This is a genomic window from Mesorhizobium sp. M0768, from assembly GCF_040320195.1.
Classification (GTDB): domain Bacteria; phylum Pseudomonadota; class Alphaproteobacteria; order Rhizobiales; family Rhizobiaceae; genus Mesorhizobium.
In genome coordinates this window covers 1-57,671 of record NZ_JAMYPD010000025.1, presented here as the reverse complement: position 1 = coordinate 57,671, position 57,671 = coordinate 1, and the positions used below count along the sequence as shown (strand labels likewise).

Genomic DNA, 57,671 nt, shown 5'->3' with positions numbered 1-57,671 from the left:
ACCCCTGGACCCGGCTGAGCCTGACATAGGCAGTCTCGCGCCGAGCTTCTGCGGACAATATCCGCCGGAGCGGAACGCACTTAGCATAGCCGTCCCACATGACGTGAGTCCGTCTCCGTGGACCCGCAACTTGACCAGCGCCCGACTGCCCTAATTGGGATGTCCGACCAACCAGTCTTTCCAACAGGAGGCTTTTCGCATGTTGACTGATGCACAAAGAGAAAAGTGGCAGAAAGACGGATACGTCAGGCTCGAAAGGTTCTTCGCTCCAGCGGATCAGGAAGATATCTCTACTTTTGTCGAAGATATGTCACGGTGGGATGTCAGCGATGATAAATGGCTCATGTGGTTCGAGAAGACAACGGACAGTCGAAAGATCATCTCCAAGATCGAGAATTTTCTCGACTTCCATGATCCATTGCGTCGTTTGCTCTTGCAAGATCAGCGTATAAAATCAGCGGTCGAGGATTTGCTTGGCGAAGAGTCGCGCAGGCTCAAGGAGTTGCTGATTTTCCACTACCCCGACAGCGGCGGCTATCTCCCACATCAGGACATTTATCACATTCCACACAAACTCCCCGACCGGATGGTCCATGCGGTGGTTGCCATAGGCATCGACGACTCCGACCCGGAAAACGGCGGGCTTTTCTTCAGCCCCGGCAACCACAAGAAGGGGGTGTTTCCCATGGATGCCGGTGGGGTGATCGATCCTCAAGTCGCCGAAATGTTCTCCTGGGAACCCGTAGTATGGAAGGCTGGCGACATCTTCATCTTCGACGATTACGCACCGCACTACTCACGACCGAACAAAAGCAATCGTTCGCGGCGGACACTCTACTTGGTGTTCCAGCGTGCTTCAACCGGTGGACCGACCCGCGCTGAATATAACGTGCTTAAGCGCGCCCTTAACCCGCCCGAGGGCAAAGTGGCCGATCTCGACAAACTCAAGCCCCCAAATGGCATTTTATATCGCGATTGAGCTCACGCAGCCAGGCGGAGGCATGCACACGAAACTGATCGACCGCTCAAAAATGCGCGGAGAGTATGGCGTTCTGATTTGCGGGCTCGCGGAGCATTGACCGCAGCCCGTTACGACGCTTCGGCACGTGGATTGTGGAGGTGGTCGCAGGGCGGTCTTTTGTGACGCCTACAGCCCGACTGGCGCCCCCCTCGTCGCCCGCCTGGCGGCCCAGAGCTGCATTATCCTGGCCGGGGCCGCCAACGGGTCGGGCTACCGTTTCTCTCCACAAATTCCACGGGAGGCTGTCGCGTTGGCAGCCGAAGATCCCACTGCTTCAACAGCTTAGGTTCGTCATGCGCAAATACAGGTTTTCTCGAACGGAGCTGTCGCGGGCGTTCGGTATCGACATGGCCACGCTTGGAACGGGAAGCGCTCGCACGGGGTTTTCATTCGGAAAGGTTGGACCCGGCGTCACATCCGAGCCCCATCGGCACGACGAAATCGAGGCCTTCGTGGTCCTGTCTGGCGCGGGCAAGGTCAGGACCGACCTTGGGGAAATCTCGGTCGAGGCGGGCGATGTCGTTCTGTTCCACCCTTTTGAAGCGCATGTGCTGCGCAACGACGGAAACGAAGACCTAGATTTCGTCGATGTCTACTGGCGAGACGGCGAGGCCGCCCTTGATGCCGCTGCAAAGACCACGGCTCCACGCGGGCCGATCTTCGTCTTCTCCACGCCGCCAACGCCAAATGGCGATCTGCATCTGGGGCATCTTTCTGGCCCCTATTTCGGCGCCGACGTCTATACTCGTTTCCTACGCATGAAAGGAGTCGAAGCATATCACCTCACTGGAAGCGATGACAACCAGAGCTACGTCACGACACGCGCCGATGCCGATCAATCGACGCCTGCAAACGTGGCGCACTACTACGCCGACGAGATTCGCGCCACGCTTGCACTTTTCGATTGTGAGGTCCACAGCTTCCAACTCACGACGGGCGATGACGGTTATTGCGAGTTTCAAGCCGCGTGTTTCCGCAGTCTTCTGAGCAGCACGGCGGTAGGTCTGCGCCAGAGCCCTGCGCTTTTCGATGCTGTGACAGGCCACTATCTTTACGAGCCGGATGTTAGCGGCCTCTGCCCCGATTGCGGCGGCTCCGCCGATGGCAACATCTGCGAGGAATGCGGCGCCCCAAACCTTTGCCACGACTTGGGTGCAGCCCGGTCACGGCAGTCTGCCGAGGCGCCGCTGGTCGGCTCCGTCCGCCGCCCGGAACTTGCCTTGGACCGATGCTACGACAATATCGACCGGCATCTAAGGGCGTCGGGCGTCCCGCTACGGATCTTAGATCTCTTCGCGCGCCTACGCCGACGCGGCAACTTTTCAGTGCCCATTACCCACCCGTCGGACTGGGGCCTGCCGGCCGAAGGGTTCCCGGGGCAAGTGATCTGGGTCTGGCCGGAAATGGCCTTCGGTTTTCTTTACAACATCCAGGCGCTCGGCCGCTTGCTGGGTCGCGACTGGAAGGCGGAGATGCCCGGCAACGACTGGCAGATTGTCCATTTCTTCGGCTTCGACAATTCGTTCTACCACGCGCTACTCTACCCCGCTCTTTACGCCGAGGTCTTCTCCCACTGGACGCCACGCATCCACTATCACGTCAACGAGTTCTACCTGCTCGACGGCAAGAAGTTCTCAACCAGCTGCCGCCATGCGGTCTGGGGCAAGGAGGTTCTGAGCCCAAAGACAGTCGACGTCGTGCGCCTCCATTTGGGCCTGACGCGCCCGGAAGGTGAGCGGACGGATTTCACGCTGGACGCGCTGCGCCGCACCGAGAACGAGGTGTTCCAAGGGATTTGGCTGAACTGGCTTGATGCGTTGAACCAGGAAATCAAGCAGGCTTTTGGCGGCCGTGTACCCGATGCAGGCGACTGGAGCCCGGCCGACCGCGCCTTCTTTGCTCGGATAGAGATCTATCGCGCGGCGATGGAACGCGCCTATTCGGACGAAGGCTTCTCGGTCCGGCGCGCGGCCGCTCAGGTCTGCGATTTCGTGCGCGATTGCGTGATCTACCGTCGGGCGCAAGACTATGCGGCGGCGCGACGTTTCTATCCCGCCCGCAATCGGACTTCGCTAGCCCTTCAGACGACGGCCGCTGCGATCCTGGCGCCGACACTCGCTCCGCTGATGCCCCGATTCGCCAGAACGCTGGCGCGAGGCATCGATGGCGTCTCAACCGAAACATGGCCCCGGTCCGTCCAGCGCCTTGCGCCCGGGACGCGTTTTGATCTCGGACCCGTGTTGGTGTTCTACGCCAAATCCGGCAATGCTCATCTCGATGAGGAGGAAGCACTATGAGCCCAAAGGTGCACCAGTGAGCTATCCCAATCTCGACCAGATCTGCGCGGTAATCAAAGCCGATGATGCCAAATATCTTTACTCGCTGTCACTGGCGACCGAAGCCGCTATCAGACGGCAGAGACCAGATTGGCGGACCTGAACCAACGCATCATCGACACCCTGGCCCGCGCCTTCGAGGACCGCGCGGCCGATCGCTTCCCAGCCCTTGCTGTTTCGTGCCGCAAATGCCCTGTGGGCTCGACTGCGCTGACCAACCTCTTCGGCATCGCGGGATTTCCGTCCTCCAGACGGTCAAGACTGTCATGCGGTTCGAGGCGCTTGGTCAACCTGGCGCGCCCTGGATCGTGCGCCGATCACCGGAAATGTCGAATGCGAATGCCTGCCTGATGGTATCTTCGATTCTGTCCGAGCCTGTACTGGCGCGGCAGTCGGCCGAAGAACAACTGAGCTACTGACAATCGGAAGGTAGCAGGTTCAAAATTCTGCCCCACAAACCGGATATTGCGCACAACCAGCGTTCGCGATCGCGATGGTGCACAAGCTTCCAACCAGACCCGCGCAAAGACAGCCCGTCGCCTGAAGATGGTCGGCGAGGGCCGCCAAATCCCTCCGCAAGCGTATCCTCCGTCACATGCACGCCGTCTTCGCCGTCAATGCACACGCTTGTCTCGTCGAGAGATAAGTCCAGCCAGGGTGCTCCTTCAGGATTGCGTGTTTGCTCGGGTACGGAGCCGCCCCTCAGTTCCCAATCGAGGAGCGATCCTACAATTCACATATTTGGAGATCGCTCGCTAGGTTACCCGGTCTGTGAACCCTGCAAGCCGAAAATTCAGATGCCGCCCATGCAGAGATATTTCATTTCGAGGTAGTCCTCGAGGCCATGGCGGGATCCCTCCCGCCCGATGCCGGACTGTTTTATCCCACCGAACGGCGCCGCTTCTGAAGACATCCGGCCGGTATTTACCCCGACCATTCCATATTCCAAGGCCTCGGCCACACGCCAGACACGCTTCAGGTTGGAGGCATAAAAGTAGGCCGCGAGGCCGTAGATCGTGTCGTTGGCCTCACGCACGACCTGATCCGCATCTTTGAAGCGAATAATCGGTGCCAGCGGCCCGAATGTCTCTTCTTGCGCGACGGTCATCTCGCTGGAGACACCGGTCAGGACTGTCGGTTGGAAAAACGTGCCATTCGTGCCGATGCGTTTGCCCCCGCATCGAATTGCGCCGCCTTTGGCGACGGCATCGGCAATATGGGATTCGATCTTGGCCAAAGCGTGCTTGTCGATGAGCGGTCCGATGTCCACTCCGGGAGCGAAACCGTCACCAACTTGAAGTTGGCGAGCCTGTTGCACGAATTTCTCGACGAACTCGTCGTGAACGCCCGACTGGACGTAAAGGCGGTTCGCCGAAACGCAGGTCTGGCCGGCATTGCGGAACTTCGCCTGGATCGCACCGTCAACCGCGGGATCGATATCGGCATCATCGAAGACGATGAAAGGTGCATTGCCGCCGAGCTCAAGGCTGACTTTTTTGATCTGGTCCGAGCACTGGCGCATGAGAAGGCGCCCGATCTCAGTCGACCCGGTGAAGCTGATCTTGCGGACCTTGGGATTGGTACAAAGTTCGCGGCCGACCGCGTCACCTTCGGACGCATAGATCAGGTTGACGACGCCTTCGGGAAAGCCAGCCTGATGGGCGAGGGCGAACATTGCTCCCGCCACGAGCGGCGTATGTTCAGCGGGCTTGAGGACGATCGTGCAGCCCGCCGCCAAGGCTGGCGAGATTTTGCGCGCCACCATCGAGGCCGGGAAATTCCATGGCGTTATCATGCCAACAACTCCGATGGGCTGCTTGATTATGAGCATTCGGCGGTCCATCGATGGTGCGGAGATCGTCTCGCCATAGACGCGATTGGCCTCCTCGGCGTACCATTGCAGATACGCCGCAGCATGCGATATCTCCGACTTGGCTTCGGCAAGCGGCTTGCCCATCTCCGCGGTGAGAATCGCGGCGAGATCGTCGGCGTGGTCGATGATCAACTGATGCCATCGCCATAGAACGTCGCTGCGCTCACGTGCGGTCAACCCTGCCCTTCCAGGCTGCGCGACATAGGCCTTCTCGATCGCAGCGCATGTCTCCTCGACACCCATGTCGGGTAGTTCTGCCAGCACTTCGCCAGTCGACGGGTTGAGGACCTCGAATGTCCGCTCGCTGATCCGCGTGCCAAGTGCCGGCAGGCGATCAATGGGTCCAAACAGGTCGGGGGATCTCAGGTGACGGATCATCGGCAGGCACAGGGGCAATACCGGATTCCTCCTCAACGCAGCAGGTATATATAGCAGGTGCGGTGTGTACTCCGCGACGTCCGGGTTCCTTATAGGGCCTCGGCCAGACAGCTGGTAGACCACGGTACCCGACTGGAAGGGAGAATACCTGAATACGCTAGAAGATGCCTCGCGGTTCTACCAGTCGAACGATTGAACAACGGACATCGGCTCGCCAGCGGCGCGGAGTGGATGCTGGTGGCCTGCGCCTACAATCTGCGGACCACGAATCGGCGACTCTATCCACTCGAAGAGAGGCTGGCCTGAGGAGGAGCGCACCCCAATAATGACGCCTGAACCGGCAAATGCCTGGCAAGGCCCGCGAAAACCGCTCCTCGCGGCTTTAAACAGATCCCGTTTACCGGGCGAGCGCCCGCAAGATGAGAAAGAGGATGGAGAGGAACAGGGGGCGAAGGCGCGCCGAGGGAAGACCGGCCGGCGCATTTGCATGGGGATGGAGCTCATGATCAATTCCCCGCCTGTTGCTGCGGCAAAAGATAGCCTGTGGTCGAATGGTCGAGCACCAGGTAACGCGCGGCGACCGCCTTGACCTCGTCGGTGGTGACCTTGCGGACGCGGTCCGGCCTCTCGAGCACGTCCTTCACATTGCCACCGGTGGTGAGCGTCTTGCCATAAATGTTGGCGATGTGGTCCAGCTCGTCGTGCGCAAAAATCACCGAGCGGATATAGCGGTCTTTGGCCTTGTCCAGCTCGTCGCTGGTGACGCCATCCTTGGCGATCCGGGCGACTTCGGCAACGGCCGCCGCTTCGAGATCGAGGATCGTTGCATCGCCGCCCGGCGAGCCGGAGATGGTGAAATTGGTGTCGTCTAGCATGGTGCCCTGGAAGGAGGCGCCGGCCGCCGAGGCTATGCCTTGCTTGACGACAAGCTCCTGATATAGCCGGCTGCGGCTACCGCCGCCGAGGATCTCGGCCAGCAGGTCGAGCGCCTCGGCCTCGCCGGGCTCTGCCGTATGATAGGACGGCACCACCCATTGAGTGGAAAAGCTCGGCACCGAAACGCGCGCATCGGTCAGCGTCACTGTGCGCCTGGTGTTCTGCTCCGGCTCGACCGGACGGTTGCGCGGGGGCAGGTCCGGCCCGCGCACAACCTTGCCATAGGTCTTCTCGGCCAGCGCCTTTACCGTCTCAGGCTCTACGTCGCCCGCCACCACCAGCACGGCGTTGTTCGGTCGGTAGTATTTGTTGTAGATGGTGAATGCGTCGGTGCCGTTCAGCTTCTCCATCTCCTGCATCCAGCCGATGACCGGAATGCGGTAGGGCTGGTTCTGCCGCAACGTCGCGTTGACCTCCTCGTCCAGCAGAGCCTGCGGGTTCGTCTCTCTGTGCCAACGGCGCTCCTCCAGGATCACGTCGCGCTCGGTCTTGATATCATCGTCGTTGAGGATGAGGTTGAACATGCGATCGGCCTCGAAGCCCATCATCTCACCCAACGCCGAGGGCGCCACCGTCTCGAGGAAGGTGGTGTAGTCATAGGCGGTGAAGGCGTTATTGTAGCCGCCAATGGCTGAGACGGCTCGGTCGAACTCGCCGGCGGCGTGGTTGATCGTCGCCTTGAACATCAGATGCTTGAGGAAATGGGCAAGGCCTGATTTGCCGGGTGGCTCGTCGGCGCTGCCGATCTTGTACCACACCATATGAGTGACGATCGGCGCGCGGTGATCGGGGATGACGACCACTTCCATGCCGTTGTCGAGCAGGAAATCCGTCACCTTGCCGCCGGCGGTGGCGGCCAGAGCCGGAGCGGTCGTCACCAGGGCCAGCGCGGTGGCAATGAACGCCTTGCGCAGCCAGGGGGACGATCGATGGCTCCGGTTGTGGTGGCTGGTTGAAAGGCAAGGTTCGAGGCAAAGTGATTTGTTGCTAATTTTGATGAAGGCGCTGCGTCCCCGTCTCCCCGCGTGGGAGGATCGGCGGACAGCGCCGAGCCAGATGAATAAGCTCTTCATGGGGCCAGGGCTTACCCGAGCCTCATCTTTGGAGGGACCCAGGAGACCTGCGGCGGGATTTCTTGGTGAGGTGATCATGGGACGGATTCTCCTTGGTCCGCGACGCCTTGCGGATGACCAAGCATGCACCGTGCCAGATCAGAAAACCGTTCGAGGCAGTGGACAAATCGGGCTCTGCCATGTTGCGCATCCGACATTGTCTGACATCGGACAGGGCCGAACGCGACGCGCGCGCGGCTGAGAATATCTTCTTCGTTCGGAAGACGATTGGGCGCGCTGCCGGGGGAGGGGTATAGGATGCGCTTCGAATGGCCACTGCACTGACGGTGAGAATGGAGCTGTCGGTCGACGCAGCGGAACCCTGTTCTCGACAGCCGGTCGATGCTGCAGGGCAGAGGCGTGAGCAGCGTAGCCAACTCGAGCGCGGAGCCTGCTCGCGCGCGAAGACGGATCTGATCAAAAATCGGCGAGTTGGGCGATATCCGCGAGGCGCTGGAAAACGACGATCGTAGGACTCGGGCGGGAAAAAACGATGCGGTTGCGCGCTTCTGGCGTAATGCGCCTGCCGCGAGGCCGTTGAGCCTGATGAGTTGCTGCGGGAAAGAGGAGTGTTTGCGCGGGACCTTGGTCAAACGTGAGAAACAACCGTCGAGCTCGCCGTGGATGGGGGGCATGCAGGCAGGTTTGTCGCTGGAGGACAGCAGCACGGAAGCTGTCCGCGCTTGCCGTCGTCGCTGGGTACCACACAGGAGAATTTGGCGGCCGCGATCGAATTCATCTGCGTAAATACCGCCTGGCTGTGCTCGGTTTGGCGGCGAACAGATTTTGCCTTCTTTGCGGCTGCAAACGCATCCCTGGCGGCGTGGTCCCTAAGGTCAAGAGCATCGGGTGAGTAACAGCCTGATCCTGCTCAATGTGATGCGCGCCAACCGCCTCGCCGGATTGTGGAACCGCTCGCGGGTAGCGCTACCACAAACAGCAAGGTCATGAAATCAAGTAGGAAGTCGTCGATCGCTTGGGCGATTGTTTCTGACTTGCCCTTCAACTGGTCCAGCAAAACGCGCGCGTTATCGATCGCTTCCACGCTGGTGGCATCGATTAACCCCTCGACCCTCTTGAAACAATCCAATTCGAAACTCCTTCAAGCGCTTGCCAAGCCGTTATGCACGAAGGTAGCTCCGTGAACTACCTGGCCTTTGACCTGGCGGCACGAGCAGCGGTCGGCCTTACGTCCCGTGCCTCCAAGCACCGCCATAGACGTGGCGCTGAGGAGCGTTGCAAGGATCGGGCGCTTCCGGCCATGCTCGAGCGGTAGTGTAGGACAGTGCTTGCTGGCGACTAAGGCCATAATGGAGTGCGCCAGCTGATCGGAGCTTAACAATTTTTTCGCTTTTTGCTGCGCCCAAGTCTGGGCTATGAGTCGGGCAGGCCTAATGGCCTGCCCACGTTGCAATTGTTAAGGAGGAACACGTATATGCCGACTGGAACGGTAAAGTGGTTCAACAGCACCAAGGGGTTTGGATTTATCCAGCCCGACAATGGCGGTCCGGATGTTTTCGTCCACATTTCCGCTGTCGAACGCGCGGGCCTCTCGACCCTCGCTGACGGCCAGAAGATCAACTATGAGATCGAGCAGGATCGCCGCACTGGCAAATCCTCCGCTGGCAGCCTCAGCAAAGCTGGTTGAAATTTTCTCCTGCGTCCTGGCAAGAGTGGGCGCGTAGGTCCGGAGGTCCTCACGGCCGCTCGATAGGAGCGAGCAAAAACTGAGGGCAGCAGATTGCTGCAGGCGTCGCGAATGCCTCATGAAACAAAGTTTTTTGAAAGGAAGGCGGGGTTGGCCCCGCCTTTTTATATGACGCGCAGATTAAGCCGATGGCTGCAACGCTCCAGAACGAATCTCGATTGCCGAAATCAAGCCGCGACCTTCTTGCGGGTTCGCTTCGTCGGCGCCGGCTCCGGCGCTTCCGGCGCTTTCGGTTTGCGGCCGAGCCCCATCGTCTTGGCCAATGACGAGCGCGCCGCGGCGTAGTTCGGCGCGACCATGGGATAATCCGCCGGCAGGCCCCATTTGGCCCGATATCCATCTGGCGTCAGCCCATAGTGGGTCGACAGATGGCGCTTTAGCGATTTGAATTTCTTCCCGTCCTCAAGGGAGATGATGTAGTCCGGTGTCACCGACTTCCTGATCGGGACTGCAGGCGTAAGGGCAACCGGCTCTTCTGCAGAGACACCTCCGGCCGTCCCTTTCAGAGCCGCGTGCACTTGGCCGATGAGGGCAGGGAGATCCCCCACCGGGATCGGATTGTTGGAGACATAGGCTGAGACGACATCGGCCGTGAGCTCGATGAGGGTGTCGATGTTTTTTTCGGCTTCTTCTGTCATGAAACTCTCCAGGCGGCGTGAAACACAGTCGGCGAAGCGTCGCTTCATAGTGGCGGTCGCCGCTGAAAGCAACCAAGGTCTCGACAGGGTTATTGCGATGCTCGTCCAGCAGCGAGATCTATAGCGCGGTATCGCGCCGTCATGACCGTTGATGCGTTCCGTTGTTGGCGACCTGCCGCGGTGCTTGCGCATTTTCAGGCGCGTCTCGGCCGTAAGCTTTGCGCCAGACGACCAGTAATCTCGAAACGAAGCGGGCTGTTTCTGTTCGCCATCCTCTCTTTGGCTGTGAAATCGGTGGCAGAGCAGTGGCCGCTTCCTGGTGGCGCGTGGAGGAACTATCAAGCGTTGATTCGCAACGGTCGAAACGATGTAGATTCATCCGGTGAGCCGCTCTCGCAGCAGGATGTTAGCGATTGGCCCGCTGGTAAACCGAGGACATCACGCCGCTGCTTTGCTATTGAACCGCTATCGCTGTGACAACACATTCCGCAATGGTGGGCGGGTGTAGAGGAGGCGCCTGTTCACGCAAACTAGCGGTTCAGCAGGTCGGGAGGAACGAATGAGCTCAGGAACTTTCAGCAGCCCACTTTCGTAAGGCGTGCAGCGCACATCGTGCAAGAGATTGCCCGTCCTGCGGATGCTATCGATTTTCTCAACGAATGGCCAGAAGATCGCAGAGACCGGATCTACGAAGCCGCCCTCAGGGCGTGCTTTGATGCATACAACGGACGAATACCTGCGAGCGCAGCGCGCAAGACTTTTTTCCGCTTTGCGAAACAGGTCGCCATATTGGAAGATGCAACCTCCGCGATGCAATGGCTCGCTGCCTGCATGTCGGGCAGTGGAAAAGCGCAAATATAGGCGTTGCAGTCGTATGTGAGGCTGGAGCGGGTACGCCGACGAGGTTATTGTATCGAGATTTCGCCGGAGTCTGGAGCGTATTACAGCGAACAAACAATATTTTGCGCGCTATGGCGATGTTAATCATCTTGTTGTATTTGTAAATCAGCTTCTCGCGACAGGACTGCAACGCTTCCGATGTGAAAATCACTGCGTGGGACTTGGTTCTCTAAAATTCATGATGGTAAATTGCCGTGTAATTATTGCAAAGCAGTTGTCCTATTGAAGCAAGATGATAAACGAAGCCAAAATTGTGCTCCGTCGTCTGCCAATATTCGCTCGATGGAGGCTATAGGCCTCACAAGTCAATTAAAACAGCTACTCGGGCGCCCTTTGAAATTCGTTTAATTTCGCTCAGCCCAACGGCCCTCACAGTCGAAAATAAGATTCTCCCGCAAAGGGTGCTACAAGACGCGATCGCGGATCGATTTCGGCCAACGTCGATCTGGCGAAGGCACGCCGGAAATCGAGCAGGACCTGCTGCGGAACAGATAACCGGCCCCAAACCGAATCGGACACGGTGGCCCCGATTTCTTCATAGTTGAAGGCGCAGAGAACCGGAGCACGGCTCCGGCGCCGAAGGTTGCCGAGCAGGGATCCTCCTCCTCCTCCCTGAAGTCCAATCGAGAAGAGCGATCACTTCCAAGAGGGTCCCAGCTCTGCCGCGAAAACAGGTGTCAGACCCCCGGTCCTCTCCCGCAACTGATCTAGCGCAGGGCGTTCATGAGCCGCATATCCCAGAGTGGCTGCGTGCACGACGCAGCGAGATCATTTATGAAAATCCTATTCAGTACGATGGCTGTCCCCTTGCTGACAGCCATCGCTTTTGCTGCGGATTCGATCCCCGCAGACCTCAGAGAAACGGCACTGGCCACTTTCAAGGCTTTGCCACCCACCACGCCGGTAGTCGCTAACAACCCGATCACACCGGAGAAGATCGCCCTCGGCAAGGCACTGTTCTTCGATCCACGCGTCTCGGCGTCAGGCGTCTTGTCGTGCAACTCGTGCCACAACTTGGCCACCGGCGGCGACGACAATCATGAAACCTCGATCGGCCATGGTTGGCAGAAGGGACCGCGCAACGCGCCGACTGTACTAAACGCTGTCTTCAACATCGCCCAGTTCTGGGACGGTCGTGCCGAAGACCTGAAGGCTCAGGCGAAGGGACCGGTCCAAGCCGGCGTCGAAATGGCCAATACACCGGGTCAAGTCATCGCCACGCTCAAGTCGATGCCGCAATATCTCGAGTGGTTCGATGCAGCTTTTCCGGCTGAAGCCGATCGGGTCACCTTCGACAACCTCGCCAAGGCAATCGAAGCCTTCGAGGCGACACTGGTCACGCCGGCCCCCTTCGACAGTTTCCTGAATGGCGATGACGCCGCCATGACTTCCGAACAGAAACAGGGTCTGGCGCTTTTCATGGACAAAGGCTGCTCGTCCTGCCATGGCGGTATCAACGTTGGTGGGCAAGCCTATTACCCATTCGGCCTCGTGGAACAGCCCAGCGCCGAGGTCCTGCCGGAAAAAGACAAGGGCCGATTTGCGGTCACCAATGCAGCCGACGATTCCTATGTTTTCCGCGTCGCGCCGCTGCGCAACGTTGCACTCACCGCGCCATACTTTCATTCGGGCAAGGTTTGGGATCTGAAACAGGCCGTTGCCATCATGGGAACCACCCAGCTTGGCGTGGTACTGGCGGACGAAGAAGTCGACCTGCTTGTTGCCTTCCTCAACTCGCTGACCGGAAAGGCACCCGAGGTCGCCTATCCCATCTTGCCCGCCGAAACGGCGACAACGCCCCGGCCTGTAACGCAGATCTTAGGAAAATAAACGGCCAGCTGACTGCGGAACATCGCAATTGACAATGATTGCGACTTTTACTGGACGAGACGAGTCGCGACGTCCATGAGAACGCAAATGGCTCGTTTCCAAAGTGCAGACACTGCTTCCGTCACCAGCTCGTTGCGATGGAATCATGTTTGGGATCTGGCGTGCGACATGCCAAGGAAGGCGTCTGACGCATGAGGCTCGCGCGCTGGCGATACCGCGCGGCGGCCGGCCATTGCGCTGGCGGCCGAATTGCCGCGCGCCGAAGTGATCGGCCCCCTTAGGGCGAAGGGGCAGCCACTCCGTCCTCCATGTCCAGCGATTCTTCGACTGCTTCCGGATTCCGGGCGATGGTCCAAAGGAGAGTATTCGCCGCTGCATCCGGTTTCGAGCGACCTTGCTCCCAGTTTCGAAGCGTTGCCAGATCGAGGCCATACCTCACGGAGAATGCCTCCTGAGAGAGCTTCGTGCGATCCCGGACTTCGCGAACACTTATCGGCCGCGGCGCATGAACCTTCGCGATCACGCCTGCGGACGACAGTTCATTCTTCAGTGCCAATAGATCGTCGACGCAAGGAACCGTCACGAACGCCTTGCCGTGATCGACCATCTCCGTGAGTATCGCGTGGGCCGTCCTGAGCGGCAGCTGTCTCTTAACGAGAATCCGGGCGGCTTCAGGAGTATTCGCGCCGTGAAGAAAACTGAGGCTCAGTCGGACGGGAGAGCCTGACGACACCGGGACGACGTCCCGGGTTCGCACCCGTTCCGTACCGCTCCATGAATTTCGATTTAGTCGACATTAAGCTTCTCCGCGATCACTCGACCGAGCTTGCGCAATTGGACCATTCCCACTGAAGGCATCGCGATAAAAGTACGCCAAACAACGCTAAGGGAGAACAAACGGTGATCTGATTTCGTTCGACGCTCGTTTTCGAGAGCCGTTCTGGGTCGTTCGCAATCAACTGTGTAGGCCAGCGGAGCGAGCAAGGAGCGCCAGATCCGGACAGGGCTGAGTGGGGTGTTTCTCCGAAAGGTGGGGCCATGCCCTAAGGAACACGAGATGTAGTGGACACGTCGATTCGCGCGGTTTCGATTCGCGCACCCGGGCACAACGCTTGGATAAGTCCCATCAGATGCTCTCCGGTGGCCGTCATCTGTTTAGCTGACATTGGGCCGAGGGCTTCCAGCACGAGCCACATGGCGCGGGTATCGACCGTGACCATGGTGCGCCGCCCCTGCCGCCAGTTCCAGCGGCGGCACGTGACACCGGCATCATCGCACCAGATGACTTCGCCCGGTTCGGGATGCTCGGTTACCATTTCACCTTGCTCGATCGTGTCGAATGGCTCCGCTCCCTTCGCAACTAGAAGTCTCGGGACCCCCTGGTAAAGATCGAGATCCTCCCCGCCAATCGGAACGCCGTACAACACGCTGACGGCATTGTAGGCATCAACCAGTGGGGAAATCCGCGGGAGAGAGCCATCTTTCCGCACCCGCTTGAGAAGCGCGGCGGCCGAGCACGGCGTTCGATTGGCCTTTGTGCCGAAAGCCTCGTAGGCAACGGCCCACGCCGCAAGACGCGCGTCCCTTTGGGCGTCATCGCGAAGCGCCGCCTGTTCCGCCGCCGCAATCGTGTCGTTCAACGCCTGTGCATCCGGCACGTCGATTTCAGCGTTCCGCACCACAATGCTGATCAGATGAAAATCCGGGTAGCGGGCCTTGATCTCGGGGGCAATCAATGGCGTGAAAGACATGGGATGCTCTTTTCTCATGGGGAGGCTTTGCGCTGCGGGTCGTTCGGGAAATGTTTCAAGAAAGGTGCTTGTCGAGCGTCCAGATCTTCTGGCGTCGCCATGGTGCATGCCGCACCATGCGCTGGATAATTCCATCATTCGGCGGTGGACAAGGCCTGATAGAGATCGTCGATTATGTCTTGCGGGTGCTCGAGCCCACCTCGGCCGGCAACAAGCTACGCCTCCTCCAGATCCTCCATTTCATATGAGGCAGCGGGCGCGATATGGATGTGAAGCAGCTTTCCTTGCCGGGTCATGCATCGCTTTCGGAAATTCGTCTCGCACGAAAATCTGCCGCCAAACTGGCCTGATCAACAGCATGGTATGGCGTTTTCCCAGTCCAGTTGGCTTTGCAACGAAACGCGGTTCAGCCCAAGGGTCGGTTTCCTCGCCAGCACGCCGCGTCCCCGCCGTTTTAGCCACCGTGTCCCGGCAACCCGTCTTGTACCTGCCTGACAACCGCTCGCAGGACCTCAACGCCCTTCTCGATCTGCCGAATGCTCAAGGCGGCATAGCCCATGACAAGCCCCATGCGATCGATGTGGCCTTCGTCCGACTGCCGCTCGTAAAGGGGCGAGATCAGGTGTAGCCCCAGGCCCGCGCCTCGGGCGGCTTCGACCAGGCTCGTTTCCCGCGATCGCGGCAGTTCGTCGAACCAAACGACGACGTGCAGACCGGCCTCTGCTCCCTGGACAGCGATGCGATCTCCGAAGCTGCGCCGCAAGGCGCCCAACAACGTCCCCCGACGCTCGCCGTTCAGCCTGCGCACGCGCCGCACATGGCTTTCGTAGCCGCCACTCTCGATCAAAGAGGCCAGAGCCTCCTGTTCAGCCACCGGCGAATGCCGGTCCGCGAATTGTTTGGCGGTTGCGAAGACCTCCTGCAATTCCGGCGGGACGACGAGGTAGCCGATACGCAGCATCGGCGAGAGCGTTTTGGAGATCGTGCCGAGGTAGATGACAGCCCCGTGGTCCTCGAGACTGTGCAGCGGAGGGACCGGATTGATGTCGTAGCGATATTCGCTGTCGTAGTCGTCCTCGATCACATAGGCGTTGTTGTGCCGCGCCCATTCCAGAAGCTGATGGCGGCGCGCGATCGGCATGACGCCGCCCAGCGGAAACTGATGCGATGGCGTGACATAGGCCAGTCGTGCCCCGATCCCCGCCAGCAACTCCGTCTTCATCCCGTCCTCGTCGACGGTGACCGGGACGGGCGAGGCACCCGTACTGGCAAAGACCTGACGCGCCATCCTATAGCACGGGTCCTCGATGACGAAGCGGTCGGCGGGATCGAGAAGCAGGCGAGCGCACAGATCTAGGCCCTGCTGCGAACCGTTGATGATGATGATCTGCTCGAGGTCGCAGCTCAGCGTTCGGGCGCGCCAGAGATAGCCCTGGAGCGCCTGGCGCAGCCGGCGCGAGCCGCGAGGGTCGTCATAGGCAAGACGCAACGGGCGCTGCCCCATCGCCTCGTTCATCGCACGTTTCCAGACCAATGCGGGGAAGTCTGACGTCGCCAGGTCGCCATAGCGGAAATCGACCTTCAGCCCAGTCGGCAGATAATCCGGCCAGGGCGGCGTAACGCGCAGTCGTTCGCCATAGGCGGACAGATGAACCGGGCCGACTCGTTTCGCGACAGTGCGGCTCGTCTCAGGACCGATCAGCGAGGATGCAACGCGAGGTCGTGCGCCTTTACGGACTTCGATAAAACCTTCCGCGGTCAGTTGGTCATAGGCGACCGTCACCGTCGTTCGCGAAACTCCAAGGTCATCTGCCAGGCCGCGGGAGGACGGCAGCTGACTACCGGTTTCATAGACGCCGCCGAGGATTTGCTCGCGAAGAGCCTCGTAGATCTGGCGTGCACCCATCGCGTGCGAGCGACCTGCAGAACCGCCACTTGAAGACTGGACCATTTCATTCATTGCTAACTGGATATTTCACATTGGCCAGTTTGCCGTCAATCTTTCGGAAACCCAAGAAAGATCTAGAGGCCGAATGACCCGTTCCTATCAATCCGAAACCGATGCTCTCACGCGGTCGCTCAACGACACCGGTCCCGGATTCGCCACTCGGGCGATCCATCATGGCTACGATCCCGCCGGCTTTTCCAATGCCGTTCAGCCGCCAGTCTTCTTGACCTCGACCTATGGATTCGAAAGCGTGGCAGCGAACGAGGCCGCCGCCGCGCTTGGCGGAAGGCTCTATGCGCGCGAATACAATCCGACGACGGAGATCCTCGAGCAACGGCTCGCCAATCTGGAAGGAGCCGAGGCAGGTCTGGTCGTTGCCTCGGGGATGGCGGCTTTCGGGACGCTGATCCTGTCGCTCCTGTCCCAAGGCGATGAACTCATCGTCCACAGGACGCTTTATGCGAACACGCTTGCCATGGTCGAACAGGCGGTCCCCCGCTTCGGCATCAAGGTCGTCGCGGTCGACCTGTCCGATCCTCACAATCTCGATGCCGCGATCACCGAGCGGACCCGGCTTGTTTTCTTCGAGGCGCCGGTGAATCCGCTGAGCCGCATCCTCGACATCGCTGCCATTGCCGAGCGCGCCCACGCGCGCGGTGTAAAGGTTGCAGTCGACAGCACCTTCGCCTCCCCCGCGCTCCAGCGGCCGCTCGAACATGGGGCAGACCTCGTGCTCCACTCGCTGACCAAATACATCAATGGGCACGGCGATGCCCTTGGCGGGGCGATTCTCGGCGACGCGCAAACGCTCCGCACGCTGCACGAAACGGGCCTGCGCTACATCACCGGCGCAGCGCTCTCGCCCATGTCAGCCTTCCTGATCCTGCGCGGTCTGAAGACGCTCACGCTGCGCATGGAACGGCACAGCGCCACGGCCCTTGCGGTGGCTCAGGCGCTCGAGGCGCACCCGGCGGTGGCATGGGTGAGTTATCCCTTCCTCGACTCGCACCCTGATCAGGTGACGGCGCGAAAGCAGATGTCCCAAGGGTCGGGCATGTTGGCCTTTGGCCTCCACGCTGGGTTCGAGGGCGCGCGCCGGATGATGGACCGGCTCAACCTGATCACCCGGGCTGTCAGCCTCGGCGATGCCGACAGCCTCATCTATCATCCGGCAAGCCTGACCCGTGCTCGTCAGCCGATCCGCAAGGATGCGCATCTGGCCGATGGAGTCGGCGAGGACCTCATGCGTCTCTCGGTGGGTCTTGAAGACGTCGATGACCTAATCGCCGACCTGCGGCGGGCTCTGGACGCCTTGTGATGACCTGTCGTCCGGCCAGTCCTGCGCTCACGCACAAACCTGGAGCCTTGCCATGGCATTCCTGAGCGGTCTTTCCGCGTTTCCCATCACGCCCGCCGATCGTGACGGCCGCGTCGATACCGTTGCTCTGCGCAAGCTGATTGCCAGGCTTTGCGCCGCTCAGGTCGATTCCATCGGTCTTCTCGGCAGCACCGGCACATACATGTATCTGACGCGCGAGGAACGGCGACGGGCGCTCGCCGAGACCTTGGACGAAACCGGGGGACAAATGCCGGTCGTAGTGGGTGTGGGCGCGCTGCGCACCGACGAAGCAGTGAGGCTCGCGCAGGACGCTAAGGCCCTTGGGGCTGCCGCGGGGTTGCTTGCGGCCGCCTCCTACACCCCGCTCACTGATGACGAGGTGTTCGAACATTTCTCGACGGTGGCGTGCGAGAGCGGCCTGCCGATCGTCGTCTACGACAATCCAGGAACGACGCATTTCCATTTCACCCCACCACTCGTCAGCCGCCTGGCAAAGGTGGGTGGGATTGTCGCTATCAAGAATCCGACAGACAAGGGCGATGCGATCAAGAGCCATCTGGCCGACCAGAGGCGCACTGTGCCGGAAGGGTTCTCGATCGGCTACAGCGGCGACTGGAACGCCGCAGAGGCCATGATCGCCGGCGCCGACACATGGTACAGCGTCCTCGCCGGCATCCTGCCCGAGGTCTGCGTGAAGATCGTCACGGCGGCGCAACAGGGCGATGCGGCCGAAGCGCGACGGATCGATGCCACGCTTGCGCCGCTCTGGAGCCTCTTCAAGGAGTTCTCGAGCCTTCGCGTCGTCTATGTACTTGCCGAATTGCTCGACATTTGCCGTGCCGACCCCCCGCGTCCCATCCTGCCTCTGCCCTCAGCAGCGAAGCGCCAGATCGCCGCCGCGTTGGAACGCTTGCCATCGGATGTCAACCGGTGAATAGCGAACCCGGGGGCCAGTGAAAGAAACTGTCATGTATTTACCCGCGCATTTCAATGAACCGAGCCGAGAAGTCCTCTACGAACTGATCGAGAACAGCGCACTTGGCATGCTGATAACCCATGGCCGGAGCGGTCTCGACGCCAATCACATCCCCTTCGAACTCGACACGTCACAGGGAGAAAACGGTACCCTTTACTCCTGCGCGATTAATACACGTGCCGAAGGAAAGTGCACATTCTCGCTCGAGTGACTTATTTCAAAGGATGTGATCGCGTTTTGGCACATTCACGGCCGACATGCGGCAGCCGGTCACTCACCACATGGTGAGCAACCAGGAAACCCTCCGGCCTACACTTTCTACCGGAGCGCACGTGCTGCATCGACCATGTTCATGAGGGCAGGGCGGACCTCCTCCCATTTGCGTGTTTTGAGGCCACAGTCCGGGTTTACCCACAGTTGGGAATCCGACAGTCGCTCGCGGGCAAGCATGACGAGATCCGAAATCTCGCCGACTTCCGGGACGCGTGGTGAGTGAATGTCGTAGACTCCGGGACCGATTTCGTTCGGATATTTGGAGCTCGTGAAGGCGTCCAGCAGTTCCATCTTCGAGCGCGACGTCTCAATCGAAATGACATCCGCATCCATTTCAGCGATCGCGTCGATGATCTCGTTGAACTCCGAGTAGCACATGTGGGTATGGATTTGAGTCGCGTCCTTTACACCCGTTGAAGCGATCCGGAAGCATTCGACAGCCCAGTCGAGATAGTCTTTCCAGTCAGACTGGCGCAGTGGCAATCCTTCGCGAAACGCGGCCTCATCGATCTGGATCACCCTTGCGCCGGACCATTCGAGATCCGTCACCTCGTCGCGGATGGCGAGCGCGATCTGGCGGCATGCTTCGGAGCGGGGTACGTCGTCGCGAACAAAAGACCAGTTGAGAATGGTCACCGGGCCTGTGAGCATTCCCTTCACAGGGTTTTCCGTAAGCGACTGGGCGAATTGCCACCAGCGCAGCGTCATCGGCTTGGGCCTCGATACGTCGCCGAAGATGATGGGGGGGCGCACGTAACGCGACCCATAGCTCTGCACCCAGGCATGCTGGGTGAAGGCGAAGCCGGACAGCTGCTCGCCGAAATGCTGTACCATGTCGTTTCGTTCGAACTCACCGTGCACCAGCACGTCCAGCCCGATCTCTTCCTGCCAGCGAATTGCAGCCTCGATCTCCTTCTTCAGGAAGGTCTCGTAGTCGATATAGCTCAGCTGGCCCTTCGCATGAGCGGCCCGCGCCCTGCGTACCTGCGGCGTCTGCGGGAAGGACCCGATGGTCGTCGTCGGGAACGGCGGCAGCCCGAGCGTGCCGGCTTGGACTCTGGAGCGCTCGGCAAAAGCGCTCTCTCGTCGCTTCATGCTGTCGTCAATGCTGGCGATCCGCCCCTCAACCAGCGGGTCATGGATCTTCGTGGATGTTACGCGAGTGGCGGCAGCCTCGGCAGACGCTTTCAACGCGCCTGCCACCGCATCCCTGCCTTGGGACAGGGCCCGGGCAAGCAACACCAACTCGTCGGTCTTCTGGGCCGCGAAGGCGAGCCACGACCTGATGTCCGCGTCGAGTTCCGTCTCCATGCGGAGGTCGATCGGCACATGCAGCATCGAGCAAGAAGGCGCGATCTCGACGCGGTCCAAGGGCCAGCCGGCGACGATCGGTTTGATGCGGTCGAGAATGGCGGGCAGGTTCGCACGCCAGACGTTGCGGCCATCGATCAAGCCAAGCGAGAGCACCAGATCCTTCGGTGCGAGCCGACCCACCGTTTCCAGCTGCTCGGGAGCGCGCACGAGATCAATATGCAGCCCGGCCAGGGGCAGAGAAACCGCGGTTTCGAGATTGTCTCCCAGCGGCCCGAAATAGGTAGCCAGCATGATCTTCAGCTCGGGCGCGGCTTTCGACAGCTGGCCATAGGCGAATTCGAACGCAGCTCGTTCGTTCGGGTTCAGATCGAGGACAAGCGCTGGCTCATCGATCTGCACCCAGTCGGCTCCAGACAGCTTCAGCCTCTGCAGGAGTTGCTCGTAGACGGGCAGCAGCCGCGGCAGGAGCGCGATGGGATCGAATCCTTCGGCAGGCGATTTCGCCAGCTTGAGGAAGGTGATCGGTCCAAGGATGACTGGGCGTGTGTGAACGCCGAGAGCTTTAGCCTCGATGAAGTAATCGACCGGTTTCGTCGACGAGAGGGCGAACGTCTGATCATCGTTGAGTTCCGGCACAATGTAGTGATAGTTGGTGTCAAACCACTTGGTCATTTCCATCGCGGTTACATCAGACCGATGAGCCGCCTGCTGGTGACCAGCGTGTCGACAATCCTCCGTCTGACCCTGGTTGCCGCGCGCCATTGCGAAGTAGATGTCAAGTGGGACCTCGCCGCTATTCCAGCCGTAACGGGATGGAACGGCGCCGACCATGGCTGCGGTGTCGAGCACATGGTCGTATAGCGAGAAGTCGTTCGACGGGATTTTCGACACGCCGCGATCGTGCTGCTCCTCCCAGCTAGCGGCACGGAGCGCCTTCGCCGTCGTGAGAAGGTCGGCGGCGGAAGATTTTCCGGACCAGTAACTTTCAAGCGCGAATTTCAGTTCTCGCCGACGACCGAAGCGCGGCACGCCGAGCGTTGCTACAGGAATTTGATGAGAGACAGTCATGCCATACCCCGATGGTTGGGGCGTCGGTGACAAGGAAGGCGCTAGCAGGCCGGCACGAACGCCAGGCTGCGGCGGCCACCGAGACACCCCGCCTGTGGACGTAATTCGCCGTGGCAGGTCTCCTGGCTCGCGGGGTCATAGCCAGCTACCCGTCTTCCCAAGGCTATTCGCCTCAGTGACATGAGTGGGGTTGGCTCGCCGCTAACAGTTGCGGGGGCAGCGCCGGCATCGCACCGGCTTCCCTCTTAGCTCCGCTGCGGCAGCGCCGTACGGAGAACCACGACACGGGAGACAATCACAGCAGTTCGCTTCTTTGTCAATACCGCATAAAGAAATGTTTATGTCGTTATGTTAAATTCCCGTTGGCGTGTTTCCCAAAGGTCGCCTCGAAAGCGAAAACTGTGGAAGCCTTGAGCGGCCGGTAAATCAAAGCAATGACGCACGGCGCCCTTGTCCAGGAGGATAGGAGTTCGTCGGCTTTCGGCCGCAAACATACCGGCAAGCGCCTTGGTGCTGCTTCCCGCATCATGCGAACGCCACCTCGGCGTCGAACTTCGGCTCCGAGGTTCCGACCGCTTCGTTGGTGATCTGCTCGCGACCATATTCGGCTCAATGGCGAGGCTGTTGCCCATGTGGAAGCTGTTGGCCGTGATGCCCTCGGTGATATGACACAACGATTTCGGGGAGAGCACACCGAGGCCAGGCGCAGCGGCGTGTTGCGAAGTGATCGAGGCCAATGTCTAAAACTGCTTGTTCGCAGCCCACCGGCTCAAGGTAACCCGGCTCAAACCACCGGGCCAGCTCAAGTCCTGTCCAAATGAGGCCTGAGCGGCAAATCGTCGTGCACGCGCACGGTTTGGCGTTCGATCTTGTGATGCGTCTTGGGCGGACAATCGCCACGGTGCAGCGCGCAGAAGCGGTCCTCAATTGGGAAGCCGAGGGCGGTGAGGGCAAGCCAGCGCCACAGGCGGAAGGGGACTTGGACCTGTTTGCCCTGCTGGACGACAAGTTCGCGACACAGGGCCTCAAGGAGAAGACCAAGAGTGATTATGCGCGGGACCTCGCCAAATTCATCAAAAGCAGCGGGCAGTCAAAGTTCGGCGCCGATTGACATGGAGATAGCCATCGCGGCGGACCGCAAGCCGGAATACAACCGGGTGCAGGCGGCCAAGCTCGTCCACAAGATGGCGTCGGGCACACACCGGCGATGGGAGAGCGGACCGTGGAGTGCAGGAACTTTACGCCTATCCACGCTCCCGTGGACGTGTCCTGCGGCACATCGGCAGCGATATTGAGGAGGCAGTTGAGCTTCTGGTCGAGCACTCTTACTTGCCACTATCTACGCTTAACGTCATCTCGTACTGAAAACGCACCACGCAAGGTCGAGATGTAACATGCGCCCTTCGTGGATGGTTCTAAGCTTCCTCGGGCGCGGTCAATCTGTGATAACGGTCGCTTGGAACCTCCATCACCGCGACGCGATCAAGGTTGGCGTATCGCGCTCGGTAGTAACCTTCTTCCTCCACTTCGGCGAAACTACACTGGGGAACGTCAAAGGTCGCAGCTTCCAATCCGAAGAAAGTCGTAGCGGTTTCTTCATCCAAGAAGTTCCACTCATCTTCTCCGTCGTCATATGTGACGCGAACATAGGAGGCCATGCGCACGGCTTCCTGATCACCCATCTCTGCGATGATGGCATCGCATTCTTTCTTCAGCTTTCCTGAAACCTCACCTTTATCCCAGTCATCCAAAGCCCGATAGATTTCTGGATGATAATACTCTGGCATCTCCTCTACATCGTCACCGATAAGCTCAATGGAGCGGACATATTGCGGATTTAACAAGAGTATTTTGTTGTCAAGGCTCCAACAATACAGCCATGGCCTGCTTGTGTTATTTCTACGAAGATTATGAAGTTCCTTCAACTGACGTAAAATCGATTCACGCGCCTTTTCATCGATAGGATATTGGCGGCTGCCAACAGTCGTCTTGATTCTGAGCGTGCCGTATCGCGTTTCGGCATCGGCAATTGCAAACGGGCTCGTGCGCCACTCCTCGACATCAATCTTCCAGCCCAGCAGCTCCTCGACCGTGCATTTCAACGTGAGACAAAGGTCCTTGATCTGCTCGACGTTCAACTGCGTTTTGCCTGTTTCCCAACGGGCCACAGTCTGTTGCGTCGTTGCCATCTGCTCTGCCAAATCTTTTTGAGTCATGCCCAGTCGAACCCTAAGCTCTTTCATGTTCATAACTCACCTCGCGTGTTCAACACACGCATTGTGGATGAATTAATCTAATCGTCAAGCGTGTTCAAAAATCGCAGCATGTGTTTTTAGGGCGTCTTCGAGGCTCCGGCAGCCGTTCGTGACCACTTGCGCAAGACACAGGGCTGGTACACAGCACGAATGGGCGATCAAAAATTACTGCTGAAATTCAGATAATTATTGTGGGCGAGTCTGGATCTCTCTGATCGACACGATAGTCGACCATCACCATGATCGGACCGCTTCGTGGCCGCAGGTCAAGATGCAGCGTCGGTTCGCTGAACTTGTTGGTCGGATCCAGATTGAGCGTTTCAAAATCCGGCTGACGCAGAAGGATGCCCATCAGTCCCCCAATGACAAGAACCAGCTGGCGGACGAGCAAGGCTCCCGAAACACCTTGGACATCCGCCAGTTCGCCCCAAAGCCAGCTTCCCGCCGCCATGCCGCCGTATGTGGCCGTCTGATAGAGAGAGGGCGCGTCCAACCACCCACCGCGGCGCCGAAAGCTGCACTGTGACGTTAAACAGCGAGAATGATTGAATCCAGGCCGCACCGGCTGGCATGAGGTTGAGACAGCTCAGCCCAACGTGCTCGCTCCATGCCCGAAAGAAGCAGCTGATCGCCAATACAAAGAACGCACCGCGAATGACCCATTCGTTGGAGAGAACTTCTCGGACCCGCCCGATGAGGAGCGCGCCGCAAATCGCTCCCAGGCCGAAGAAGCCGAGCATCACGCCGTAGGTGACTGCGGTCCCTTTGATCTGTTCGCGAGCGACCAACGGCAGGAGAGCCAAAATGACAACGGCGGTGAGGCCGAAAAGCTCCGGCACATCACCTTGAGAAGGTTCGGCGACAAGAGCACGTAACGGAAGCCCGCCGCCATCGCACTGCCGAAAGCCTCCCGCGGCAGCGCTTGTCGTGCCAGTTCGGCTTTGCATCGCAACAGCGCAGCGATCAGAGCGAAGTAGCAAAGGACGTTGAAGAGGAACGCGAAGGCCGCACCGGCTGTGGCCACGATTATGCCGCCAATCGCCGGCCCGATGCTGCGCATGAGATTGTAGCTCATGCCGTTGAGCGCAACCCCGCTTGGCAGGTGTTCGCGAGGCAGGATATCTCCCATGGAGGCTTGCCAAGAGGGATCGTGCAATGCCCAACCACAGCCGATTAGGAAGGTGAGACCCAGAAGGGTCCAGGGTGTCATTCCCCGCATAGGTCAGGAACGCCAGGAAGGCGGATACGCAGACCATCAGCAGTTGCGCAGTCAACATGATCCGGCGACGGTCAAACTTGTCCGCGAGCGCTCCCGCCGCGAGCGAGAAGATCATGTAGGGGAGGGTGGTCGATGACTGGACGAGCGCCACCATTCCATGGGAGGTGGCGATGCTCGTCATCAGCCAAGCTGCCGCCGCACCTTCCACTAGGGTGCCAAGGTTCGAAATGAGTGCAGCCGACCATAGCGAACGGAAGGTCTTGTGCTGAAAAGGAACCAGTGAAGATGTTCTCTTCGCAATTGTGGGAAGCTTCGGGATCGACCGCGGGGCCGGATTTGGTTCGCCTCACTCAACCATGGCCTCGCCATACAAGCCAAGCTGCCACAGTGGCGCGCCTGCTAACCCAGAAAACTTGGCGGCCTTAACTACCCCCTGAGGAGTGTCTCTCGACATTCCTCAGGGAACTCGACGCGAATGTCTGCAATATCCGCTAAGCGGGCAGAATTTCTGCGACAGCATTTGCTGAAACCCTACTTTACAACAGTGTGGCGCTTCAGGCCGAGCGAAAGCCGGATCGGGAGGTCTTGGGAAGATATCATTCTATCAACCTCGACAACGTTGCCGTTGATCCGCACACCTCGTCCCGAGATCGCCCTTCGCGCTTCCCCTTTGGAGGAGGTCAATCCGGCGCGTACCAGCAAATCCACAAGGGCTACTCCGGCCAACCCCTCGGCGTCATTTAGATGAAGCGTCGGTAGCCCCTCTGCGGCTTCGCCCTGCCCAAATGCTTGGCTAGCCGTGGCCTCCGCCTGTTTGGCGGCGTTAGTTCCATGTGCCAGGGCCGTAGCTTCGTTGGCGAGACGTTCTTTGACGGCGTTTAGCTCGGTTCCTTCAGCCTGTCCAAATCGCTCAATCTCGTTCATCGGCAGATCGGTGAAAAGCTTCAGAAACCGAACGACATCAGCGTCTTCCGTGTTACGCCAGAATTGCCAGTAATCGTATGGCGAAAGGCGATCTTCGTTGAGCCACACAGCTCCGGCAGCCGTCTTACCCATCTTGACACCTGAAGGAGTCTTCAGAAGCGGCGTAGTCACTCCGAACACTTCCTTTCCATCCGTCCGCCGTATCAAGTCGATGCCATTGATGATGTTCCCCCACTGGTCGGCTCCACCCATCTGCAAACGGCAACCGGTCCGGCGGGTTAGCTCAAGGAAGTCGAACGCTTGGAGGATCATGTAGTTGAATTCTAAGAAGCTCAGATTCTCCTGCTTTTCCAGCCGCGACTTCACACTGTCGAAAGAGAGCATCCGATTGACGGAGAAATGCCTGCCGACGTCTCTCAGCATGTCGATCCAACGAATGCTGTCCAGCCAGTCGGCATTGTTCACCATCACGGCATCCGTCGGGCCGTCTCCGAAGACAAGGAGACGGCCAAAGACCTTTCTGATCCCTTCAATGTTGGCGGCGATCCGCTCGTCCGTCAGCATCGGCCGCGCGTCCGAACGGAAGCTGGGATCGCCGATGCGGGTGGTCCCACCCCCAATGAGAACGATGGGTTTATGGCCAGTCTGCTGAAGATGACGAAGCGCCATGATCAGAAGAAGATGGCCGACATGAAGACTGTCAGCCGTCGCATCGAAACCAGCGTAAGCGGGTACGATGCCTGCTTCAAAGGCGGCATCGACACCCGGCAGGTCGGTCCCTTGATTTACATAGCCGCGCTCAATGAGCGTCTTCAAAGCCGCCGAATATGGTTTGGAATGACCGGTTGATAAATCGGGAAGTGCCATAGGGAATCCTCCTGGTATTGCCGCCTGGGGGTCCTCTCAATGAACAAAGCCGCCTGACGGCGGCTTGTTTCAAGGCATGATCGAAACGCGCCGCTCCTTATGGAAGCGTCGCATAATAGATTGCAGCGATGAGCGCGGACTTGATCATGTGCCGATGCATAAAGGACTTTATCCGCACCTGCAAGCAATCTGAAATGGCTACTTCGGGGAGCTGCCGAGCCTCTGTCGCGACGATTTGCAACTGACTTTTGCACCTCGCAGAACTCAACTTTTGCGACAACATTTCCTGCTTCCCGCTTTCCTTCTGATGTCGAGCCCAGCGCGCTTCACCTGCGCTTCGCTGCAGCCGGTCAGCTTTGCCGTCCTGCTGATACTGTTGCCGCCAGACCGGAAGACAATAATGCGTTCGTGTGTCACCAAGTCAGCTTGGCCTCCGGCGGGGCGGCTTATCCGGATGACTGCACGCGATCAGTTGCTGGTTCAAGACAGGGAAGAAGGCCTGCATCGCCTTTGCCGATGTTCAAGGTCAGTTCAATGTGGGTAATTTTCCGACGCCGTATTGCGCCACCGGCAAAAACGGCGTGAATCCTGAAACCTACGCCTGTAATTGGTGTGAAGCAGGCGAAAAGGGCTGCAGTGGCGGCGATTTCATCGAGGAAGGTTTGCGGCGGCGGCAGCGACACCGTTTTCTCGCGTCAGCAAATCCCGCCAAACCATTACCACCCCAATTGCGACCACGATATTCAGGGGCCGTACCGGAACCACGAGGGTCCTTACCAGGCGTGTCTCGCCACGCAAACCACCACCCACAATGGCATGGTGTTTGCCCTTAGAGCCTGACCCGAAACTCGGTTTTGGGGGTGGAAGCGGTTGAGTGGCCCCGTCCGTTGTGATTCGCTTGAGTTGTCTAGACTTGAACGGGATAACGACAAGGGTTGGACGGAGACCACCCGCCGGCGATATTGCCGCGCGGGGCAGCGAGATGCAAACGCGTTGACGGACAGGGAATGGGCGTTGCTCGAGCCGTTCCTGCCGGGAACGAAGACAACGGGACGACCGCGGACGACAGAACTTCGAGCGGTCGTGGACGTGCTCCTCTACATCGCCTGGACCGGCTGCCAATGGCGGGCATTGCCGGATCGGTTCCCGCCGGTCTCGACGGTTCAACGCTATTTCTATGCCTGGCGGGACAACGGGCTGTGGAAGACCATCAACTTCCACTTGGTGGCTGCGGCACGCCTGGCGCTTGGTCGCGAGGCGAGCCCGAGCGCCGGTGTCATCGACAGCCAATCGGCAAAGACCACGGACGTTGCCGGTTTGCGTGGTTACGACGTCGGCAAGAAGGTCAAAGGCCGCAAGCGCCATATCATTACTGCCACCGAGGGACACTTGGTCGGGCTGACGGTGCACACGGCCGACATCCAGGAAGGCAGTCGGCGTCATCGCCTCCATTCGACGGCTTTCTCCCTGGTTGCGGCATCTGTTCGCCGACGGCGGCTATGCCGGAGAAAAACTGTCGCAGGCACTGGCCAATCTCGGCACATGGACCATCGAAATCATCAAGCGCTCCGACGCGGCCAAGGGCTTTGAGGTGCTGCCACGACGATGGGTCCTCGAGCGAACTTTCGCCTGGCTGGGACGTTGTCGCCGGCTCGCCAAAGACTTCGAGGCGACCATCGCCAGCGCCGAGGCATGGATCTTCATCGCCTCGATCCGCCTCATGCTTCGCCGCATGGCAGCTCCACGTCGTGCGTCGAGTTTCGAGTCAGGCTCTTACAGGCATGCGCAGGACGCGCGAAGCCGCTCAAATCTCCCCAGATGGGTCAGCCATCGAAGACCGGCATCACTTGCCCGTTGAGCGGCTATACGATAATGCTCCGCGCTAAGCAGCAAGCGCCAAAAATTCGAGCGGCGACTTCATTCTCCTATTCAGGAAGGAACTATGAGGCGGCAGACGCGACCATTCACCGTGGAAGTCAAACAAAAGCGCAATTATCAAAAATCCGCACGTTCCATCTGGGGCAATTTCGACATCGCCGCGGCGATGGCCGAGACAACAAAGGAAGTCGAGCCGTTAAATCGTCAGCTTGTTGACTCTACTGTAGTGGCCCTTGATGCTGAACCTTTGCAAAAACCGCGAGTGGAGCATTTCATGGCCAATCCCCTGGAAACCGAGTCAGCAGTAGTTCCTAGCGCACCGGCAGACAAAGCGGAAACGCCAAAACCGAAGACGAGAGCGCGGCGGTCGAGGAAGCCAGAAGCTGAGGCGAGCGCGCCTGCCCGCAAGGAGGGCGCCAAGCCGATATCCGCGACCACTGAAGCACCGCCGTCATCGCGAACAGGCCGAAAGAGCTACTCCGCGAAGGATCGTGCCCAGAAGCTGGCGCAGATCGAGACCTCGATCGGCGGCGGCGCTACTCTCAAGAGCGCGGTGAAGCAAGCCGGCATCTCGGAACAGACATATTATCTTTGGAAGAAGGCGGCGGCGCCGGCGGCGGACAGTGACGCGCTGAAGGATCTCGTCGCGCTCGAGGAAGAAAACAAGCGGCTAAAGAGCCTGCTTGCCGATCGTCTCCGCAAGGAGAATGCGGAACTGAAGAAAAGGCTCGGGCTGGATTAAGGAGGCTGGGCAGCTGGTTCTTGGCTCGCCACCTACAGCAATCCCACCTGCTCGGCCTCGCGGCGCAGATTCTGCCGTGGCCTTGGGCCGATCTGCTGGATGACCAGCCCGGCTGCCAGCGAGCCGAGATCGCCGCAATCCTTGAGGCTGCGGCCTTGCGTGTAGCCGTAGAGGAAGCCGGCAGCGTAGAGGTCGCCGGCGCCTGTGGTGTCGACCAGCTCGCGGATCCTGGTGGCATTGATGGTCACGGTCTCGTCGCCGCGCACGATCACCGAGCCCTTTTCCGAGCGGGTGACGGCGGCGATCTTGCAATCCTTGCGGATCTGGGCCAGTGCCTCGTCGAATGAAGCGGTCTGGTAGAGCGACTTGATCTCGTGGCTGTTGGCAAAGACGATGTCGACGGTGCCGGAGCGCATCAGATCGAGGAATTCGTCGCGGTAGCGGTCGACGCAGAACGAGTCCGACAATGTCATCGACACTTCGCGCCCGGCGGCATGGGCGAGCTTCGCCGTCTGCCGGATCGCCTCCTTGGCGCGCGGCGGGTCCCACAGATAGCCCTCGAAATAGGTGACCGCCGCGCCCGAGGCCTTGTCGGCCTCGACGTCCTCCGGGCCGAGTTCGATGCAGGCGCCGAGATAGGTGTTCATCGAGCGCTCGCCGTCCGGCGTGACGAAGATCATCGAGCGCGCCGTCGGTGGTTCGCCGTCGAGCGGTTTTGTGTCGAAGGCGACGCCCTGCGCGTGGATGTCGTGCGCGTAAATCTCGCCGAGCGCGTCGTTGGAGACCTTGCCGAAGAAGGCGGCGCGACCGCCGAAGGAGGCGACGCCCGCCGCCGTGTTGCCGGCGCTGCCGCCCGAGGCTTCGATCGCCGGGCCCATGCGGCTGTAGAGCAGTTCGGCGCGCCTTGTGTCGATCAGGTTCATCGCGCCCTTGATGATGCCGTTGGTCTCCAGGAACGCCTCGTCGCACTGGGCGATGATGTCGACGATGGCATTTCCGATACAAAGCACGTCATAGTCCGGCATAATTCATGTCTCCGCCAAAATACCCACCGGCTTTCTGGCATGCCGGCCGCGGGCGGGTCTGGCCAGTGGGAATGGGCTTTCCGCTTGCCAATCCGTTCGGCGCCAGCCCCTCACGGGGCGGCAAGTCCTGCCTCGCGACGCAATTCGTCGGCCCTGTCTGTCTTCTCCCAGGTGAAGTCAGGCTCTTCACGGCCGAAATGGCCATAGGTCGCGGTCTTGCGGTATATAGGGCGTAAGAGATCAAGCATCTTGATAATGCCCTTCGGTCTGAGATCAAACAACTCAAGAATGAGGCGCTCGATCCTTCTTTCCTCAACCCTCGCTGTCCCGAACGTGTTGACCATGACAGAAACCGGACTGGCCACGCCGATTGCGTAAGCAAGCTGCACCTCGCAGACGTCCGCAAGTCCGCTAGCGACGATATTCTTTGCGACATACCGGGCCGCATAGGCAGCTGAGCGGTCAACCTTGGACGGGTCCTTGCCCGAAAAAGCGCCGCCGCCGTGACGACCCATCCCACCATACGAATCGACGATGATCTTGCGTCCAGTGAGACCGCAGTCGCCGCGCGGCCCGCCGACTACGAACCTCCCCGTCGGGTTGACCAGAATTCTGATGCCTTCCGTCTCCAGGTGGGTCGGCAGGACAGGCTTTATGATTTCCTCAATGACGCCCTCGCGGACCGTCTCTTGCGAGACCTGCTCGTCATGTTGGGTCGATACGACGATGGTATCCAGGGCGACCGGGCGCAACCCCTCATAGCGCACTGAGACTTGGGATTTCATGTCAGGACGCAACCAGCCAAGCTGTCGTGCTTTCCGGACATCTGCCTGTCGTTTCGTCAAGCGATGAGCGAGCTGGATCGGCAAAGGCATCAAGGTATCGGTTTCGCGGCATGCGTAGCCGAACATGAGGCCCTGATCTCCCGCTCCCTGCTGGAGGTCCTGCCCTCGTCCCTCGTCAACGCCCTGGCTAATGTCGGGCGATTGCTCGGTGAGTGCATGAACGACGGAGCAACGCCGGCCGTCAAAGCCGACGGCCTCATCGTCGTATCCAATATCGAGAATCGTATCGCGCGCAACTTGGCTATAATCCACCCGCGCATCGCTGGTAATCTCGCCAGCCAGAACGACTATCCCTGATTTTACCAACGCTTCACAGGCGACGCGCGCCTTGGGATCGGTGCGGAGGATGGCATCGAGGATGGCATCCGAGATGTTGTCGGCCAACTTATCCGGGTGTCCCGCGCCAACCGATTCGGAAGAGAACACGAACTGCCTAGCCATGAAATGCCTCGTTTCGGGTGTTGGAGTTGTATGGGGCATTTTGCTTAGCCCACCTGTTGGTGATGCCCGGGACCTCGAACGCAGCGCACAAATCGGCAACGTCTCTTCGCACGCAGGCATGGAGATCTTCGTCATCAGGCCGCCGGAGGACGCAGTCAATGAAGCCAGCAATTTGCACCATTTCCACATCGCGCATGCCCATGGACGTCACTGGTGGCGACCCCAAGCGAATTCCGCTTGTGACCGCCGGATCCCGCGGGTCGCCAGGCACCATTTAAAGTTCGTAATGATGCCTGCCTTCGCTAACCGCTCGGCATAGGCCTTGCCTGATAGTGGTCGATCGCGAAGATCAAGGATCAGCATGTGATTGTCAGTGCCCCCGGTGACCAGGTCATAACCTCGGTCCAGAAGCGCGTGGGCCAGAGGCCGCCAAGCGAGACCGTCCGCAAGTGTCGGGCGGCGCGATGGCGCCGTCGGCGGAGTTGTCCATGGTGGTTTCGCGCTCCAATTGGATCTATTTCACGGTCAAGCATGCGATCCCCTTCGACGGCGCGTCTTGTGTCGCTTCGAGCCGTTGAAGGTCTCGTTTGTGATAGCCATCGCCGTGGGGCAGGAGATCAACCAACAACTGAACCAGCCCGCCGTCCTTACCTGCTGCTTTGAGATGGTACGAGCACCACGGGCGTTGTTCGTTGCAGTAAAGAAAGTCGGCTCTGGCCAGCAGCCGGACGTGTCGTACAACGTGCTCACGACGCAGACCCAGAATCTCCGCTAGCTGGCAGACAGTTAGGTCCGCGTGCGCGCAAAGACCTAGGATTCGAAGGCGATCTAAATGCGCTGCCGTCCGTAGGCGACTGACCAGTGTCAGCATTGGTCAGGACCAAGCCACTTGGAAAGCCTGGGCACTCGTCCTACTGAATTTGTCATTTCGCGTTCTCCACAGATGTTGCGGCTTTCGAACCAAATTATATGGTTGATTGTCCACCGACCGGACCATGTCGGTGGCCGTGAAGATACTGTTTTGAGCCGATATGGCTGTGTCGAACAAACAAGATGGGCGCTCTTCTTGCCATTGCCTTTAGCCGAAATTGCCCGCAGTTCGGCGGGTCGGAGAATAAGCGGCGCCACGGTTTGGACCCCACTGACCTCAGACGTTGCAATAAGCCTACCATTCACAGCGAACCGGAGTTGCTAAGAGTCTATGAATTTCCTTGAAGGATCTGTTGCAACGTTTGCCCAGCCCGCTCGTGCTCCCGGTTTGCAGCGGTCAATCTCGAGCAGACTGACCGTGATGCAAAGATGACAAAGAAGGTTCCCTTTCAATCCGATCTTCTTCCGGCGCCAAGGGATACGGCCTGTTCCCGTGTAGTAAAGCGTAGTGAGAAGATTCCATGTGCGGTCAGCTTGATCCTGGATTTTACGCTCGCTGGACTGCTTGATTTTGCGGGGAATGGTGACCCTATCGTCCAGCACGTCCTCCCAAACGAGCTGAGCTCAAGGAGGCTCATGCCGTCGAATGGTGAGATTTTGCGGGGCTCATCGGCTTTGAAATATGTGTCGATCAAGTGCCGCATATCAGCCTCGTAGCCCTTCAGATCGAGGCTTTCGTTGCTGGCCAGACGCACAGTGTCCCGCGCATTCAGGTAATGCTCGACCTGTTTCTTGATGCGGGCAACGTGGGCGTTGTTGTAGCCTGCGGCATCCATTTCATCCGCGATATTAGCATACGCCCGCAGCAGCCCTGCGGTTGCCTTGTACAGGGCCGCGCGCTGAGGTTCGCGCTCTTTAAGGTCTGACGCGATTTCGGTGTTGCCGCAGAAAAAGTGGATGTATTCCAGTTCTCCTTTCGGCGGCTCCACACGCTCGCAAAGCAGGACAATGCGTTCCAGGGCTTGATCGAGACGTTCTTTTCCTTTTTCAGACGGTCCTTTAGCAGCACATCCGGAGCCGGCCCGTCGTCGGAATGATCAAGTTCCGACGTATAGACCGCAATCGCATTCTCAACCTTTCTCGCACAGGCCCTTGTAGGCGACGATATAACCGAAATCCTTGTCCTCGCCGTCAAGCCGATTGGTCCGGCAAATCGCTTGGAACAGGCCGTGGTCCTGCATGGACGTGTCTATGTAGACATAGGTGCAGGGTGGCGCATCGAAAGCTGTGAGCAGCTTGTCGACGACCACCAGCAGCTTCATGTTCGCCGGCTCCTTGGTGAAAAGAGCCTTGGCCGCCTCCTCGTACACCTCGGTTTTGGACAAACCGCCCATGGCCTCAACGCCCTTCAGCAACTCGGTGTAGGTGTTGTAAATGACCTGCCGGTCGATATCGGTGTTGGCGCCCGTCTCTTCCTTTGTGATGTCCTGCGCATTCGGATTGTACGATGTGATCAGGGCGCACTTGTTGCGGAACGGGGTCTTTTGAAAAAGCTCGAAGTACTTGCAGGCTTCGTAGATGCTGGAGGCCACGGGAATTGCGTTGCCGCGTTCGCTTGACAGGCGAGGCTTCACGCTGAAATCGAAGACGATGTCGCTGACGACACGATCCATGCGGGATCGCGAGCTGAGCACGTTTTACATCGTGCCCCATTTCTTTTTTAGCTCATCCCTTTGCCAGTCATTCAGGGCCTTGGTTTTGGCATCGAACCACTGATCAATTTTGTCCTCTGAACCCAGGCGCTGGTCGATATCGCGTGCTTCATAAACGAGGTCGAGAACGACTTCGTCCTCCACCGCCTCGCTGAATTTGTAGGTGTGGATGATGTATCCCTTGCGCACAAGGTTGCGCCGGAGTTCGGCTTCGGCGTTGCCGCGGAAGAGAACGCCTGCGGCAGAATGCGGGCGCCCTTACCGGCGCTCTTCAGAGACCGGACGATGTGTAGCAGGTAGGCGTAATCGCCCTGCTTGGCGGGCGGTACGCCGAACGACTTAAAGCGATCATGCTCATCATGAAGCGGGTCAAGCCCGGTGCTCCAGCGCTTGTCGCTGAAGGGCGGATTGGCGACGACGTAATCAAAGGTCTTGAGCGCATCGCCGTCGCGGAATTTGGGATCGGTGAGGGTGTTGCCCTGCATGATCATCGCGGTGGGTGTGTTGTGCAGGATCATGTTCATGCGCGCGAGACCGCTGGTGGCCGAATCCTTCTCCTGCCCGTAGAGCGTGACATTGATCCCGGCCTCGTCGGCCACTTTCAGCAGCAGCGATCCCGATCCGCAGGTCGGGTCGTAGACGGTGGTATCGCCGCTGGTCTTGGCGGACCGAATGCCGATGATCTGCGCCATGATGCGGCTGACTTCGGCGGGGGTGTAGAACTGGCCTTTGCTCTTTCCGCTCTCAGTCGCGAAATGGCGCATCAGATATTCGTAGGCATCGCCGAGAATGTCGTCGCCATCGGCGCTCGTTGCTGCCGAACTGGTAACGTCCGGTCATCAGCACATCCGGGGCCATGTCGCCGGGGCATCGCTGCCCCCATATTCTTCCGCGGCCTTGCGGAATAGCCGCCATAACATCCTTTGGAATATCGCTTCTTTTCATCATCCCCCTCAATCACGTACATTCACTGCAACAGGTTCAAGTCGAGCAGCGACCGGGCATACTTTCGATAAAGCGCCGGGCATGCTTCATCCCGTCTCTGAGTTCCGCTTCGCTAATTTCGTGAGCGCGATGGATGATCCCGTCACGCCGCCCGACCAACGCACTCAGATTGTCGCGGTGGGACAGCCGTTGCGGCGCGTGCAGCACCCCGATCCGTTGCAACGCAGCCTGCAGAGCGCCGAGCGCTTCCCGGGGGCCGAGCGTCTCAGTGCCGTTTTCGCGGAAGGCTGACAGCGCCAAATCTTCCCGCCGCTCAAACAGCCCATAGAGGAACATTTCCACAGCATGCACGGTCGCTATGGCAGCAAGCCGCCGATTATTGGCGCCGCCTTCCAGCTGCAGCTCTTCTGCCTTGCGGAAGAAGTCGCGCGCCATCAGGAGAAAGCCATCGACCTGCGGCAGCATCTCGTTTTGGCGCGCGAGATATTCAAGCACCAAGGCCGCGACAAAATCCTCTGCCCACGGCTCTGCCTGCCAGCCTCCCAGCACGGTCTGACCGGAGACCAGCCAGGCATCTCCAGCCGCCAGCACGTGGGGCACGTCATCGACAAAATCAGACCGGCGAATAGCCTCCATCGCGAGTGTCGTGGCGATGACCTCGGGATCGTCGTCGCCCGCGTCGCGCGGAAGCGCGCCTGTGTCAGGAATAACTTGTGTGATCAGCCATGACACGGCTTTCCGAATTGCGTCGTGGTAGCGGTCATCGCCAAGCCGCTGAAGGGCGACTGTCGCAAGGGCCGTGGCGCGCAGGCCGGGCCGGGGAACCCCTTCTCTAGTTTCATTCCAGTAGCCCCCACCCTCCTGGCGGCGCACGAGGCGATCAGTCAGGACCGCAATTTCCCGGCGCAGATCGCCGATAATTTTCGGGCTTCGCGAACAGCGCCAGAGTGCGTAGCCGATATCTTCAACCGGGGCGGCGGCTTCTCCCTCGCCAGTGCCGAGCGCGATCATATGCGTTGCGCATTCGGCCAGCGCGCCGTCAAGGCGCCCCGCTTCCGTCGCGCTGCCGAAAAGGTCCAGGAACCACGCCAGCGAATAAGACCAGTCGGCAGGCAAGTCCTGCCCATTGTGATCCCTTGCGACGACGGCCACGACGGCGTTGCGGCCTTCGGGCGTGCGGGGCTCTATCCCAAGGATCGGGTATAATTCGGGTGTCGGCTGCTGAAGGATACGCGCCGGCACGAGCGACAGTGCTTTCTCCAGCGAGGGAGGAAAATCCTCCAGTTCTTCGGCCAGTTCGGCAGCTTCTCTCCTTCGTCCCTCGCGGCGCGCTTCTACATATTCTGCCGCAACCACGGCAACGGTGCGCTGCGCCCGTTCAGCGGTGCCGGTGGCAATCAGCTCGGCCGGAATGTCACCATCCTTGATCGCCCAGTGCGTACGGTGCTGTTCGAACTGTTGAATGCCCAGCCGGTCCGCAATTCTCAACACCGCTGACCGGTCGAGAAAGGCATGTTCCGGATCGGGCTCGAAGGTGAAGGCCAGTTCGTGTCCGCGCCGAACGATATTGCGTATGCGGCCGTGCCGGACCACGCGCGCGTGCGGGCCTCCCGCCCCGACTTCGTACATCAACAGCGCCGGGATTTCCTCCAGCCGGCGCAATGTTTCAGGGCGCGCGAGGTCGATAGCCTCGGCCTCGGCGCCGCTATATTCCTTGAACCGGGCAATGGTTGACGTGAACGGCGGCGTTTCCCACCACTCGCCGCGGCCCGAGACAAGCAAGTTAAACATGGCACACCACCGACCTCACGCCGCCTTCTCCATAGACCACTTCACCCGTTCGGCGAGAAAGGCGGCGAATGTTTTCACATTCATATTGCCGCTCGCCTCCTCCAGCCCTGCGAGGTAGGCCTTCCGGTCATCGACTCTGACGACTGTCCAGGGGTAACCGCCTGAAGCCAGCATCGCGTTCATGAGGAACCGCGCCATCCGTCCGTTGCCGTCCGGATAGGGGTGCACATAGCCCACAAGCCAATGCCCCAGCACGGCACGCACGGAGGCCTCCTTCTCCGCCTCCAGCAGGTCGAACAGCTCATTCATACCATCGGCCACCGCTCCGGTACGCGGCGGCACGTGCTGCGAGCCGCGCAGGTACACAGGGTGATTGCGATATCCCGCAAGCGCGCTGGCTTTGAGGATGCCGGCGGTCACTGACGGCGCGAACAGCTCCCGGTACCACTCCCGGTGAGTGTCCCGCGTCAACGCGCCGGCTGGCTTGCCGTTGATGATCGCGGCAACAGAGTCTTTGACCTTCTGGAATGCGAGGTAGTAGCCACGCGCGGCAAGCGCATCCCGGTTCTTGCGGTCCTCTTCATCAATCTCCGGATTCCAGCTCCCCTCGCGCACCCGGTCGATGAGTTCCGGGGTGACGCTGTACCCTTCTATCGACAGCGAATGGTAGGCGTCGCTTTCGTAGATATCCTCGACGAACTTCATATAGGCGTCTTTGTCGGACGGCAGTCCGGGTGCCTTCGGGAATATCTCGATGATGGCTTCGCGCTGCGATTGCCAGATCGCGCGCAGGCGGGCGACCAACGGCGGTACGCCCGCCGCAATGGTTGTCACTCCAATTTGTCCCGCGAACGGATCGGATTCGCGCACGTCATAGCCGGCGGCTTTGAAGGCGGCCACGATTTCATCGGCAAAGGAGTCGCGTCCTACGCGACGGAAGGCCCCCGCAAGCCGTCCCGCCACGGCGGAATGGCCGCCATCAAGCAGCAGGGCCAGAACGGTTGATACGTCGCGCACCGACGCCATGGCGATCTGCATCTCGATAGGGGCGCGCTGGAAGAACGCTTCCGGCACCCGGGTAAGGGCGGCCTCGACAGTGAACACGCGCTGGCCGTTTTTCTCTGTCAGTTCGGCCGGCATCTCCTTGACCTTGAGGTCATAGAGCGAAGTGCCGAACAGCAGGTCGATTTTGTTATTCGTGCCTTTGGGGGTGTTCACCACCACCTGAGGCGGAATAGTGGGCGCTTCCGCGTGCAGAAGCAGCGACTGCTCCGGTGACAGGAACCAGTCCTTGCCGAACCGATCATTGCAGTAAAGGGAGCAGAACTCCCAGAAGCTCGCGTACCAGGGGGTGGTGTCTTGCTGCTGTGCCTGCGGGCCGGTCGACATGAGCCAGCCTTTGATAACATCGCGCAGGAACCCGTTCTGCAGCAGCCGCTCCCGGTGGACGCGGGTCAGCTCATCTGATTTGAATATGCGCCGCCCACCCTCCTGCAGCTCTTTGAGGACGGCCAGTGATACAGCGAGTTTTTCATGGGGCTTGGCCATGGCCGTGCCTTTGCAACTTTTTTAGAGCTGTGCGATTACAAGTATATAGTGCTGATAGGCGACAAGTCAATGATGCTGTGGAGTTGCAAGTTTTTTAAGTCGTGCGATAACAAGTTTTTTATGCGATAATCGGCAAGTGCGATCGTTTCCGTAGCCGCGCGAAGGATCGTTACCCGGATGGGCCGAGACCCAGCTCCCTCTTCTCGGACGAATTCCGGCGTGACGAAATCGGGAATGGCTGCGCCGAAGCTTTCGCCGTCGCGCTGCAGCTTGCCTCGAAGGATCTCGCGGCCGAGGTTCTCGCGGATGGCGACGAATTCCATTTCGGGGGTGATGATGCCGGTGCGCGCATACGCAAGCTGGGTCACTGCCTTGCCCGACCTGGCCCTGAGCGGCCGGTTGCGCACGGGAAATTCCGGCGTCAGGCGTTCGCCCGCTGCGAATCCATTATCTTCCGGCCGGACATGGCGGCCTTCATAGGCCTCGACATCGCCGCGCGCCAAGATCCACTCGTGGCGAAGCCGGGCAAAGCCCTTGTCGATGCTGGTTTCGACAGTCGGGTCGGTATAGGGGCCGGACGGATCGTAGACGGTGACGGGCGGTTCGCCGGCCGTCGGGTGGACGGAGATTTCGCGCATCGGCACTTTGATGTGCGGATAGAGGACGCCGGACCTATGGATTTTCCGTGAGGCAGGCAGCGGTCCCGTCGAGACGGCGGGGCTGAGGGCATTCATGTTGAGGCTCCTTTGCTCGTTGCATTGGAAACCCAGTTCTGTGCCGGGAGGATGAAAAGTCGCTTCTGTCGACCTGCCGAAACAGCACCTCGGGCGTAAACTCCCGCAAAGCGCTTGCACCGTCCCTACGCCAGTATGAACTGGATCAGGTTCAACGGGTCACTGCGCCGCGAAAGCCAGCAGTATCTCAGCCCCTTGCCGGGACTCCCCTGGTGAATGCCTCAAATTGAGCGGGCCGGAACTATCTCGTCAAGCGCATTCGGCCCGCGCCGGTGATCGTCGGGCGATCGTCTCGGCCAGGCGCAAGATCGGATGGAGCGTCGCCTGAGAATCGTCTGTTCCTCGATCAGCCTCGCTTATGCTCTGGAGCTTGTTCTCTCGCGCCCGAATTTCCGCGGGGATGGCTGAACGGAGGCGATCCATTTGCGATTTTCAAGTGCGTCGGGCCGCACCCCCACAATCGCTCAACAAGTCGAACACGTCCTGACCCGACTGGGCCTTCAAGTTCGGACCTGAAACCTGGCCGGGTACTGCTGGATGGCAGGGTCCGTCAAGCGGGCGGAAGGGATGAGGAAATGAAAGAGCTGCAGATCAAAACACAGCGATGAATATCGCCTGCGCGATCATCCGGACCAGATCTGATATGAAACATCGTCCGGCCCCGAGATCGAGGCTCCAATCTCGTGAGGTTCCATGCGACGTTCTCTTGGAGTGTTGCGGGATTGGTCCGCTCAACCGGATCTCGGAGCTCAACCCTTTCATCCGTTAGAATGAGCGTTCGAAACGCAGGATTCCGCCGACACTGCTCTTCTTGTTGGCGTTGGTCCAATTCACGTTGGAAGCGTCCAGCTTGCCGACGGCGAAGTTACCGTATCGGCCATAGTCGAGTTCCGCCGTAACTGTGAGATCTGGAAGAAACGCATAAGCGACGTTTGCAGCGACACCATGGTTCTTGAGCTGATCACCGGAGAGCTGAAGCTTGAACGAAGTTGTCTCGTTGAGCTCGTAAGCGGCGCCAGCCCAGAAAGCCCAGTTCCCGCCCCAAATCTTATAGAAGCCGCGACCATGAGCGTCGATCGCGTTCGTGGAGTCGTCGTTCAGCTTGCCCCTGGAACCGTAGCCGAACATTCCGAACAGCAACAGTTTGTTGGTGACATTGATGTCGACACGGACCTTGGCGGCCACCGATTCGTAGTTGCTATCGTAAGCGGCAACGCCGGTGATCGCGCCCCAGCCATGTGTGTATTTCAAGCCGCCGACTACGTGCGGAGCGTAGCTGTCGATTGTGCCGACCACGCCCGAGCCTTCTTCGAGCGAAACCACGGCCGAAAAGCCGTTCCCGACGTCGAAGTAATACTGAACCACATTGGTATCGAAAGGGCCGTACGGAACCGGCGTCTGGTTGAGTACGTCACCCGCGCCGCCAATAAACATGTCGAAGGCCGACCAGTCCTTACCAACTCGGAGGCCACCAAGCTGAATCCAGGCGAAATTCAAAGTGCTGTCTCCGTTGAAGGCATAGGGCCGAGAACTGTCCGAAACCGAAGCGCCGCGGTTGCCGAAGTTCATGCGGGTTTCGGTGTAGGTCTTCAACGTGCCGAGTTCGGTCTCCTGGCCGGTCCAAGTTTTCAATGTGAAGCGCGTGTTGTTTTGCCATGTGCCCTGATCCTCACCAGTCCTCACATCCGAGGTTCTTGCGTGATCAACCAATCCGACATGGCCCAAGCCGACGTCGTAACGGACATAGCCGCCGATGCGCACGCAGGTCTCAGTGCCTGAAATGTAGACGTAGCCCGAGCCGTAGACGTCGCAGACTTTAACGTACTCAGTCGGGTCAGGCTCGGCAACGGCGGTCACGGCGCGAGCGTCGGAAACGGCAATCAGTGCCGCAGTTGAGCCGAGGAGGAGGCTCCTAATGTTCATTGTTGATCTCCGTTCAAAGAGTAAAAGGAATGGACGTCAGTGATGAACTATTGCTAAGGAAACAGTCGATAACGATGCGCATTGAGTTGAATTTGAGCAGTTTTGATGCGCTCGTCACGCCAGATATTCATCAGAAATTGAGAATATGATTGGGTGTTATTGTTACAAATATGCGATTGTTATTACAAATATAATAATCGCCGAAACGACGCCATCCAACATTTCTGTACAAATCATCCCCGTCATCTCCGCTAGTTGTGGGCGGGCCGTCACAAAGGCTTCTACTGCAAATGACGTGCCATCCTGACCACGCAGCTGCGGCTTGAAGCTCAAGTGTGCCGGCGGACCTTGGTTCGCTCTTCCTTCCTTTTTGCCTTGCGGATCAACCCAAGCACGAACGGCAAACGTTTCCGCTACGGTTCGTCTGTTCGCTTCGCGACAGTTTCGTTCAATCGCGACAGCTTTGTTTGCTGTGAGCCCCGACGTTCAGACATCATGCGGCGGCACCGCTCGGTACGACGCCGTCATTTTGGCGAGCGCGATGATCGGTAATCACGCGCTGAACGCGCAGCCTTGCCTCCACCACGGAGTCAGTAGGCGCGCCGGCCTTGGCATTGCGGCCGACCTGACGGTCGCGTCGAGCAGCCTCTCGTCCTGATAGACGGCGCGCCACAGCTAATGCTTCTTGCCAGCAATTCACACAACGAGCTCATCGAGATGCCAGAGATCACTATGGGGCTGCGCTAGCTGGCGAGCAAAGTCTGGTCCCAACGCCGTGTTATCTCGTTGGATGCGGCAGCCGCGCTCAGCAGAATCTACTCGACCAGGCGCAGGCTGAAGGGAAGGGATGGTGGAACCAAACGGTGCGCGTGAGGGTCGCGGCGGGAACAGCCATGGCCAGTCGCTGACGTCCAGCCAAGACTGAACGGCCGCTATTGCTGAGAAATACAAGTTTCGAGACCAAAGCGGAACGGACTGACATAGCGCAAAGACACAGGCGAGCGCAGCGGTAAGGTTGGTGGTTATCAGCATGGGACGGTAACTGTTGCAGACCACAAAATATCGCGAGGCCGGCCTGCCTTGGTACACTATCTATCCGACTGTGTCGGAGTTCTCTGGGGCGGTCGGCGCCGAGGCTTATGAGGAATGGCTCAGGAACCTGCCGGCTGACGATCCGGTGTCGCTCTATTTCCACGTTCCGTTCTGCCGATCAGCTTGCTGGTATTGTGGCTTCCCCACCACCATCACCCGCCATGATGCGCCGATCCTCAACTATCTGGCGGCCCTGCGTGACGAGATCCGTTTGGTCTCGGAGCGAGCGCCGCAGACGCTGCCCGTGAGCGACATGCATTTCGGCGGCGGAACGCCGTCTCTCATAGGACCAGCCGAGTTCCTGGCTCTGATGGAGTTCCTGCGAGGCCGCTTCGCTCTCACGAAAACAGCTACGGTTGCCGTCGAGATTGATCCGCGCACGTTCACGGCCGAGATGGCCGAGGCCTTAGGAGCAGCCGGCGTGAACCGTGTAAGTCTCGGCGTGCAGAGCTTCGATCCCATTGTTCAAAAAGCAATCAACCGGGTTCAGAGTGAGGCGCAGACGTCGGCTGCCGTGGAAATGCTGCGCCGGCATGGAGTAAGCCGCATCAACTTCGACCTCATCTTCGGTCTCCCGCATCAAACGGTGCAGTCCTGCGTCGAGACCGCGAGGGCGGCGGTCGCAATGCGCCCCGACCGGCTTGCGGTGTTCGGCTATGCGCACATCCCGTCGCTTGTAAAGAATCAGCGCCTCATCGAGGAGGCAGTTCTTCCGGGCAGCGCTGCCCGCGCCGAACAGTATGCGGCCGTGGCCGCGACGCTGATTGCCGCCGGCTACCGCGAGATCGGGCTCGACCATTTCGCCTTGCCGGACGACGAGCTCGCGCTGGCACAGAAAACGGGTCGCCTGCGGCGTAACTCGCTGGGCTACTCGGCCACCACCTCCAGAACCCTGATCGGTTTCGGCGCGTCGGCTATCGGCCGCGTCGGCGAGGGGTACGTCCAAAACGAAGTTACACGGGATTCCTACATCCAGCACATCGCAGCTGGCCGTCTGGCGACGTCAAAGGGCTATCGCCTCACCGACGACGACCGCGTGCGAGCCGCAATTATCGAGCGACTAATGTGCGATCTCGAGGCCGATGTGCAGGCAATCTGTGCCGCCCACGGATCTGATCCGATCCGTCTTCTCGATTCAGCTGAACGCTTGGCGATGCTGGCCGAGGACGGGATAGTGGACTTCGAAAACGGTTTTGTCCGCGTACGGCGGGAGCATCGCTTTGTAGTTCGCGCTGTCGCTGCCGCGTTCGATGCTTTTCTCGATCGGGATGGCCGTAAGCATAGCCACAGGTGAGGGCAAGCATCCAACCGGAAGCTAAACTCGACGCCCTTGGCCGAGGCCTGTCATGAAGCGCGCGTCAAGGATGCGAAAAGCAGAGCTGATCCGCCTATTTCATCTCATCTTCAATGACATCGACCTCGTGGCTGCCACCGAGGCGTTTCCATATTGATCGTGGTAGGTGCGGGACATCTGGGTGTTTCGCCGTCAGCGCATGAATATCCCCGCCATGTGATGGGTCAGGAAATCGCGGTGGCTGCAATCAGCCCGTCCATCGATGACAGACCGCGGCCACGCCGCTTCGCGAGGCCCGTCAGGTCGCCCCAGGCCAGGGCAACCAGTTCGTCCACGGGCAGGACTCTCGGCTCGAAGCGCTGCGGCAGGTCCCGGGCGAGCCATCCGGCCAGTGCGTCACGTTTCCGACCTTTGTCCATGAGGACAGCGCCGCGCCGGATCTCGGCGATCGACACAACGCTGATAAATGAGCGGTCTTCATCGAGCCCGTCCATCCATTCCAGCACGCGCGCGTCAGGGCTCGGCCTCGTCACCTCGGAGAGGACATTAGTGTCAAGCAAGAGCCTCACAATGGCAGACCATGCGGTTCATCGCGTAGCCGCTCGATGTCCAGTTCGGCGTTGCGCAGCGGCGATGCGCAGCGAGTGCCCAGAAAACAGCAGCCAGCTCCCCTTCCGGAAGATCGGAGCGGACGCCACGCAAAAAAGCGCCAAATCCTTGGCGCCGGCGGTCTGTGTGTTTGCGCGCTGGCGGCTTTGGTGTACTCCTGTGCCGTTTCGACGAGGCTTCCAGCCGGACCGGCAGGGGAGGAGGCTTTGGCGGCGCGGCCGGCACACGGCCCACCTCGAAGACGAGATCGACGATGTCGGGCAGATCCTCGGTCGCCTCACAAATCGGTGAGGTCGTCGGGACACCGTCTTTCACTTTTGTTGATCAGCCGCCTTCCTGGCCATGTTCCGAGACAATAAGGCGCCCGTGCGCCGCCTCGATTAACCCAAGACGCGCAAGGATCTTTTGCCGGAGACAACGAGGTCACCATCCTGCGGTGCCGCGTTGCGTCACATTCGGCATGAGATGTGCAAAGTGGACCGTCGTCAAACGTCAAACAGAGGCGTTGGTGACTGGACTGAACGACCAGAACGGGCTGCTTGCGCCCTTTCGGACTTCACAAAGTTCGAAAATGGCGTCGTTTCAGGGCATAATCGCCGCTTGTCAAAATGTTTGCGACAAGTCCGGTGAAAGCCTACCGAGTATCTTGTGCTTGGGGGCGGTTAGTTCCGATAAACTAAGCGGCATACACATGCTAATCTATTTGATTTACGGGCCGACCTGCAGCGGCAAAACAGACGCGGCAATCCAAATTGCACGAGAGACCGGATGGCCGGTCATTGCGCTGGATCGTGTACAATGCTGTCCTCAAATCGCCACCGGCAGCGGGCGTCCCTCGGATTCCGAACTGCAATCTACCCAGCGGATCTACCTGGATTCGCGCCCGCTAACCGCGGGCATAATCGACGCCGAGACCGCCCATCGTAAGCTGATAATGCAAGTGGATGAGCGTAGTTCCCAGCCGGGGCTCATCCTCGAAGGCGGTTCGATCTCCCTTCTCAATTTAATGGCGCGAAGTCAGCATTGGGATGGCGCTTTTCGGTGGCATGTAAGGCGGTTGCGGCTCGGCAACTCGGACGCCTTTCTGGAGAGAGCCAAGCGTCGGGTCACAGACATGTTTGTCACAAGAGAAGGACAACCTTCATTGCTGCAGGAACTTGCGGATCAGTGGAAGGAAGATGCAGTCCGTCCCACTTTGGAAGACGTTGACGGATATCGTTGCGCCATTCGTTTTGCGAGAGAGCACAGCTTGGCAATCAGCGAAATGCCGTGCCTTCGCAAAGAGCTCCAACAAGATCTTGTAGAGGCGATTGCGAGAGAATATCTCGAATATGCGCGTTGGCAAGAACGCGACTTTCCAGAATGGCAAACTGAGTGAGCAAGCCTCCCCGGACCTCGCCTGCGGTGCGGGCACGGTAGCTCCTGAGAATTGCGCTAAGTGGTTTGCTGAAGCAAGCTAGTGCCAGGCGACATCAGGTCCGTGTGGCAGCGGAAGGATTGCTTTCGCCACGGTGACTGCGGAGGAGGCGACATGGCTGCACTGCTCATTTCAGGCATGGGACGGAATGTACCGATGACAAAGTGCTGCGCGCTTCGTAGCGACCGCTACCGTGGCTGACTCGCGAACTACTATCCGCCAGCCCAGTGTGTGGCGTCGTCTCGGCTTTCATCGCCACCGCCTTCGCCCAGGAAACGCCCGAGGCCGCAAGCGTCGCCGTGGCAGTGCGGCACCCGGCAAGATGGGTGTCATCGGCCCTATCTGATCGACGGGGAGCACCGTGCTTTCGTCCTGGGCGAGGTTGAGCGAGATGCCAACATGACGCTTCATCAATTGAGGGCGCACTGGCTGAACGTGGTCTCCTGCGAGCGTCGGTCTCTTCCTGCACCGCGAGGGCAAGAGCTTCAAAAAAACCGTTCTGCCGGCCGAGCAGCTCAAGCCAAAGCTGATGCGCGGGCGTGCGCAATGGATGCGCTATCAGACCCGCATTGACCCTACGCGCCTGGTCCCCTGGATGAAACATGGGTCAAGACCAACATGGCGCCGTTGCGCGGCTGGGGTGTGCGCGGCAAGCGGCTGATGGCCCACGCACCATATGGCCATTGGAAGACGATGACCTTCATCACCGCGCTGCGGCATGATCGGGTGGAGGCGCCTTGGGTCATTGACGGACCCATCAATACGCAGGCCTTTCGCGTCTATGTCAAACCGAACTCAACAAAACACTGAAGCCGGGCGACATCGTCATTCTCGACAATCCCGGTTCTCACAAGGGCCAAGCCGTCCGCGACATCGTCAGGGCTGCTGGCGCAAGGCGGGTCAAGCCCGCGAGAGCGGCAATTTTGTTCCGGCTATCACCCTCTCGTCGAGAACGGCGTGACGGAAGCGATAAAGTTGCGCCGGCCGGCCGCCGGTTTCCGCGGTTGTCTCACCGGTCTCCTCGACCAGCTCCTGCTGCTCGATCAGCCGGCGAAAGTTCGGCTTACGCACGAGCCTGCCGGCAAGCGCCTCCACGGTGCGCTGCAGCTGCAAAAGCGTGAAGACCGGCGGCATCAGTTCGAATACGACCGGCCGATATTTGATCTTGGAGCGCAGCCGCGCAATGCCGGTCGCCAGGATGCGACGATGATCGGCGATCATCGATCTGCCCGAGACCCAGGTGGGCGCAGCGGAATGTCCGGCGCGTATTGCTTCCTCCACCAGGGCGGCTTCGTAGAGCAGCTCATAACGTTGAAGCGCGAGTTCCTCGTTCCAATGGCGGTCGTCAAAGCCGAAGGCGATCGCCGCCCGCCGTCGTCGGTCGAGGCGTGTCGTACTGTCGTCAGTGCCATCCGCCCATTCCATCAGGCGCGGCCGCAATTCGTCCAACACGACCGCCGGTGTGCCGGAGCGGTGATCCTCCCACGGGAAATAGTCGTACCAGCTTCCCCAGTGTCGCCCGGCCGGGTCGCCAGCTTCGTCTTGGTGGGTGAGCGCCAGATAGCTGATAGAGACCACGCGGTCGTCAGCGCCAACCCTGTCGCGATCGGCGAAGGTGTAGAGCTGTTCGATATAGCCGAGCGGCTGGCCGGTCTGTTGTTCCACCCATCCCCTGAGGCCCGACTGCAGCGAACGGTGAGCAAGCTCGAACGGGCCCGAGGGCAGGGCGTTTGCCTGCGGGATGGTCAGAACGCAGGGGGCGCTGCTGTCCATGGCGACCACAACGGCGATTAAGTCCGCATTGACGTCGTTGGCCTTGCCTCCAGCTCCGCCTTTCCTAATCCCTTTTGCGCGTTCGTCCATGGTCCCCGAGGTTGTTGAGCAGAGCCCTGCCGCGTAGGCCGCTGAACCGATTGAATTCCGTTTTTGTCTGATAATTGTCGGCGCGTCAACACCACCCGTCGTGGCGATTTTAGCTCTTCGCAGCTGCATAAAAAGTGCCAACGCGACATCCGTGCTTGGGGAAGGAGGCCCATTGAGTGCGCCGATTCAAAGCTCGTCGATCGACATTGCGACGTTGTTCTCGTCGGCGACAGCGCGGCATAGTTCTCTACGGCTTGGCGTCGACGCTGGGCGTGACGCTGGAGATGATGATCATGCACGGTCAGACCTGCGCCGTAGCCTGGAGCCGGCGCAAATGGTCGTCGACCCGCCATTCGGTTCCTTTTGAAGAAACCCGGAGCAGGCTTTCCGGAATGCCTGATAAAGCCCTTCCAGTGCGCCCGCGCCAGCATCATCGCACTCTCGCTCCAACACAACCTATGCGAGTCAGTAAATCGACTCGCCGGCACTATTGTTTCAGTGGAAATGAATCTAGTCTCAAAGGGTTCGGCCGATAGGCCGGGCACAGCTGCGGTCTTCACGGCCTTTTTGACATAAACGCGTCGCCCGATTGAGATTATCTTGACGGTACCGCAGTGCGCCATCCATGCCAGTCGAGATGATCATGGGCAAATATCGAGACCATCGCGAGCCACGCCGGCATCGCTATGACGATGACCCCGTTTCCTTTTCGGAACGGACTTCCGAGCCAAGCTATTTTCAGCGCCCGCCGACCGTGACGGCAGATCCTGTCGATGCGGAGGTATTGTGGTTCACAGTCAGCAAGGGTTTTGGCTTCGTCAAACTGTCGGACGGCACGGAGGCCTATCTGCACGTGCGAGTGTTAGAGGCGGCCGGAAGCCGGGATGTTGCCGCGGGAACGCCTCTCAAGATCACGGTCGAAAAAAGTCCAAAAGGTCATCAAGTCGCGCAGGTGCTGGAGATCGGCGATCAGCGCGCGAAAACTCCGTCACATACGCGCGTCGCTGGAGGGACCTTCGTTGAAACCGGTGCGCAGCTGGAGAGCGGGGGCACGGTCAAGTGGTACAAACCCGAAAAGGGCTTCGGCTTCATTGCTCCTGACAACGGTGAGAAGGACGTCTTCGTTCATGCCAGCGCCCTGACGCGCTCAGGGCTCAGCGTGCTGGTGGCGGGACAGAAGGTGTTTGTCGAATGCGGGCAAGGCAAGAAAGGCTGGGAAGTCCGGAGCATTCGCCTTGCCTAGACGGCGATGCATTGCTCGCCTCGAAGGAGATGCCGGAGAGCGTCGGGCGGCCGCCCGAGCCCGCGTAGCAGAAACCGACATTGTCGAAGCGCAGCACGCCGTCGGTGACGACGAGATCCCTGGCGCCCGCCGCGTCCTCGATGTCAAGTTCGGCGTCGAGCAGCTCGAACAGCCGCGTGCCGCAGGTCGAGGCGCGCGCGAACGAGTTGACCATTAATCCGAGCTAGCGCACCGGCATCTGTAGAATGGTCATGAAGGTGAGCAACAGGGCCAGCGTGCCGACGCTGATTTGACCTGCGATCACTTTCTGGCCACCGAACCAGAGCACCAGGCCCATGGCGGTCAGGAACGAGAAATTCATGGCGCTGGTGTTGCCGACACGGATGTCAACGCGCTCATTGGCGAGATCAAGGCGCGTCCTGCTTGGCGCGGTCGAACTTTTCCAGCTCGTGCGGCTGCGCGGCGAAGGCACGCACGACACGGATGCCGCCGAGATTCTCATCCATCACCCGGATCTTTAACGATCGCTGATGCCCAGATATGGGAAGGTCAGGCTTCAATGACGGGGAAGGTGAAGGATTGACTGGTCGGGTTTCCGGGCCGAGCTTGTCGGCCGCTCAATCGAAAGCGTCATTTGAGGCGCTTTCTCTCCCGCGTGTAACTGGAAGACACGCTCGTCCAGTTCCTTGTCTACTTCCGTGAGACGATGATTGAGGCGAAGGTAGTCGGTCCAGGTCGGCGTTCGGAACGTTTCTGTCCACTGCATAGGCTTCTGAAGGTTGCGCTGGAGCGTCCAGTTCCGAGCACCGACGCGGCTGTGTACATGACGCCGCTGCCGCATGAGGTCGAGGAAGGCCTCGACATTTCTCTCGGCTATCAGATATTCGATCTTGACCACGATCGGGCCGCTTCTCGGCTTCAAACTGAGAGCGACAGCTGGGGCGTCGAATTCCTCCAAAGGATCGGGCTCGGACTCGCGGCGCTCGCGAAGAGGAAACAGAACGCCGGCTGCAGCAACGAGCAGCAGGGCCGCAGCGGAACCCTCTAGCGCCCAGGTCAGCGAATGGTTCTGGGAAACGGTGCCCCACACCCAGCTGCCGGCCGCTATGCCGCCGTCTATCAATGCATAGTAGATGGAGATCGTGCGCCCCACGACCCAGCGCGGGCTTGCCAGCTGCACGCTCACGCCAACCCCGGACCAGGCAGTGACCCAGCCTGCGCCGCCCAAAGCAAGTGCAATTGCCGCCACGCCGATCGAAGAGGTAAGCGCCAGGGAGAGGGAGCACGCCGCGCAGGCGACGCAGGAGAGCCTCATCAGCTGTTCTTGCGACAAGCTCCGTCTGAACAGGCTGTTGGAGAGGCCGGCGAAGACCGCGCCTGTTCCGAAACCTGCCATGAGCGTGCCATAGGCGAGCGGGCCTCCTCCCAACTGGTCGCGGACAATCAGCGGCAGCAGCGCGAGTATGGCGATGCTCGCCAGGCCAAAGAGGGTTCCGCGCGCGATCGCCGCTTTGATTTCCGATGACATCGCCGTGAAGCGCAGCCCGTCATAGATGGCCCTCCTCATCGACTCGCGCGGAAGAGGCGACGAGCGGACCTTCCACTTGCAGCGCCATATGGTGGCCAAGGGTACCAAATAGGTGAGGGTGGTCACGGTAAAAGCGGCCAAAAGCCCGAAGGAGGCAACCACGATGCCGCCGAGCGCCGGGCCCACGGTCCGTACGGTGTTGAAGCCAACGGAAAGCAGGGTAACGGCAGCGGGAACATCGCGCCGGTCCACCATATCGCCAACCGACGCCTGCCAGGCGGGATCGTTGAGAGCGCCGCCGCATGCGATTAAAAAGCTGAAGCCGAGAATCATCCATGGGTCGAGAAAGCCCAGCGCTACAACAGCGGTCAGCATCGCAGATGCTATCACCATAAGGCAGCGGCCCGCGAACATAACCCTGCGACGGCTGAAATTGTCAGCGAGAACCCCGGCGAACACGGACAAAATGAAAGCGGGCAGGTTCGATGAAGCCTGCACCAGCGCAACCATCAGATCGGAAGTCGAGATGGTAGCCATCAGCCAACTGATGGCAACAGTCTGCATCAACCAGCCGAGGCTCGAGACTTGCGTGGCGAGCCAGATCGAACGAAAGGTGGGCTGCAAAAGTGGCCCAAAGGTCGTTGGTGCAGCCAAATCTTCGTTTAATCCAGCCACCCTACTCATTGCGACCCTTTGCTTTCCGTTATTGTCGTTTCCCATGTAATCTAGGCTGAACCGTGGCGGCTAGAAGAATAGAGAGAAGCTGTTTGCCTTGCGGCACAGTTCCTCGTGATTAAGGGTTGCGGCCGAGACGCATGCCCGAGCCGGCTCACCCCGCCTTCGAAGACATCACTGGGTGGAGCCCGGATCTTGCTTGTCGTTTGACGCAGCATGCTTCATCAACGGGCACTTTGCCGAGCGATGCCTTTTCGCGAAACGCGACGATGTTCTTTCGTCGGAAACTCTCTCCAACGGCGTTCGATGCGCTGAGTCTGGCTTGGGGCGAAGTGAGGGCTTGCAGATCTTAGACAGGATTGATTCCTGATAAACGCAGACGGTTGCCGGGCCGCGATCGAAGAGGCGCGCGCCTTGCTGCTTCAGCTTGAACAAAAGTCTGACGCGCTCACACATGCCATCGACGACTTTCTGCTCGATCTGATGAGGCTGGCTTTCATTGTTGAATGTTATGGACACGGCTTTGAACTTTTGGCGCGAACGCTTGCCCGTAGAAGACTGGCAAAGGTCAGGCTTTTGTCGGGGCGGTGGACTCCGCCAGGGGAGAAATGACACCCAAAGCCGGATGGCTGACGCCACGGTCGCCCCGCGTTCCGCACAGTGACGAAGGTAACGGTACGGCTCTTCGGCACATGGCGCATCCTCATGGTAGCGTCTGGCCGTTCCCTCTGATGCCTCGGCCTCCCACACCTATCCGAACAGGCCCGATCCTGGAGGGTCCTCGAAGTGGGCATGAGGGCGATAGGCCGCGTGGTTGGGGTACCAAGCGTAGGCGCGGTATTGGGCTGGAAATTGGCGACGCGCGACGAAGAAGTCCGAGATCAACTCGTGCAATGGCAATTCCTAACACCGTGGACGTGTTGGAGCAGCCTCATCCTCCTAGTCAGGAACGTCATCAAGGTTATAGGATTGATGCGCGGCGAACCCTCGGAACTCAGGATCATGTTGACATCGCTGTTCGACAGAGCCGACTTCGCGCAAGGAAGCCACATCCTTTCGGAATTGCTTATCGCATGGTCTATCGTCGGCCTAGTCAAACCCTTGGCGCGGCGAGGAAGCGGCGGTCGTCGGCGTGATGCATGACGGGAGTCGGCGGCGCCTCACCATAGGCGAAATGCAGGAACCAAAGGAAAGGACCACCTGCATGGATTGCGAACCGCGTCCTCGGCGTCTGAGCCGCGACCCTTGCCAAGGATCATTCAACCGCGAGGTAGAGCTTCAAGCCAGCCTTGGACATGCGAACCGCGCTACCATCGTTGCAGAGGAGCCGTCCACCAGATGGTTCCATTTGTAGTCCGCGCCTTTGGTCGACATAGCGGACTGGCTCTGGCCACCGGCAAGGTTGAAGAGTGTTCCGTTGTTGCAGTCGTACTTGGCCTACGTGAACCAGATGCCTGAGCACGCGGTCGCGTTTCAGGGTTGATCTACTCGTAAAAAGGAATTGTCTTAGGCGGAAGGCCGCACTTAATACCACTATCCTATTGGCGCCCCATCGGGTTCCCGGATTGAGCAAGTCCGGATCACTATTTTATGCCGCTGCCAGCGTTGTGTCCGCCATGTGCACGCGCGCTGCCGCTGCCAGCAGGTCGGTCTGGGTGATCAGCCCAATAATGCGTCGCTCGGCATCGACGATGACCACGGCATGGCTGCGGCCGTCGGTGAGCAGCGGCAGCAGGCTCATCGCCGGCGTATCGGGAGAGGCGGTGCCAGCCTTCGACATCACAGCCCTCGCCGCGTCGGTCGCCTTCGTCAGCTCGCGCAGGCCAACTACACCGACCAGCCCGCCCTCGGCGTCGGTCACCGGCAGCGTCCGGATGTTGTGATCGAGCAGCAAATGACGCGCCTGGTCGGCAGGCGCATGTTCATCGACCGAAATCACATCGCGCGACATGATGTCCTCGCACAGCAGGGTGCGGTGGGAGCGCACCATCGCCTGCAACTCGACCTGCCGCAGCAGCCGCTCAAGATCGTTGCGGTCGATATCGAAGGTTTCCTCCAGCGCGCCGAGCGCGGCATCTATATCCTCGGGCTGGAAGCCGACCCGCTCCCGCGCCGGCGGATCGATGGTTCCATGCGCGCTTTTAAGGGCGGGGGCCGCCACATGTGGATAGTTGCGCCGCGACAGTTTATGGATGCCGTAGCCGAGTGCGACCAGCACGATCGAGTTCAGCGCTACCGGAACGAAGGGAAACAGCAAGCCGGAACTGAAGACGGCCGGTCCGCCGAACACCGCAGTTAAGGCGGCGGCGCCACCCGGCGGATGCAGGCAGCGCGTGAACGACATGGCGGCGATGGCCAGCGCCACCGCAATGCCGGTAGCAAGAACGGGTTCACGCACGAAATGCGCCACGATCACCCCGACCAGCGCCGAAATCGTATTGCCACCGATAATCGACCAAGGTTGCGCCAGCGGGCTTGAAGGCACGGCAAAGAGCAGCACGGCCGATGCTCCCATTGGAGCAACCAGCAGTGCGACATGTGGGCCAGACCCGTTCGCCAGCGCACTGATCACGCCAGTCAATGCGATGCCGATCATGGCCCCGATGCAGGCGAGCAGCCGCTCGCGCAGCGTTGCACCGGCAAGGATCGGAACAAAGAGACGAAACGCCATGGCATACCCTTGGGCGAGTGGTCGGAACTCCGCGCTCCGCAATGCAGGCAAAGCCACAGATTTGGAAGTTAAGCCAATTCGGAAAGCCGGCTCACGGGGGAATACTTTTGCGCGAAGCGGCCATTGCCAAATGGGTGCAGACATTTTGATCAGCCAGAGGAGGCGGACGGCACGCTGATCCGCTCGAGCGCAGCTAGAGGCCAAGGGCTGTCGTGCCGCGGGCAGCCGGAAATGGCGATGGTCGGAGGTCGAGCTGGGATGGACACTAAGGAATTCAGAGGCTTCGAAAAGCGTGCTGACAATGTCGGCATGGCAAGACAAATCAGGCCCTTGTCGCTCCACTTCCGAGGCGAACTCCAGCGGAGTACGGCTTCTACGCGGTGCTTGGTCTGCCTGTCCTTGCCACCATCGGATTCGTTGGCGTCATGCTGAAACGTCCACCTGTGGCCGCTGAGAAGACGACTGCCGCCAGTGCCGTCGTGGAACCGCCATATGACGGCGGCTTGGTTACAGAGCCGGCTCGTGTCGATCGGGCGGGGGAGGCCTGATGTGACGTACATGGTCCAGAAAGTGGCCAATGAAGGGGCTGGCATCGTCAACGTGATCAGGTCACGTAATAGCGGCAATACAACCGCGACCACGAGCCTCTCAGGCGTTCGATGAGGCGGGAAAATCGATCGCCGGACCAAGCGCGATTCCGCCACACTGCCATACACGAAACCGATCAGGTCACGTTCCAGGCTCGCCAGAAGATTGGAGCCGAGGCCACCTCGGCTGAACTCTGCCATGCCGCGGGCCGCCACCTCTCCCAGCCGCGGTAGAAAACGTGGGTCAGCAGCGCCGGCATGGGCGAGCAACTCCCAAATCGCGAGCATCGCCATCGGCACCGCAAGCGGCCGCAGATGTCGGCCGATGGAGCGGAAGGGCGGCGGTGCGATGGAAGCGCCGTGCGACAGCCTATCCCGACCTGCAATCGTGATCAGGCTCATCGTGGGTCTCCGGACGCCAGCGTTGCAGATGGTTTCAGGCAAGCGTGAGCAGGCCGTGGATCACCAATCCGGTCAGGCCGACCACGATCATGGCCGAAAGAACGAGGTTCCAATTGAAAGAGCTGACGACCATAGGCCATCAGGTATCGGAGCCCTTCGAACGATGCGATGAGTTCTACCGCAACCAGGGTCTGCCAGCCGTTGGCAAGGCCTTCTCGCAGCCCTGTAAAGATCGACGGCACGGCGGAAGGCAGCACGATCATCGTGAGTTTCGACCAGCGGCTGAACGAAAGGACACGGCCAGACCCGTCTCACGACGACGCCGTTGCGCTTCGCCGCCATCAGGCTGGGTAGAGGACTTGCACGTCTAAAGCTGTCGATCATGCTCGGCACACAAAAAAGGGCGGCATTGCTGCCGCCCTTTCCGTAAGCTTGCGAGATTGGCTGGATTAGAAGTCCATGCCGCCCATGCCGCCCATGCCGCCAGGCATGCCGCCGCCAGCCGACTCCTTCTTCGGAGCCTCCGCGATCATGGCTTCGGTGGTGACCAGCAGGCCGGCGACCGAGGCCGCGTCCTGCAGGGCTGTGCGCACAACCTTGACCGGATCGACGATACCCATGGCGATCATGTCGCCATATTCGCCGGTCTGGGCGTTGTAGCCGAAGGTTGCCCCCTTGTTCTCAAGGATCTTGCCGGCAACGATCGATGCTTCCGCACCGGCGTTGGCCGCGATCTGACGGGCCGGAGCCTGCAGCGCGCGACGCACGATGGCGATGCCGGCGGTCTGGTCGGAGTTGGCGCCAGTGACGGTGATGGCCAGCGAAGCGCGCAGCAGTGCGACGCCGCCGCCGGGAACGATGCCTTCTTCGACGGCCGCGCGGGTCGCGTTGAGGGCGTCATCGACGCGGTCCTTCTTTTCCTTGACTTCCACTTCGGTCGCACCGCCGACGCGGATGACGGCAACGCCGCCCGCCAGCTTGGCGAGACGTTCCTGCAGCTTCTCCTTGTCGTAGTCCGAGGTGGTCTCCTCGATCTGCTGCTTGATCTGGGCGACGCGGCCCTGGATTTCTTCCTTCTTGCCGGCGCCGTCGACGATGGTGGTGTTCTCCTTGGAGATCGACACCTTCTTGGCGCGGCCGAGCATGTTGAGGCCGACATTCTCGAGCTTGATGCCGAGGTCTTCGGAAATGACCTGGCCACCGGTGAGGATGGCGATGTCTTCCAGCATGGCCTTGCGGCGATCACCGAAGCCCGGCGCCTTGACGGCAGCGATCTTCAGGCCGCCACGCAGCTTGTTGACGACCAGCGTGGCCAGGGCCTCGCCTTCGACGTCCTCGGAGATGATGACCAGCGGCTTCGAAGTCTGCACGACAGCCTCGAGGATCGGCAGCATGGCTTGCAGGTTGGAGAGCTTCTTCTCGTGGAGCAGGATGTAGGCGTCTTCCAGATCCGCAACCATCTTTTCGGCGTTGGTGACGAAGTAGGGCGAGAGATAGCCGCGGTCGAACTGCATGCCTTCGACGACTTCGAGCTCGGTCTCGGCGGTCTTGGCTTCCTCGACCGTGATGACGCCCTCATTGCCGACCTTCTGCATCGCTTCCGCGATCATCGAGCCGACCGACACGTCGCCATTGCCGGCGATGGTGCCGACCTGGGCAACCTCTTCCGAGGTCTTGATCTTCTTGGCGTTCTTGATCAGCGTCGCGACGACGTCGGCGACGGCGAGGTCGATGCCGCGCTTGAGGTCCATCGGGTTCATGCCGGCGGCAACCGACTTGTGGCCTTCCTGAACGATCGACTGTGCCAGAACGGTCGCGGTGGTGGTGCCGTCGCCGGCGATGTCGTTGGTCTTCGAAGCAACTTCGCGGACCATCTGCGCGCCCATGTTTTCGAACTTGTCTTCAAGCTCGATTTCCTTGGCGACAGTGACGCCGTCCTTGGTGATGCGCGGTGCGCCGAACGACTTGTCGATGACGACGTTGCGGCCCTTGGGGCCGAGCGTGACCTTCACCGCGTCGGCGAGGATGTTGACGCCGCGCAGCATGCGCTCACGAGCGTCGCGGGAGAATTTTACGTCTTTGGCAGCCATTTTTTACTCCTGGGCATTTCGCCCGAAATTCAGATTGGATGGTGCGGATGAAAGGCGGCGGCGTGTCAGCCGATGACGCCCATGATGTCCGCTTCCTTCATGATCAGAAGGTCTTCGCCGTTGAGCTTGACTTCGGTGCCCGACCACTTGCCGAACAGGATGCGGTCACCGGCCTTGACGTCCAGCGGGACGAGCTTGCCGACCTCGTCACGGGCGCCGGAACCGACGGCGATGATCTCGCCTTCCTGCGGCTTTTCCTTCGCCGTATCGGGGATGATGATCCCGCCGGCGGTCTTCGCTTCGGACTCGACGCGGCGAACGACCACGCGGTCATGCAGCGGCCGGAAATTCGACTTTGCCATTTTTGGATTTCCCTGGTGCGGATGTTGAACGGTTCTCCGTTGCCGGAGCGTGTTTAGCACTCACCAGAAGCGAGTGCTAACGCGGCAGTGAGATAGGCCGTAGGCTCCTGCTAGTCAAGACGGAAGAGGGACGGGCGAAGAGCAAACGAGCGTGGAAGCACCGAGCCTTTTACGTGAACGACGTCGGAGATCGGACATGGATGGGGCGGCTCACCATTTGCAACTGAAGGCTTTATTCATTTGGCACGATTGGTGCAGCGAATGATCCGCAAACGTTGCGCGCGACCGATATAATGAGAGGTGAGCGCCATCAGGATTCCTGCGTTAACCGTCCACTCGGTCTTTACGGTGTGGCCGCCGCGCGGGCGCCAGGACTCCGGCCATCCCGATAGTCACCAATCCAATCTGCGGAGAACAGGAGGCAAGATGAGAGCGACAGTCAGCACGCACTCGAATTTGAAATGTTTGGCCAAAGCAACTGCCATCGCCTTGCTCTGGACGGTCACGGCTACATCGGCGGACGAAAGTATGCGGATGCCGGGCCAGACTGCGGAAGTGTGCGCGGCCATGCGCGCGGATGGGCTCCAGATCGATCCCGCCCAGCTGGGCCGTCTAGACGCTGACCCGCTCAACGCGATCGTATCACTGGGCGGATGCTCCGCCTCGTTCGTCAGTCCACAAGGGCTGGTCGCAACCAATCATCATTGCGTGTTAGAAT

41 protein-coding genes, 10 pseudogenes and 2 riboswitches are annotated in these 57,671 nt (G+C 59.8%); of the genes and pseudogenes, 17 read left to right on the top strand and 34 right to left on the bottom strand.

Features of this window, described 5'->3' with window-relative positions; genetic code table 11:
- The first annotated feature begins 199 nt into the window (after window positions 1-199).
- Window positions 200-979, top strand: a complete 780-nt coding sequence (locus NKI08_RS25925) for a phytanoyl-CoA dioxygenase family protein (RefSeq protein ID WP_352773211.1) — start codon at window positions 200-202, stop codon at window positions 977-979.
- 335 nt (window positions 980-1,314) lie between these two features.
- Window positions 1,315-3,318 (top strand): class I tRNA ligase family protein, encoded by a 2,004-nt coding sequence (locus NKI08_RS25920; protein WP_352773268.1) that lies wholly within the window; start codon window positions 1,315-1,317, stop codon window positions 3,316-3,318.
- A gap of 832 nt (window positions 3,319-4,150) precedes the next feature.
- Here NKI08_RS25920 and NKI08_RS25915 read toward each other — a convergent pair.
- The 3 genes from NKI08_RS25915 to NKI08_RS25905 form a co-directional block, all read right to left on the bottom strand.
- On the bottom strand, window positions 4,151-5,608 hold the full coding sequence (locus NKI08_RS25915; RefSeq protein WP_502899670.1) for an NAD-dependent succinate-semialdehyde dehydrogenase: 1,458 nt from the start codon (window positions 5,606-5,608) through the stop codon (window positions 4,151-4,153).
- Window positions 5,609-6,114: 506 nt separating this feature from the next.
- Window positions 6,115-7,431 (bottom strand): M16 family metallopeptidase, encoded by a 1,317-nt coding sequence (locus tag NKI08_RS25910; RefSeq protein WP_502899669.1) that lies wholly within the window; start codon window positions 7,429-7,431, stop codon window positions 6,115-6,117.
- A gap of 1,096 nt (window positions 7,432-8,527) precedes the next feature.
- Entirely contained in the window at window positions 8,528-8,746 is a 219-nt protein-coding gene (locus tag NKI08_RS25905; protein WP_352773202.1) for a hypothetical protein, read from the bottom strand.
- A gap of 345 nt (window positions 8,747-9,091) precedes the next feature.
- Here NKI08_RS25905 and NKI08_RS25900 point away from each other — a divergent pair, with 345 nt between their 5' ends.
- On the top strand, window positions 9,092-9,304 hold the full coding sequence (locus NKI08_RS25900) for a cold-shock protein (RefSeq protein WP_023679670.1): 213 nt from the start codon (window positions 9,092-9,094) through the stop codon (window positions 9,302-9,304).
- A gap of 227 nt (window positions 9,305-9,531) precedes the next feature.
- Here the strand turns inward: NKI08_RS25900 and NKI08_RS25895 are convergent, their stop codons facing one another.
- The gene (locus NKI08_RS25895; RefSeq protein ID WP_352594544.1) at window positions 9,532-10,002 is read right to left on the bottom strand and encodes a Ros/MucR family transcriptional regulator; all 471 of its coding nucleotides are present in this window, start codon (window positions 10,000-10,002) and stop codon (window positions 9,532-9,534) included.
- 612 nt (window positions 10,003-10,614) lie between these two features.
- On the opposite strand from NKI08_RS25895, the gene NKI08_RS25890 reads away from it, so the two are divergent.
- Complete coding sequence (locus NKI08_RS25890) at window positions 10,615-10,863, top strand: DUF982 domain-containing protein (protein WP_352773199.1); 249 nt, start codon at window positions 10,615-10,617, stop codon at window positions 10,861-10,863.
- Between the two features lie 813 nt (window positions 10,864-11,676).
- The gene (locus NKI08_RS25885; RefSeq protein ID WP_352773196.1) at window positions 11,677-12,732 is read left to right on the top strand and encodes a cytochrome-c peroxidase; all 1,056 of its coding nucleotides are present in this window, start codon (window positions 11,677-11,679) and stop codon (window positions 12,730-12,732) included.
- Between the two features lie 277 nt (window positions 12,733-13,009).
- Here NKI08_RS25885 and NKI08_RS25880 read toward each other — a convergent pair whose 3' ends face one another.
- The 4 genes and pseudogenes from NKI08_RS25880 to pdxR all read right to left on the bottom strand — a co-directional run bounded on the left by NKI08_RS25880 (window position 13,010) and on the right by pdxR (window position 16,434).
- Window positions 13,010-13,339 (bottom strand): helix-turn-helix domain-containing protein, encoded by a 330-nt coding sequence (locus tag NKI08_RS25880; protein WP_023679674.1) that lies wholly within the window; start codon window positions 13,337-13,339, stop codon window positions 13,010-13,012.
- Window positions 13,340-13,775: 436 nt separating this feature from the next.
- Window positions 13,776-14,483, bottom strand: a complete 708-nt coding sequence (locus NKI08_RS25875; protein WP_352773193.1) for a B3/B4 domain-containing protein — start codon at window positions 14,481-14,483, stop codon at window positions 13,776-13,778.
- 218 nt (window positions 14,484-14,701) lie between these two features.
- A pseudogene (locus NKI08_RS25870) lies at window positions 14,702-14,779 on the bottom strand (MOSC domain-containing protein); the annotation flags it as partial.
- A gap of 158 nt (window positions 14,780-14,937) precedes the next feature.
- The gene (gene pdxR / locus NKI08_RS25865; protein ID WP_352773190.1) at window positions 14,938-16,434 is read right to left on the bottom strand and encodes a MocR-like pyridoxine biosynthesis transcription factor PdxR; all 1,497 of its coding nucleotides are present in this window, start codon (window positions 16,432-16,434) and stop codon (window positions 14,938-14,940) included.
- An 82-nt stretch (window positions 16,435-16,516) separates the two neighbouring features.
- Between pdxR and NKI08_RS25860 the strand changes: the two genes are divergently transcribed.
- Genes NKI08_RS25860 through NKI08_RS25850 form a run of 3 tightly spaced genes read left to right on the top strand, consistent with a single transcriptional unit; the run spans window position 16,517 to window position 18,957 of the window.
- A complete protein-coding gene (locus NKI08_RS25860; protein WP_352773187.1) occupies window positions 16,517-17,749 on the top strand; it encodes a trans-sulfuration enzyme family protein in 1,233 nt (410 codons plus the stop codon).
- 52 nt (window positions 17,750-17,801) lie between these two features.
- Entirely contained in the window at window positions 17,802-18,704 is a 903-nt protein-coding gene (locus tag NKI08_RS25855; protein WP_352773184.1) for a dihydrodipicolinate synthase family protein, read from the top strand.
- 34 nt (window positions 18,705-18,738) lie between these two features.
- Window positions 18,739-18,957, top strand: a complete 219-nt coding sequence (locus NKI08_RS25850) for an FMN-binding negative transcriptional regulator (RefSeq protein ID WP_352773181.1) — start codon at window positions 18,739-18,741, stop codon at window positions 18,955-18,957.
- 107 nt (window positions 18,958-19,064) lie between these two features.
- Here NKI08_RS25850 and metE read toward each other — a convergent pair whose 3' ends face one another.
- Window positions 19,065-21,401 (bottom strand): 5-methyltetrahydropteroyltriglutamate--homocysteine S-methyltransferase, encoded by a 2,337-nt coding sequence (gene metE, locus NKI08_RS25845; RefSeq protein ID WP_352773178.1) that lies wholly within the window; start codon window positions 21,399-21,401, stop codon window positions 19,065-19,067.
- Window positions 21,402-21,496: 95 nt separating this feature from the next.
- Window positions 21,497-21,698, bottom strand: a riboswitch (cobalamin riboswitch).
- Between the two features lie 559 nt (window positions 21,699-22,257).
- Between metE and NKI08_RS25840 the strand changes: the two genes are divergently transcribed.
- Complete coding sequence (locus NKI08_RS25840; protein WP_352773176.1) at window positions 22,258-22,512, top strand: hypothetical protein; 255 nt, start codon at window positions 22,258-22,260, stop codon at window positions 22,510-22,512.
- 304 nt (window positions 22,513-22,816) lie between these two features.
- Here the strand turns inward: NKI08_RS25840 and NKI08_RS25835 are convergent, their stop codons facing one another.
- From NKI08_RS25835 to NKI08_RS25820, 4 genes and pseudogenes are all read right to left on the bottom strand, one after another.
- Window positions 22,817-23,650, bottom strand: a complete 834-nt coding sequence (locus tag NKI08_RS25835) for a helix-turn-helix transcriptional regulator (protein WP_352773174.1) — start codon at window positions 23,648-23,650, stop codon at window positions 22,817-22,819.
- 211 nt (window positions 23,651-23,861) lie between these two features.
- Window positions 23,862-25,176: pseudogene (locus NKI08_RS25830) on the bottom strand (MFS transporter); the annotation flags it as partial.
- A gap of 230 nt (window positions 25,177-25,406) precedes the next feature.
- Window positions 25,407-26,666, bottom strand: a complete 1,260-nt coding sequence (gene tyrS, locus NKI08_RS25825) for a tyrosine--tRNA ligase (protein ID WP_352773171.1) — start codon at window positions 26,664-26,666, stop codon at window positions 25,407-25,409.
- A 446-nt stretch (window positions 26,667-27,112) separates the two neighbouring features.
- On the bottom strand, window positions 27,113-27,349 hold the full coding sequence (locus tag NKI08_RS25820) for a hypothetical protein (protein WP_352496314.1): 237 nt from the start codon (window positions 27,347-27,349) through the stop codon (window positions 27,113-27,115).
- Between the two features lie 220 nt (window positions 27,350-27,569).
- On the opposite strand from NKI08_RS25820, the pseudogene NKI08_RS25815 reads away from it, so the two are divergent.
- Together NKI08_RS25815 and NKI08_RS25810 are read left to right on the top strand one after the other, a co-directional pair.
- Window positions 27,570-28,404 (top strand): annotated as a pseudogene (locus tag NKI08_RS25815) (IS5 family transposase); the annotation flags it as partial.
- 204 nt (window positions 28,405-28,608) lie between these two features.
- Entirely contained in the window at window positions 28,609-29,286 is a 678-nt protein-coding gene (locus tag NKI08_RS25810; RefSeq protein WP_352474791.1) for a transposase, read from the top strand.
- 32 nt (window positions 29,287-29,318) lie between these two features.
- On the opposite strand, the gene NKI08_RS25805 is transcribed toward NKI08_RS25810, so the two are convergent.
- From NKI08_RS25805 to NKI08_RS25755, 11 genes and pseudogenes are all read right to left on the bottom strand, one after another.
- Window positions 29,319-30,311 (bottom strand): adenosine kinase, encoded by a 993-nt coding sequence (locus NKI08_RS25805; protein WP_352773167.1) that lies wholly within the window; start codon window positions 30,309-30,311, stop codon window positions 29,319-29,321.
- 110 nt (window positions 30,312-30,421) lie between these two features.
- Window positions 30,422-31,597: a methionine adenosyltransferase gene (metK, locus tag NKI08_RS25800; RefSeq protein ID WP_352452623.1), complete on the bottom strand. Its 1,176-nt coding sequence runs from the start codon at window positions 31,595-31,597 to the stop codon at window positions 30,422-30,424.
- A 52-nt stretch (window positions 31,598-31,649) separates the two neighbouring features.
- Window positions 31,650-32,026, bottom strand: a pseudogene (glyA, locus tag NKI08_RS25795) (serine hydroxymethyltransferase); the annotation flags it as partial.
- Between the two features lie 890 nt (window positions 32,027-32,916).
- The gene (locus tag NKI08_RS25790; RefSeq protein WP_352773163.1) at window positions 32,917-33,456 is read right to left on the bottom strand and encodes a hypothetical protein; all 540 of its coding nucleotides are present in this window, start codon (window positions 33,454-33,456) and stop codon (window positions 32,917-32,919) included.
- Window positions 33,457-33,597: 141 nt separating this feature from the next.
- Window positions 33,598-34,140 carry a type I restriction enzyme subunit R domain-containing protein gene (locus NKI08_RS25785; RefSeq protein WP_352773160.1) on the bottom strand — a complete coding sequence of 181 codons (543 nt, stop codon included), beginning with the start codon at window positions 34,138-34,140 and terminating at the stop codon, window positions 33,598-33,600.
- A gap of 24 nt (window positions 34,141-34,164) precedes the next feature.
- A complete protein-coding gene (locus NKI08_RS25780; protein WP_352773157.1) occupies window positions 34,165-34,323 on the bottom strand; it encodes a hypothetical protein in 159 nt (52 codons plus the stop codon).
- A gap of 149 nt (window positions 34,324-34,472) precedes the next feature.
- Window positions 34,473-34,943, bottom strand: a pseudogene (locus tag NKI08_RS25775) (HsdM family class I SAM-dependent methyltransferase); the annotation flags it as partial.
- 217 nt (window positions 34,944-35,160) lie between these two features.
- Window positions 35,161-36,915 carry a prenyltransferase/squalene oxidase repeat-containing protein gene (locus NKI08_RS25770; protein ID WP_352773155.1) on the bottom strand — a complete coding sequence of 585 codons (1,755 nt, stop codon included), beginning with the start codon at window positions 36,913-36,915 and terminating at the stop codon, window positions 35,161-35,163.
- A gap of 15 nt (window positions 36,916-36,930) precedes the next feature.
- Window positions 36,931-38,463, bottom strand: coding sequence for a Fic family protein (locus tag NKI08_RS25765; protein WP_352773152.1), 1,533 nt, complete (start codon window positions 38,461-38,463; stop codon window positions 36,931-36,933).
- Window positions 38,464-38,639: 176 nt separating this feature from the next.
- A pseudogene (locus tag NKI08_RS25760) lies at window positions 38,640-39,197 on the bottom strand (phosphomethylpyrimidine synthase ThiC); the annotation flags it as partial.
- A 104-nt stretch (window positions 39,198-39,301) separates the two neighbouring features.
- A riboswitch (TPP riboswitch) is annotated at window positions 39,302-39,418 on the bottom strand.
- A 544-nt stretch (window positions 39,419-39,962) separates the two neighbouring features.
- Window positions 39,963-41,120 carry a porin gene (locus NKI08_RS25755; RefSeq protein ID WP_352773149.1) on the bottom strand — a complete coding sequence of 386 codons (1,158 nt, stop codon included), beginning with the start codon at window positions 41,118-41,120 and terminating at the stop codon, window positions 39,963-39,965.
- 1,045 nt (window positions 41,121-42,165) lie between these two features.
- Between NKI08_RS25755 and hemN the strand changes: the two genes are divergently transcribed.
- A complete protein-coding gene (gene hemN / locus NKI08_RS25750) occupies window positions 42,166-43,506 on the top strand; it encodes an oxygen-independent coproporphyrinogen III oxidase (RefSeq protein ID WP_352773146.1) in 1,341 nt (446 codons plus the stop codon).
- A gap of 227 nt (window positions 43,507-43,733) precedes the next feature.
- On the opposite strand, the pseudogene NKI08_RS25745 reads toward hemN, so the two are convergent.
- A pseudogene (locus tag NKI08_RS25745) lies at window positions 43,734-44,075 on the bottom strand (PIN domain-containing protein); the annotation flags it as partial.
- A gap of 731 nt (window positions 44,076-44,806) precedes the next feature.
- On the opposite strand from NKI08_RS25745, the gene NKI08_RS25740 reads away from it, so the two are divergent.
- Both NKI08_RS25740 and NKI08_RS34745 read left to right on the top strand, forming a co-directional pair.
- Window positions 44,807-45,493: an isopentenyl transferase family protein gene (locus NKI08_RS25740; protein ID WP_352515927.1), complete on the top strand. Its 687-nt coding sequence runs from the start codon at window positions 44,807-44,809 to the stop codon at window positions 45,491-45,493.
- 657 nt (window positions 45,494-46,150) lie between these two features.
- Window positions 46,151-46,342: a hypothetical protein gene (locus NKI08_RS34745; RefSeq protein WP_502899667.1), complete on the top strand. Its 192-nt coding sequence runs from the start codon at window positions 46,151-46,153 to the stop codon at window positions 46,340-46,342.
- Window positions 46,343-46,432: 90 nt separating this feature from the next.
- Here NKI08_RS34745 and NKI08_RS25730 read toward each other — a convergent pair whose 3' ends face one another.
- Window positions 46,433-47,395, bottom strand: a complete 963-nt coding sequence (locus tag NKI08_RS25730) for an NUDIX hydrolase (RefSeq protein ID WP_352452634.1) — start codon at window positions 47,393-47,395, stop codon at window positions 46,433-46,435.
- 147 nt (window positions 47,396-47,542) lie between these two features.
- Between NKI08_RS25730 and NKI08_RS25725 the strand changes: the two are divergent.
- Window positions 47,543-47,759, top strand: a pseudogene (locus NKI08_RS25725) (3-methyl-2-oxobutanoate hydroxymethyltransferase); the annotation flags it as partial.
- Between the two features lie 279 nt (window positions 47,760-48,038).
- Window positions 48,039-48,638: a cold-shock protein gene (locus NKI08_RS25720; RefSeq protein WP_352773143.1), complete on the top strand. Its 600-nt coding sequence runs from the start codon at window positions 48,039-48,041 to the stop codon at window positions 48,636-48,638.
- On the opposite strand, the pseudogene NKI08_RS25715 reads toward NKI08_RS25720, so the two are convergent.
- The 8 genes and pseudogenes from NKI08_RS25715 to groES form a co-directional block, all read right to left on the bottom strand.
- Window positions 48,613-49,162 (bottom strand): annotated as a pseudogene (locus NKI08_RS25715) (ABC transporter transmembrane domain-containing protein); the annotation flags it as partial. The gene NKI08_RS25720 and the pseudogene NKI08_RS25715 sit on opposite strands and share 26 nt — an antisense overlap.
- Window positions 49,163-49,194: 32 nt before the next feature.
- Window positions 49,195-50,850 (bottom strand): MFS transporter, encoded by a 1,656-nt coding sequence (locus NKI08_RS25710; RefSeq protein WP_352458546.1) that lies wholly within the window; start codon window positions 50,848-50,850, stop codon window positions 49,195-49,197.
- Window positions 50,851-51,015: 165 nt separating this feature from the next.
- Entirely contained in the window at window positions 51,016-51,360 is a 345-nt protein-coding gene (locus tag NKI08_RS25705) for a hypothetical protein (RefSeq protein ID WP_352517576.1), read from the bottom strand.
- A 1,069-nt stretch (window positions 51,361-52,429) separates the two neighbouring features.
- Window positions 52,430-53,512: an HPP family protein gene (locus NKI08_RS25700; RefSeq protein WP_352773139.1), complete on the bottom strand. Its 1,083-nt coding sequence runs from the start codon at window positions 53,510-53,512 to the stop codon at window positions 52,430-52,432.
- 149 nt (window positions 53,513-53,661) lie between these two features.
- Complete coding sequence (locus NKI08_RS25695; protein WP_352458548.1) at window positions 53,662-54,501, bottom strand: ABC transporter permease; 840 nt, start codon at window positions 54,499-54,501, stop codon at window positions 53,662-53,664.
- Window positions 54,498-54,788 (bottom strand): annotated as a pseudogene (locus NKI08_RS25690) (ABC transporter permease subunit); the annotation flags it as partial. The pseudogene NKI08_RS25690 and the gene NKI08_RS25695, both read right to left, overlap by 4 nt.
- A 162-nt stretch (window positions 54,789-54,950) precedes the next feature.
- Window positions 54,951-56,591 carry a chaperonin GroEL gene (gene groL, locus NKI08_RS25685; protein ID WP_352773136.1) on the bottom strand — a complete coding sequence of 547 codons (1,641 nt, stop codon included), beginning with the start codon at window positions 56,589-56,591 and terminating at the stop codon, window positions 54,951-54,953.
- A 65-nt stretch (window positions 56,592-56,656) separates the two neighbouring features.
- On the bottom strand, window positions 56,657-56,953 hold the full coding sequence (groES, locus tag NKI08_RS25680) for a co-chaperone GroES (protein WP_352458515.1): 297 nt from the start codon (window positions 56,951-56,953) through the stop codon (window positions 56,657-56,659).
- 426 nt (window positions 56,954-57,379) lie between these two features.
- Here groES and NKI08_RS25675 point away from each other — a divergent pair.
- A partial coding sequence (locus tag NKI08_RS25675; protein ID WP_352773133.1) for a S46 family peptidase occupies window positions 57,380-57,671 on the top strand: 292 nt, incomplete at its 3' end.

Bases quoted from the DNA above. Each gene is read 5' to 3' on its own strand.
- NKI08_RS25925 (WP_352773211.1), top strand. From the start codon at position 200: ATGTTGACTGATGCACAAAGAGAAAAGTGGCAGAAAGACGGATACGTC.
- NKI08_RS25920 (WP_352773268.1), top strand. From the start codon at position 1,315: ATGCGCAAATACAGGTTTTCTCGAACGGAGCTGTCGCGGGCGTTCGGT.
- NKI08_RS25915 (WP_502899670.1), bottom strand. From the start codon at position 5,608: ATGATCCGTCACCTGAGATCCCCCGACCTGTTTGGACCCATTGATCGC.
- NKI08_RS25900 (WP_023679670.1), top strand. From the start codon at position 9,092: ATGCCGACTGGAACGGTAAAGTGGTTCAACAGCACCAAGGGGTTTGGA.
- NKI08_RS25895 (WP_352594544.1), bottom strand. From the start codon at position 10,002: ATGACAGAAGAAGCCGAAAAAAACATCGACACCCTCATCGAGCTCACG.
- NKI08_RS25885 (WP_352773196.1), top strand. From the start codon at position 11,677: ATGAAAATCCTATTCAGTACGATGGCTGTCCCCTTGCTGACAGCCATC.
- NKI08_RS25880 (WP_023679674.1), bottom strand. From the start codon at position 13,339: ATGGTCGATCACGGCAAGGCGTTCGTGACGGTTCCTTGCGTCGACGAT.
- NKI08_RS25875 (WP_352773193.1), bottom strand. From the start codon at position 14,483: ATGTCTTTCACGCCATTGATTGCCCCCGAGATCAAGGCCCGCTACCCG.
- pdxR (WP_352773190.1), bottom strand. From the start codon at position 16,434: ATGGTCCAGTCTTCAAGTGGCGGTTCTGCAGGTCGCTCGCACGCGATG.
- NKI08_RS25860 (WP_352773187.1), top strand. From the start codon at position 16,517: ATGACCCGTTCCTATCAATCCGAAACCGATGCTCTCACGCGGTCGCTC.
- NKI08_RS25855 (WP_352773184.1), top strand. From the start codon at position 17,802: ATGGCATTCCTGAGCGGTCTTTCCGCGTTTCCCATCACGCCCGCCGAT.
- NKI08_RS25850 (WP_352773181.1), top strand. From the start codon at position 18,739: ATGTATTTACCCGCGCATTTCAATGAACCGAGCCGAGAAGTCCTCTAC.
- metE (WP_352773178.1), bottom strand. From the start codon at position 21,401: ATGACTGTCTCTCATCAAATTCCTGTAGCAACGCTCGGCGTGCCGCGC.
- NKI08_RS25835 (WP_352773174.1), bottom strand. From the start codon at position 23,650: ATGAACATGAAAGAGCTTAGGGTTCGACTGGGCATGACTCAAAAAGAT.
- tyrS (WP_352773171.1), bottom strand. From the start codon at position 26,666: ATGGCACTTCCCGATTTATCAACCGGTCATTCCAAACCATATTCGGCG.
- NKI08_RS25810 (WP_352474791.1), top strand. From the start codon at position 28,609: ATGAGGCGGCAGACGCGACCATTCACCGTGGAAGTCAAACAAAAGCGC.
- NKI08_RS25805 (WP_352773167.1), bottom strand. From the start codon at position 30,311: ATGCCGGACTATGACGTGCTTTGTATCGGAAATGCCATCGTCGACATC.
- metK (WP_352452623.1), bottom strand. From the start codon at position 31,597: ATGGCTAGGCAGTTCGTGTTCTCTTCCGAATCGGTTGGCGCGGGACAC.
- NKI08_RS25785 (WP_352773160.1), bottom strand. From the start codon at position 34,140: ATGGATCGTGTCGTCAGCGACATCGTCTTCGATTTCAGCGTGAAGCCT.
- NKI08_RS25770 (WP_352773155.1), bottom strand. From the start codon at position 36,915: ATGTTTAACTTGCTTGTCTCGGGCCGCGGCGAGTGGTGGGAAACGCCG.
- NKI08_RS25765 (WP_352773152.1), bottom strand. From the start codon at position 38,463: ATGGCCAAGCCCCATGAAAAACTCGCTGTATCACTGGCCGTCCTCAAA.
- NKI08_RS25755 (WP_352773149.1), bottom strand. From the start codon at position 41,120: ATGAACATTAGGAGCCTCCTCCTCGGCTCAACTGCGGCACTGATTGCC.
- NKI08_RS25740 (WP_352515927.1), top strand. From the start codon at position 44,807: ATGCTAATCTATTTGATTTACGGGCCGACCTGCAGCGGCAAAACAGAC.
- NKI08_RS34745 (WP_502899667.1), top strand. From the start codon at position 46,151: ATGGCGCCGTTGCGCGGCTGGGGTGTGCGCGGCAAGCGGCTGATGGCC.
- NKI08_RS25730 (WP_352452634.1), bottom strand. From the start codon at position 47,395: ATGGACGAACGCGCAAAAGGGATTAGGAAAGGCGGAGCTGGAGGCAAG.
- NKI08_RS25720 (WP_352773143.1), top strand. From the start codon at position 48,039: ATGGGCAAATATCGAGACCATCGCGAGCCACGCCGGCATCGCTATGAC.
- NKI08_RS25710 (WP_352458546.1), bottom strand. From the start codon at position 50,850: ATGAGTAGGGTGGCTGGATTAAACGAAGATTTGGCTGCACCAACGACC.
- NKI08_RS25700 (WP_352773139.1), bottom strand. From the start codon at position 53,512: ATGGCGTTTCGTCTCTTTGTTCCGATCCTTGCCGGTGCAACGCTGCGC.
- NKI08_RS25695 (WP_352458548.1), bottom strand. From the start codon at position 54,501: ATGAGCCTGATCACGATTGCAGGTCGGGATAGGCTGTCGCACGGCGCT.
- groL (WP_352773136.1), bottom strand. From the start codon at position 56,591: ATGGCTGCCAAAGACGTAAAATTCTCCCGCGACGCTCGTGAGCGCATG.
- groES (WP_352458515.1), bottom strand. From the start codon at position 56,953: ATGGCAAAGTCGAATTTCCGGCCGCTGCATGACCGCGTGGTCGTTCGC.